This window comes from Bacillus sp. RO1, from assembly GCF_012524115.1.
In the GTDB taxonomy this organism is placed as follows: domain Bacteria; phylum Bacillota; class Bacilli; order Bacillales; family Bacillaceae_I; genus Sutcliffiella_A.
On record NZ_JAAZWB010000042.1, the window covers coordinates 1 to 43,980 of the forward strand.

A 43,980-nucleotide genomic window follows, 5' to 3' on the forward strand; every position below is an offset into this window, starting at 1 on the left:
GCTACGCCTGCGGGGTCTCCACCTAGCGCTAGCTCCCTCAGGAGTCTTCGCCTTTTGCTACAATCACCAGCTAGGAATCACAAAAAAATTTACGTTATCAGTTTTTCAGTGGCTTCCAACGAAGTGAGGAGGCTCAAGCATCGCCCCGCGGAAAGCGAACACCTGGAACGAAAATCTACAGGAGTAAAATTAAGTACCTAGCGAAATAGTGATGGCAACTTTATCACTATTTCGCCATTGTCATTGCTTTTGTTAAGGGGGGAAAAGGATGGGCAACTATATACTGGAGATGAACGATATCTCTAAAGAATTTACAGGAGTCAAAGCGCTGAGTAATGTGAATTTCAAAGTGGAAAAAGGCGAAATTCACTGCTTAATCGGAGAAAATGGAGCGGGAAAGTCCACACTGATGAAGGTGCTGAGCGGCGTGTATCCTTTTGGAACATATGATGGAGACATCGTATTTGAAGGGAATGTTCAGCAATTTAACAAAATCAGTGACAGTGTAAATACCGGCATCGCCATCATCTACCAAGAACTCGCATTGTTTCCAGATTTATCGGTCTATGAAAACATTTTTGCAGGGAACGAAATGAAGTTTGGTGGAGTGATCGATTGGAACAGAACGATTGTCGAAGCAAAAAGGTTATTACGGAAAGTAAAGCTCGATGTTAACCCTGATACGCTTGTAAAAGATTTAAGTGTCGGAAAACGCCAACTTGTAGAAATAGCGAAAGCTTTAAGTAAAGAAGTTAAGCTCCTCATTTTGGATGAACCGACAGCAGCACTTAACGAAGACGACAGTGAAAACTTGCTTGAACTATTAAAAGAACTAAAAAATCAAGGGATAACGTGCATTATGATTTCCCATAAGCTGAAAGAAGTTATTAGCATCGCAGACAAAGCAACCGTCATCCGTGATGGCAAGACGATCTGTACGCTTGATGCAAAAGAAAAGGAAATTACCGAAAGTGTCATTATCAAGAACATGGTAGGAAGAGAAATTGAAGACATCTACCCAAAAAGGACGAAGGAAGTAGCAGGAGAGAACCTACTGGAACTTCATAACTGGTCGGCTTATGATCCACAACTTGGAAGACAGGTAATCAAAAACGTTAACCTTCATGTGAAGAAAGGAGAAATTGTAGGTATCGCTGGTCTTATGGGGTCAGGTAGAACTGAGCTTGCCCTCAGTATTTTCGGAAATGCCAAATCCTACAAAATCCAAGGCGATATGTTGTGGAATAACACTCCTGCTACCCTTAAGCATACTAGTGATGCAATCAAGGCAGGAATTGCTTATGTCACAGAGGACAGAAAAGATGATGGACTTTTCCTCTTGCAGGATATTAAAAGCAATATCTCTGCGGCGAATTTAAAAGGAATAGCCTCGCAAGGTATTATAAATGACAATGAGGAAATTAAGGTCGCAGAACAGTACAAACAATCTCTTCATATTAAAGCCTCCTCTTTAGAGCAGCTTGTTGGAAACCTTAGTGGTGGGAACCAGCAAAAGGTGTCCATTGGGAAGTGGCTATTTGTGGGACCAAAACTACTTATTTTAGATGAACCAACACGCGGGATCGACGTCGGGGCGAAATTTGAAATTTATACCGTGATGAACAAGCTTATTGAGGAAGGACTTAGTATTGTGATGATCTCATCCGAGCTTGGTGAGGTACTTGGCATGAGTGACAGAGTCTATGTCATGGCCCAAGGGGAAATAAAAGGGGAATTAGAAATAGAACAAGCAGACCAAGAAAAAATTATGGAGCTTGCTACGCAATAGGGGGGTATTACAATGAATGTTATACAAGAAGCCAGAACGCTTATACATGAAAACATCCGAGATTATGGGATGTATATCGCATTATTTGTTATTATATTAACTTTTACTTTTATGACAAACGGATTGTTCATGTCATCCCGTAACATTAGTAACCTACTGGATTCTGCGGGTTATATTGCTGTGTTGGCAGTAGGGATGACGCTCGTTATCGTTATTCGCCATATCGATCTTTCAGTAGGATATGCGGCAGGGTTTCTTGGGGCAATTGCAGCTATCTTGCTTACACAAGCAGGGGTATCTGTATGGGTAACGATTCCGGTTATTTTGCTATTAGGTGTTGCTGTCGGTCTATTTAATGGGGTACTTATTGCTCAAATTGGCATTCCATCCTTCGTCGCCACTCTTGCAGGAATGCTTATTTTCCGAGGGGCTTTGCTGCAAGTTACAGAGAAGACTGGTACCATCATCATTCAAGATGATGCCTTTAATGCGATTGGTAATGGCTATATTCCTTCTCTTGTAGAATGGAATGGTTTGCACTTACTATCTCTTTTAGTTGGGTTGGTGGGTATCTTACTTTACATCTACAGTGAAATTTCGACCCGAAGAAATAAAATCAAGTATGATTTTGAAGTCATCTCCAAGCCGATTTTTGCACTTAAATTATTCTTTGTTTCCGCCATAATAGGTTATATAACTTGGATTCTAGCAGGCTATAACGGGTTCTCCTGGACAGTCATTATTATATTATTAGTAGTTGTGGTTTATCATTTCCTGACAACCAAAACAGTTCTTGGGCGTCATATCTATGCTGTCGGGAGTAATCCGGAAGCTGCCCATTTGAGCGGGATTAACGTGAAAAAAATTACCTATATTGTTTTTGGATCAATGGGGATGCTAGCAGCTCTTTCTGGTATTCTATTTACAGCACGTTTGCAATCTGCAACAACAACTGCGGGTACTCTTTTTGAGCTTGATGCCATTGCCGCTGCATATGTGGGCGGTGTATCTTCTGCTGGTGGTGTTGGAAAAGTGACAGGCGCCATAATCGGTGCGGTTGTTATGGCATCTCTATCCAACGGGATGAATTTGCTAGGCGTTGGTATCTCCTACCAATACATGATTAGAGGAGGAGTTCTTGCAGGAGCAGTAATCTTTGATGTCATGACGCGTAAAAAAAGATAATGAAAATATAAATAACTGGCAATCCCTGTTGAATCTGTTATTCAACAGGGATTGTACTATTTTCATTAGGTGCTATGATGAAATTAGTACACCTCAATTGGGGGAGGGGGATATCATTCTTGCGGAGAACAGGAATTCTAGCAATTTGTATTATTATTATTCTATTATGTCATCTTACTTTTTTATCCGCACAAAAAATCTTCCAATCCGATTGGCAATTGCCTCAAGCACTAAGCTCTAGCAGAGAGGAACATCGTTTAGTTCTTATTACGCAAGATATGGAGACGCCCTTCTGGGATAAGGTAAGTGAAGGTGCTAGAAAGCAGGCAGAAGAAAGTGATGTGAGCCTTGAAGTATGGGGGAGCTATGGGAAGAATCGAGAGGACTTCCTAAAAGACATAGAAATTGCCATTCAGTCCAAAATGGATGGAATCATTATACAGGGGCTGGATTCAGAGGAATTTAAGGAATTGACGAAAGTGAAGGCCGGCTTCCATGGTATTCCGATTATTACGGTTGCAAATGATGTGCCGATGGAGGAAAGCATCCGACGTACTTATGTCGGTTCTGACCAGTATGAAGCGGGTAAAATGATTGCAAGACAGATATTGATCGATATGGGGAGAGTGGGGAATGTCGTCCTCATGTATGACAAGAACCAGGAATACTATCAAAAGCGGCGCTTGGAAGGGATTCAGGATATTCTAAAATTTTATGATACTATCCATATGATTCATGCGACTACAGATGACACAAGAGAAAAAGTCATAACCACCACGCAAGATGTAATGAACAAAGAGCCAGATATTGACGCGTTCATCGCCATTAATGCCAACATTGTCGGTGCGATGATCGGGGAGATAAGTAAGCGCTCTCAGGTAGAACCGTACCATATCTATTCTTTTGACGATGGAGCTGAGACACTGACGTTGTTAGAGGAAGGAAAATTGGATGGAGTCATTGAACAGTCACCAGAAGAAATGGGAAGAAAAAGTGTTAAGCTGATGAAGGAATGGTTGACCGGGGAAACTGTGCCACTTAATAAAGATGGCTATTTGACAGATATCAGAATTAGGAAAGCAGCGGATCTACAATGACGAGTATCCAAAAGAAAATTCTAACCCTTACTACGGTAGTATTGGTGATTATGTCAACAATTTGGATAGCGCTTACATACTACAATCATAAAACCCATAAACAATATAACGATATTTTGCAACGATACCTGAGCATGAATGAAGTGACAAAAGCGAGTCAACAGCTAGTTACGGATTTGAATAACTATACCATTGATCCAACTCAAGACAGCCTAGACAAGCTTACGGCAAGCAAGGAACAGGTACAGCAAGCAAAATACGGCGTATATCATTTAAGAAACACAGAAAACGACTTTACCTTAACCAACTATATGAACTTGATTGATAGCTTGGTGGAAGCAACAGACAGGTCAATAGTGTTTCAGTCGGAAAATGATACTGAGGCCTCCGCTCAGGAATTTGCAGAGGCTACTCGAATCACCACCTATATTTCCGAAATGACTCTAACATTAATAGATACAGAATTGAATACATTTGATAGATTTTACAGGGGAATCATTGAACAATCTGGTGAAGTGATTAAGCTTGGAATTTGGAGTCTGCTGCTGATCACCTGTCTATTGCTTCTTGTCACCTACTGGTTCTCGCTTACAATCACACGGCCTGTCTTTCAACTGACAAAGGCGGCAAATGAACTATCCAAAGGGAATTTTGACCAGCAGGTAAAAATAGAAACCAATGATGAAATTGCCTTTTTAGCAAGGACTTTTGATCGAATGCGAATCAATATTAATAACCTGATCTCTGAGATTAAGCAGAAGGCAGCGCTTGAGCGAGAGCTTCAAGAAAGTAGGCTTCTTTTACAAGAAAGCCAGTTTAGAAGCTTGCAGAGTCAGATCAACCCACATTTTCTTTTCAACACCTTAAATACCCTTTCCAAAAAAGCCTATCTAGAAGGTTCAGAAGAGACGAGCGATCTCTTGGTGAGCGTTGCGGGAATTCTGCGTTACAACTTAAAGCGGCAAGATCGCTCCGTAACACTTCATGATGAAATTCAAGTGTTAAAACAATATATGGACATTCAGAAGGCGCGCTTTACAGACCGGCTACAGTTGCATTGGGATATCGATGAATCATGCTTAGACTTGAAAATCCCAGCCCTGACTCTCCAGCCAATCATAGAGAATGCCGTCATTCATGCGGTGGAACCGAAGGAAGATGGGGGGAACATCTGGTTCCGAGTCAAAGTGGAAGGTAACCAGGTAGTAATAGAAATTGAGGATGATGGAATAGGGATGCCTGAACAAAAGATCTTTCAAATTTTAAATGAAGAATCCCCTCTACCTACAGAAGGTCACTCAACAGGTATCGGCTTCAGTAATGTCGTAAAACGACTGCGACTTTTCTACGGCTATGACGATGTCATTGATATCAAAGGAATCCAAGGCCAAGGAACAAAGGTTATTTTGAAAATAAAGTACTGAACACAGAATTTTCCTGTAGATTGCAGTGCAAGGTGTGAGACTCCTGCGGGGGATAACGGTAGGTTGAGACCTCAGAGGTTCAAGCACCGTCCCGCGGAAAGCATATGATACCCAATTAATGAAAGGAGTCAAACTGGATGATCAAACTCCTCATTGTAGATGACGAACAAATTGAACGCGAAGGCATGCAAACCATTCTCGAGAGAAACTTTCCTGACTTACTAATCAAGCAGGCCAAAAATGGGAAAATGGCAGTAGAAATGGCGGACGATTACACCCCGGACCTAATTCTGATGGACATCAAGATGCCTGGATTAAATGGGCTAGAAGCTGTCGAACAAATCAGCGCCAAGCATCCAAAAACAAAATTCATCATGGTCACCGCCTATGATACATTCGGATATGTCAAAGCGGCCATCAAACTGGGTGTTAAAGACTATATACTGAAGCCAAGTAAGATTAGCGAAATTAGAATGACAGTCGGAAAAGTACTGGAGCAAATTGAGCAGGAGAAGGCTGAACAAACTAAAAATAGGCTCCAGGAAGAGGCATTAGAAAAAACCTTGACTCTTGTTGAGACGGATGTCGTAACGCAGTTGTTGTTCGACCATGTGCATGAAGTACATGTGGACATGTTGATGGAGATGCTTGATATTCCTTCAACAAATGAGATGTTTGCCATGATCGTCCTATTGCCATCAGGATCTGAATCCAACTATTCCTTAATTAAGGAGAAAGTCAGGCAGAACAAAAGTGGATGGGTAGGAGCACTTTATGGGAATCAGCTTCCAATAATCGTGTTCCGTCAGCCAGATAAGACCTTCCGTTCCCAAGCTAGTACACTTGCGCGAGATATTTTAGCTATCCCTAAAAAAGAAAATCATACTGATTGGTTTATCGGGATAGGGGAGGTTTGCAGCTCTCTTGACCAGGTTCGACAATCTTACCAGGACGCCCTCATGGCTACCTTAAATACTAAAGCTATTACGAACTACCGTTTTCATGCAGATATCCATACAAGTGTGGATGTACGTAATAGTAATTTGGACAAACAACAGCAAAAGGAATTTGCTGATTTAATTCGACTTGGTCAATGGGATGATGTTCTAATGTATGTCATGAACATCCTTCAATGCTATGAAAAAGAAGCGGCCAGTTTATTGCACACCCAGCAACGCATGCTAGAGATTCTTTGGATTACTTCACGTGTACTAAATGAAATAGGAGTGGAAACTACCACACCGCTCTATTCAGTACAAACAACACAATATCGTCAGCTTCGTTCCGAAACAAAGCAGCTCTTGGAAAAGATGAAACGATCTTATGATGACCACTACAACCACTTGGAGGCAGACACCATTCAGCAGATTAAGCAATACATCATGGATCATTCCCACCAAGATATATCGCTCGATACACTTGCCCAGAAAGTGGGCTTGAGCCCAATATATATTAGTAAAATGTTCAAGGAAAAGCAGGGCATCAATTATATCGACTTCCTCACAGAATGCAGGATGGAGAAAGCGAAACGGCTCATGAATGATTTGGAGAAGAGTATTAAAGAAATTACTTTTGAAGTTGGCTACCATGACCCTAATTACTTCAGCAAGGTATTTAAAAAAATGACCAATGTTTCACCTAAAGAGTATCGTAAAACATTGCTCGGAAATAAGGCTTAGAAGGCAGGGAGGATGGGGGAAATGGAGCTCGGAATACGTAGATTACTAACATTGTTTGTTACGCTGACTCTGTTTTTAGTAGCCTCAGGATGTGAAAAGGCAGATAGGTCGCTTCAGCAGGACATTGGAACTGTACAAAATATATCCCTTCAGCAGGACAAAGGGGCAACTTCTGAGGTGGAAAAAATAAAAATCGGTTTTTCTATGGACACCTTAGAAGAAGAAAGGTGGCTGAGAGACCGGGCTCTATTTAAGTCAGCAGTAGAAAGCCTTGGAGCGGAAGTGGAAATACTAGCAGCAAACGGCGATGACGCACTGCAGGTGTTACAGGCGGAAACCCTTATAAGCAAAGGTGTCGATCTTCTTGTAGTAGTCCCGCATAACGCAGAAGCAGCAGCAACGATCGTTAAGAAAGCACATCTGGCCGGAATCAAGGTACTTTCTTATGACAGACTAATAAAAAATGCAGAAATTGACCTTTACGTTTCTTTTGACAACGAACGTGTCGGGGAGCTGCAGGCAGAGGCAATTACAAAAATTGTCCCTAAAGGCAAATATGTTTATATTGGCGGAGCGGATACGGACAATAATGCTCACCTGTTTAAAAAGGGGGTCTTCCATGTCCTTCAGCCGCTGATAGATAAAGGAGAAATCACTGTCGTTTATGACCAGTGGACCAAAAACTGGCTCCCAAGCAATGCTTACGCCAATATGCAGGAGGCACTTATTGCAAATGGCGGGAAAGTAGATGCTGTGATAGCTGCAAACGATGCGACAGCAGGGATGTCAATTGAAGCTCTCGAGGAAGTGGGACTTGCTGGAAGCATTCCTGTGGCCGGACAGGATGCAGAGCTTGCAGCGGCTCAACGGATTGTAGAAGGCACTCAGACGATGACGGTGTACAAACCGATACCCACTCTCGCAGAAGAAGCGGCGAGACTAGCAGTTGCTATGGCAAAAGGAGAATTTATTGATACAGATCGCAAAGTGAACAATGGGAAAGTGGAGGTGCCATCAGTTCTACTGCCGCCGATTGCCGTGAACAGGGACAATATAGATGAGACAGTCATTGCAGATGGATTTCATACAAAGGAGGATGTGTATACAGGGGATAAACGATAAAGGGTGTGTGATGAAATCTCAGAGGTACTCTGTTTAGGGCACCCCTGAGATTTTTTTATTCTGCATAATAGACCATTTTTTCTAAAACATCCAAACAATACAGTCGTCCTCCATAAGCACAACCGCCATCAATCCCAATAATATTATTCTCACCGAAGTAAACCTCTGGCTTTTTATGTAGATGCTTTGTTGGGGTATGTCCAAAGACTACTGTCTTCTCACCTTGATATCCTTTATGAAATTCTTCTCTAATCCACACTAAGGTGTAAGGTTCAGTAAGTTCCAATGCTGTCACAGGGTGTACTCCTGCATGGACGAAGATATGAGTATCTGTTTCATAATAGTAAGGGAGGGTTTTTAGAAAATCTATATGCGGGCGAATCTCCTCATTTATGACAAGTGTTTCCGGCATCTCCTCTGTCTTATACCAATATTTCGCATCGTTTTTTTCAACTCTGTAGCCATAATTCTCCAGAGTTTTAATGCCTCCGTTATAGTACCACCTTTTCAAATGAAGGGGGTCTTCAGGGTGTTCAAGAGCGTCAATCATCATTTTATCGTGGTTTCCCATCAGGGCTATGGCCCCTTCAGCAGTCAATTCCATCACCTTGTCCAAAACCTGACGTGAATGTGGTCCGCGATCCACATAATCTCCAAGTAAAAGGAGGTTGTCATGTTTGTTGTCAAAGTTAACTATCTCTAGAAGTCTTTCGAATTTTTCTAAATCACCATGAATATCACTTATTGCAAGTAGACGCCTCATTGTCTTCCATTCCTTTTCTTATAATTATTAAAATTTTACCACAATTTTCGAAAAGCGAAATATTTCGTTCGATTTTCCTTTATAATGTTGAAAAAGATAAATCGGAGGGAAGGATGTTTTCCGTGAAAGCAATTTCAATTGGCGTAATAGCTTCTATGTTTTTTGCTGTCACCTTTATATTAAACCGTTCAATGGAATTATCAGGTGGTAGCTGGCTATGGAGTTCGTCATTGCGTTTCTTTTTTATGGTGCCTTTTTTGTTTTTGATTGTTTGGTTGAGGGGGAACCTTGGGTCACTATTTCGTGAAATGCGAATGGCCCCAATCGATTGGTTTATTTGGAGTGTTACTGGTTTTGTCTTCTTTTACGGACCTATTACATTTGCTGCAGCATATGGCCCGGGCTGGCTGGTTGCCGGAACGTGGCAGCTAACCATCATCGCTGGTGTTCTTCTAGGTCCTCTCTTCTTTAAAACAGTGGAAGGACTAAAGGTACGCGAACGTATTCCTATGCGGGGGCTTTTCATATCCATGGTTATTTTTGCAGGTGTCCTGTTAATTCAGACACAACAGGGAAGTGGTCTTACTGGATCCATGGTTATCTATGGTATTCTTCCTGTTGCAATTGCAGCCTTTGCCTATCCGCTTGGAAATAGGAAGATGATGGAGGTGTGCGGAGGTAGGCTGGATACGTTTCAACGAGTACTTGGCATGACTTTGGCTACAATCCCAGTCTGGTTACTTGTCGCGCTAAGGGGATATTTAACGGTTGGCCTACCTTCTGAGGCACAGGTTCTCCAGACATTTATTGTGGCCATCAGTTCAGGAGTCATCGCAACAACCTTGTTTTTTATCGCAACTGACATGGTGAGAGGCAGTCAGGAAAAATTAGCCGCAGTGGAGGCAACTCAATCGACGCAAGTCTTGTTTGTGTTGATTGGAGAGGTGCTTCTTTTATCAACTCCAATGCCCAATGGGATAGGGCTACTGGGGTTATTCATCATAATTATTGGCATGCTCCTGCATAGCTTCTATACAAAGAAAAGTTTAAAACTAAAAAGGCTTGCTGCTTGAAGAGTGATTTTCTAGATGAAAACACTCTTTTTTTTATTTTTTTATAAAAAATTTTTCCATTTTCAAATAATGAAATCTCAAGTGTCCCAAGGTATTAATAAGAAGTCTGACAATCCTTTACAAAAACTATATGACATTTGTCATACTCTACATATGACACCTGCTACTAACTAATTTTTTTATATTGGATATAATAAATTTTATCAAGTTAACAACGAAGGGATTTAATAAAATGTCAATTCAAAATGAAATGAAAAACCTTAGAAAACAAGTTGCTCCTTTCGAAAAATCACAAACTAGTAAGAGTATCTGGCAGTTGATCAATACGCTAACGCCATTTTTCCTGTTATGGTATCTCACTTATATAAGCCTATCTGTATCCTATTGGTTGGCGTTGGTACCAGCGATCTTTGCTGCAGGGTTCATGACACGTATCTTCATTATTTTCCATGATTGCACACACCACTCTTTCTTCAAAAATCGAAAGTGGAACCGTGCAGTAGGGACCGTAACGGGAGTACTAACATTATTCCCATTCGATCAATGGGGACATGATCACTCCGTTCACCATGCAACAAGTGGAAACTTGGACAAGCGCGGTGTTGGTGATATCTGGACACTGACTGTGGAAGAGTATAAAGCAGCATCTTTCAAGACTCGTTTATCTTATCGTCTATATCGAAATCCTTTGGTAATGTTCGGACTAGGGCCAATTTACACCTTCCTGATTAGAAACCGTTTCAACCGAAAAGAAGCAAGACAAAAGGAACGAAACAATTTATATCTAACAAACGTACTAATCGTTGCTGTAGCAGTATTATTAAGCTTAGCAATCGGTTGGCAGTCATTTTTGATTGTCCACGGTACCATCTTTATGATTGCAGGAAGTGTAGGAATATGGTTGTTTTACGTACAACATACGTTCGAAGACTCCTATTTTGAAATGGACAAAGATTGGGAATATGTATTAGCTGCAGTTGAAGGAAGTTCCTACTACAAGCTGCCAAAGGTATTACAATTCCTCACAGGGAATATTGGCTACCACCACATACACCATCTTAGTCCAAGGGTACCAAACTATGAACTAGAAAAGTGTCATCATAGCACACCACCACTTCAACATGTACCGACGATTACATTGGCAACAAGTTTAAAATCATTGAAATTCCGTTTATGGGATGAAAAGAGCAAGAATTTTGTAACCTTCAGAGAAGCGAAAAAGATGGTACACAACACTGTATCTAGAACAGAGATGAAGCCGGAAGTTTAAAACAATAAAAAAACCGATCCCAATTATCAAGGGGTTGGTTTTTTTTTATTTTAAAGCAATAAAGAGAGAGAAGGACCCTATATAAAAATCTTTTTTAACCGATATAATGAATAGGACATGTAAGAAAAAACAAAATATTACAAAAAAATATAGATTTAAGCATTTGTAACTTGTATAATTATGGTGATATATAGGAAAAAAGCACGAAATTACATAACGTTACCTCAGGAGAAAGTCACAGATTACACCGAGAGAATAATATAAAAATTTTGAGGGGGATTACAGTGAAGAGACTAGGTTTGCTTGCTTTCTTTACCATTTTATTTTTGGGGGTTTCTTTAGGATTATCGTCAAATGCGCATGCAGCAAGTGATGCAGATGTGGAAAAAGCACTAGAAATTATTGACGCAGCAAATATGGAAATGGATAGGATCATAGAGACGGGTGTACAAGACGCTGATGCTTTATGGGCTGTGTACCTGGAAGAATTAGCAGTATTAGAAGGCGAATTAACACAGTTAAACACCGGAATAGAAGAACTAGAGACGGCATTGCTAAACTCCACAAACAGCGTGCATCAAGCTGAACTTGAAGAAGCACTTGCAGCTCTGCAAGCAGAAAAGGGATTATTAGAGGAGCGTATCGCTCAAAGAACGGCCCAATTTGACCAAGAGGTTGATGCAATTATCAGCTACGTATTTGATATTACTTTGCAAATGACACAGGAAACCATTGATGAAGTGGCAGAATACGGTGTCGTAGCGGAGTGCTTCTGGAAGTATGTTCGATTTGCTGATCGTTGGGCTTGGATTGATCCTGTGCGAGTGGTTAATTTTTAATTAAAGTTTTGTAAGAGGTGGGAAGTTAAGTGGCTTTTACGATAGGAAAGAAAGGAACAAGCATAGAACAAGTGAAATTTGAAAACTTTGGTTTAAGTTTGCTTGCAAGAGGCGATGGAACTGAAGTAATAATTCAAACTCTAACAAAAAATAATTTCTTTTATGTCTATCCAGCTGAAAACCCAAATGTAATGGAATTTTTCTATTTAATAAGCGGTGAACTTTCATGCGAGGTTAATGGGGAAAAAGTCAAATTATCTCCTCAAGATTATTTTACTGCTACAAACTTAGAGGAACCAGTACATTTTACTGCATTAACAGATGTTTCATATTTATGGGTTATTACTGAACCAACCTTTTACCAACTAAGCGAAGGTGTTAAAGAATTAAAAGAAGTTGTTGAAAAAGTAGAAAGTAGAGACGTTTATACTTTTAAACATAGTGAGAGAGTAACACAATACTCAATAAAAATTGCCAAAAAACTTGCTTTGCCAAAAGTAAACTTGGAAAATTTGTTTTTATCTGCCATTTTACATGATATAGGGAAAATAAATATTCCTTCTGAGATTCTAAATAAACCTTCAAAGTTAACAAATGAGGAATTTGAACTTATTAAATTGCACCCTGGTGATGGGGCAAATATGGTTAAAGATCTTTATTATGATGATAAGATTGCGACTATAATTAAGCAACATCATGAAAGATTAGATGGAAGAGGATACCCATCTGGTTTAAAAGGTGATGAAATACTACTTGAAGCAAGAATTATTGCTGTCAGCGATACATTTGACGCAATGACAGAAGACCGTGCATATCGTAATGCGTTCACTCCAGAGTATGCAATAGACGAACTCCAAAGGCTCTCTCCATCCCAATATGATTCAGAAGTAGTTAATGCCCTTATTGAAGTTCTTCAAGAAGAAGGAAAACTAAAAGAAACAAGCCCTAAAGCATAATCTTGTGCTTTAGGGCTTGTTTTATTTGTTTGCCTTCTCGGCTTCGTCGGCAAATATGACACTCGCTATTTTCATTGCTTGAACAGCTTTAGGGAATCCTGCATACCCAGAACATTGAATAATGACTTCTTTTATTTGGTGTTCTGTCAGGCCAACTCGAAGGGAAGCCCTAATATGAACATCTAGCTGTTCAAACGCACCTTGTGTAATGAGGGAACTTAGAGTGACCAGTTCTCTTTCAGCCAAATTGAGTCCTTCGCGAGGGTAAAGTTCTCCATAGCCGAACCCAACAATCATTTCCCAAAAATCAGGGGAAATTTCTTTCATTTTCTTCATTCCTTCTAGTGCTTCAGCAGGGAACATTTTTTCAAGTGTTTCTATTCCTAATTCAAATCGATTCTTTTCCAATTTTACTGCCTCCCCATGGTTGGTGGTATTTCATCAGGGTCAACGATAACTTCGATGACGACTGGCGTTTTTTTAGTTTCTATAATTGTTAAACCTAGTACAATGGCATTTTTTAAATCTAGTGGATTGTAGCATTTATATGATTCAAGGCCCATTGAATTCGCGAAAGCCGCAATATCGAGTGGAGAGCTGTAGATGGCTCCGATTGATTTTCCGTTCATTTTTTTCATGCCTTTTTCCACCATATCCAGCCTACCATTATTCAATACAATGAATAGGACAGGGGATTGGTAGTTTAATGCGGTGGAAATTTCCGTTCCATGCATGAACATGCATCCATCTCCGACAAGGCACACAATTGGCTTGTTCGGGGCAGCTAATTTTGCTCCTATTGAATAACCAATTCCATGACCCATTGCACCGAATATATCATCAAAAATAAAACTACCTGGCTGAAAAATGTCAAAATGCTTGATTCCGTAAAATGTGTGGCTGCCATCGTCTCCGAATATGATGCTGTCTTCAGGAAGTTCATTGCGCATTACTTTTATTGCTGATTCAGCAGACATATATTCAGAGGCTTTATTAAATGGTACATCCTTAAGTTGTTTTGGTTGTATAAACTGCGAGCTATCGGTTGTTTTTACTCCTGCAAGATCTAATAAATGTTGAAGGTTGGAACGGATATCCCCCATCACCGGCGTAGTTGGCACCTTAATGCTTTTTCCAATGAAAGTGGAATCATAGTCAAAGTGTATCAAATGGTTAGGATACATATCCTGTGTGAATCCTGCAGTGGACATATCGCTTAATTTTGACCCAACTACGATAAGTAAATCTATACCGGAACGCAGGTAGTCGGAGGCTTCTTTTGTTCCTCCCAAACCAAAGGCTCCAAGTGATAGGCTATGGTTGGAAATAAATGCCCCTTTTCCTCCCGGGGTAGTCATAACGGGAATTTTCCAATGTTCAGCTAAAAGCTGGATTTCCTTATATGCCTTGCTAGAATGAACTCCTTTTCCTAAGAATAGCAAAGGTCTGGTTGCATTTTCTAGCTCCATCTTTACTTTATCGAGGTTGGTGGAGATCATTTCGATAGGTTTTGGTAAGTTAATTTCAAACGGTTCAATCTCTTCTAGTAAGATATCAAAAGGAATGGACAAGTGTACTGGCCCTTTTACACCTGACAAAGCCTTTTCCAAAGCATGCTGGAGTAATGGTTGTAGCATATCCCCCCGTTCCACTCTGGCGCTGAATTTGGTGACATGCTTGAACATTTCTACAAGATCCGTGCCAAATAATGAGGAATCCTGTCCCATTCCTTTGCCTGTGTCCTTCATAGAAGGGTGTCCGGTAATAATTAATACCGGAATATGTGATGCTTTTGCTTGTCCAGCAGCCGTTAATAAATTCGTTCCTCCAGGACCGGAAGTCCCGATGGCAACCCCTATTTTCTCGCTCATAAAAGAGTAGCCTGCAGCTGCAAAGCCAGCTCCTGTTTCATGCTTACATAATACAAATTCAATATCTTCTTTATCAGATGCGTAAATGATGGGTGATATAGCCTTTCCTGGAATTCCAAATATATGTTGGACTTCCCACTTTTTAAATAGTTTTGCCAAGATGGCAGCAGCAGTATCCATTTTCAACATTGTAGCAGAAGTATTCATTTGTAATTCCGATCCCCTTATACGTATATTTTCTCTATCTCTTTTAACAGCATCGGGTGTAATTGTTCAAATTGTTCTACTGATATTGGCTTACTAAAAAGATAGCCTTGAATGGTGTCGCAATCATATTTCTTTAAAAAGTCTAGTTGTTCAATCGTTTCGACGCCCTCGGCAATAACGCGCAAACCAAGGTTGTGAGCGAGCGTAATAATAGCTTTCACAATATTTACATCATGATTATCCTTCAATACATCTCTTACAAAGGAACGGTCAATTTTCAAATAATCGATTGGAAAACTTTTCAGGTAGCTTAACGAACTGTAGCCTGTCCCGAAGTCATCAATACTTATATAAACACCCAAGTCCTTTAATTGCTGAAGCACTTTCAAAGAATAATCAAAATCCATCGCCATAGATTCAGTGATTTCTACCACTAAATATTGGGGATCAAGGCCGGTACGCTCTAGTACACCTTGAACATGGCTTACAAGGTTCAGTTTGAAAAATTGTTGGGTGGAGAGATTAACAGCCACTTTAAAAGGGGGCATGCCAGCATCTATCCATTTTTTGTTCTGTGAACAAGCCTCTTCAATTACCCATTCCCCAATATTAGTGATTAGTCCAGTTTCTTCGGCGAGGTCAATAAACTTATCCGGATAGATTAGGCCAAGGGTAGGATGATTCCATCTGATTAATGCTTCAACGCCTATCATATCTCCAGTTTTATTGCAGATCTGAGGCTGGTAATGAAGGATAAACTCATTTCGTTCCAATGCTTTACGCAAATCGGTTTCCAATTGTAATTCTTCTATTGAATTATGCAACATATCAGATGCATACACTACATACCGGTCCTTTCCTTGTGATTTGGCTTTATACATTGCATTATCGGCATAGACCATGAAATCTTCAAGTGTAATGGAATTGTGTGGGTATATTGCGACACCAATACTGACAGTGGTATGAAACTCATGGGAGTTCACGGTAAATGGCTCCTTAAATTGCTCTAGGACATTATTTGCCATTTCCGTTACATATTGTTCAGACTCAAAATCTCGCAATAAGAAAATAAATTCATCCCCACCCATACGTGCAAGCGTATCCTTTTCACCTAGGCAACCAACCAACCGATTTGTCACCTCAACTAGTAGGAGATCACCATTGGAATGACCGAACGTATCATTAATGATTTTAAATCTATCCAGGTCAAGGAATAGAATGGCCATCTTTGTCTCTTTTCCTAATCGATTGTCTTGGATAAGAGATTCAATTTCCTTTTGTATGTAGCGTCTATTTGGAAGATCCGTCAGGTCATCATGGTATGCCAAATAATTAAACTTTTCTTCTATAAAATACCGATCTGTAATATCACGGAATTGACCGAAGGCACCTACCATTTTGTCATCTTCATAGATAGGTTGTGCATCGAAAAGACAGACTACCGGGTCGCCATTTGGGTTATTAAATTTTATTTCGACATTCTCGTATTTTTTTTGATATTTTATTACTTTTTTAAAATATTTACCTGTCAGTTCAGACTCGAAAATAGTTCTCCCAATAACAGACTCTCTTGTACGATTGGAAATTTGTTGAGCAAACTCATTGAATTCGGTTGTGACGCCTTTTTCGTCTGTAATTACAATTCCATTTCTCGTTCTACTTAACATAATTTGGTTCATGATATTTAGTTTTCTATTTTGTTTTCTTAGCAGAAGTTCCCGTTCGATAGAGTCCACCACTTGCGACAGCATTGTTAAGAAGAGTGGGTTCTCAAATTGAATTGGCATCATAATACTCACGCTGCCAAGTAAATCATCGTCATCTGTATAATGTAATGCCGCTCCGTAACAGGCTATCTGATGGAAAGCTTTGTGATAATGATGATCTCCAATCAGGCTGATGGGATGATGTTGTTGCAAAGCTAAGCTGATCACGTTAGTACCAGTATCTGCTTGCGTAAATTGACTTCCCTTTTTAATACCAAACCGTTCAATTGTAGATTTAATCATTTCATCCCCATCAATCTCCAGTAAGAATCCCTCAGCATCAGAGATTACGACGAGGATTGGTGTTCCTTTTAACGAGTTCAGCAGTTTATTAGAAAAAAAACTAACAACAGATAATATTTCTCCATAAGCTCGTCGCTTTTCTGCCAACTCTTCCCTTGTCATAAATTTTTTTGGACTTGGAATCTCTTCAGGATCCATACCGCTCTCCATACATCTTCTTTTAGAAGTAGCAATAAAGTACGGTTCTTTTTCACTCATTTTCCAACACCTCAAATAATTAACAGTTACGTATAATTTCATATTAAGTGTATTCAGGATAGATAGCAAAGGATAATTTACACAAATCGACATAAATTGTCGAGTGGGTATTTAGAAATGGGTACTTAAGTCTAGTTTTCTGGTGAAGATATGAAGTGTGTAAATAATAAAAATGGGTAATGTAAAAAGGAGAGGAGAGTGATTAACTATAAATATATTTATACATAAAGAAAAAATATCTAATTTGTATTATAGATAATCGGATACTACAATGAAAACTGTAAGAAATGAAAACAACTTTTAGGAGGAATAAGAAATGACTAAACATATATTAATGGTAGTAACAACTGCAGACAAAATGAAGGAAGGACACGAAACAGGATTATGGCTTTCTGAATTCGGCGAGGCGTATGTGGAGTTTGCTAATAAAGGTTACGAGATAACAGTTGCAAGTCCACTAGGCGGGAAAGCTCCTGTGGATGCTCGAAGTTTAGAAGGTGGAGAAACACCTCAAGAAATCTTAGATACAGCTCAATATTTAGAAAATACGATTAAATTAGACGAGATCACCGACGTATCTAAATTTGACGCGATCTTCTTACCTGGTGGTCACGGTACGATGTTTGACCTGCCTGATAACGAGAAATTACACCAAGTAATCCGCGACCTTTATGAAGCGGACAAACTAGTTGCAGCAGTGTGCCACGGTCCCGCAGGTCTTGTGGGAGTGAAGCTATCAAATGGAACTCCACTTGTAGCAGGCAAAACCGTAACAGCTTTCACAGATGACGAGGAAAGAGAAACAACATTGGATAAGTATATGCCATTCCTATTGGAAACACGCTTACGAGAATTAGGAGCGGAAGTTATTGTAGCAGATAACTGGACAGATCATATGCAAGCAGACGGAAACCTAATAACAGGTCAAAACCCACAATCCACGATCAGCGTGGCAAAAGAAGTAGTAAAACAACTAGGCTAAACACATTCATCCTGCAGCACTACAATTTGGAAGGGGTGTTTGTATGAAACCAATCACAATTAACGCTATTATGACGGCGAAACCTGGTAAGGAAGATGACTTGTTTCAGGAAATGCAAAGAATGGTGGCACCATCACGGGCTGAAAAAGGCTGCGAGGAATACTCCTTGCACCAGTCCGTGGAACAAGAAGGTGTTTTCGTTTTCTATGAAACTTGGCAGGATGAAGATGCTTTAAAAGAACATATTGAAACAGAACACTATCAAAACTATCGTCGTAAAATTGAAGGTTTAGTGGAAAAACGGGAAGTATATAGACTAACAAAGGTTTAAATTTATATATGAAATTGCACCGTTCTTCTTAGTGAAGTGCGGTGCTTTTGTAAAGGAAAAGGAATGCAAATAGTATGATTGATTTTGAATGGTATCGCAGTTTTATAAGTATATACAAACATGGGTCAGTATCTGCAGCAGCCAAGGCAAGAATTCTAACGCAGCCGGCAATGAGCCAGCATTTGGCTGCATTGGAATCAGAGATGGGAGAGCCTCTTTTTGTCCGTGCCCCTCGGAAAATGATTCCCACAGAAAAGGGGAAAGAGCTGTATACAAAAATTGTTCCGTTGATTGAGAAGCTAGAGAGTACCAGTATGGAGTTTAGGAATGATTCCAATCAACCTGCACTTGCACCATTAGTTAAGCTTGGTACTCCTCCAGAATATTTTACAAAAGCGGCAATTAGAGAATTTAAGGGGTTGGATTTTCGGCTATCTGTACAGTTTGGGGTGGCGCAGGAATTGCAAGAAAAGCTTAGTGCTGGTGAGGTAGATTTGGTTATCACCACACAAAAAACACCTATCGCAGGCGTTGAATATAAGAAAATTGAGGACGAAGTGTTTGTAGTAGTGGTACCAGTAGACAGTGAGACTAATTCTGATGTGAAGTCCATGGAAGAGATAGAAGCTTGGTTAAATGGACAGAAGTGGTTAAGTTATGGAACCGAACTACCGATTGTACGAAGATACTGGCGTGAGCATTTCAATAAACGACCAGAAATCCAGCCAACTCATGTGATTCCTGATTTAAGAGCTGTGCTGGAAGCGATAGAGAATAACATGGGGATAAGTGTGCTGCCTACCTATCTAGTTAAGGATTCAATGGAGGCAGGAAAAACAAAGATTTTATTCCCGCAACTCGCAGTAGAAAACACTATTTACCTGGCTTCTAAAATGGAAAACAGTGACCATCCACATGTTCGGGAGATTTTGAGGAGATTGAAGAAGTAGGGGCTGCAAGGGGAAGTGGAAAGCTGTAATGCAAAGATAGTTAGTCTTACCAGGATCTGAAGCATAGTGGGAAACGGTAATAGAGAAGTCGTCTCAAGGCCTGAAGCGCTGTGTTCCAGAGAGAAACGGTAACAGAGAGTGCGTCTCAAGGCCTGAAGCGCTGTGTTCCAGAGAGAAACGGTAATAGAGAGGGCGTCTCAAGGCCTGAAGCGCTGTGTTCCAGGGGGAGACGGTAACAGAGAGTGCGTCTCAAGGCCTGAAGAGCTGTGTTCCAGAGGGAAACGGTAACAGAGAGTGCGTCTCAAGGCCTGAAGCGCTGTGTTCCAGAGGGAAACGGTAATAGAGAAGTCGTCTCAAGGCCTGAAGCGCTGTGTTCCAGAGGGAAACGGTAACAGAGAGGGTGTCTCAAGGCCTGAAGCGCTGCGGTCCAGAGGGAGACGGTAATAGAGAGGACTTCTCAAGGCCCGAAGCATAGTAGACAAGAGGGAAACGGTAACAGAAACAGAGAAGTCGTTGCAACGTCTGAAGCTCAGTGAAAATGGAGGGATACTTTAAATACAAGCCGTCTAAAAGACCAAACCTCCCAAAATTAAACGTCTGTAGTTCACCAAATGCAGACCCATGTATCTCCTGAGCATCCCTAAAGACCTCATTCAAAAAAAGCGGTCACATAGATACCGTCCATGTCCATGTCCATGTGGCCCCACCTAACCCTAACTCTTAATACCGAACCCCAGTCCGCGTATGCGTCTTCTGAAACTCATCCGGATTCGGATCAAAATAATCCTCATTAAAAGCAGCAACAAAATTATCATCACGATCGAGATAACCAGAACCCCATGTAGGGTCCATCTCGACCCACTCACCATCCAGGTTCGCCTCTACCCATGCATGATTCCCAGGCCATGGAGATCCAGCGCGTCCTTCTACATATCTAGCCTCGATTCCGCTCGCACGCAATAAAGCTATTGCAAGATACGCATAATCTTGGCACACGCCTGTCATGGAATCCAAGGTCTTCAGTGCACTATCGTCCCACTCGAATTCATTGTTTTTATACTTTTGCACATCATAGCTAACATTCTTTGCTACATATTCATAAACAGCTTTTGCCTTGGCGCGATTAGAATCCTTATCAGCGGTCAGCTCTTCAGCAAGCTTGATAATTTCAGGCGCATCAGACTGGACACCTCGGGAAGGCAATAGATCCCGTTTATCTTCAGCAGATGCGGTCACTTGAAATTTAGCAAACCCATAATAACGGAAGAAATCACTATTTTCTTCTTTGATTTCCGGCACACTTAGTGTTACTTCATATTCACCAGGTCCGAAACGCAAATAGAAGGAACCGTCAAACTCATAGTTTTCCACAGGGATTACATCAAGTGCCTCATCTGCGCCTTTTTTCGTACTAACATAAATATGAGTCGTCTCCTGACCGAACTCGGCTTTAGGATCGATTTTCCCTTTTACTGAATAAGTACCTTCCGCCTCGTCCCCACCGTATTGTGGAGATTCAAGTGTCACGCCGCGTTCTTTATAAGCAGTATAATACTCTAAAGGTTGCATCACTCTTTCAGAGGCGTTGTCTATATAGAGAGTGGATGCAAGTTGATAGTAGTCTTCGCGCTCACCATCTGGTACTAAGACTTCCAACTGGTGCACTCCTTTTCCGTAGAAAAGTGGAATGTTTGTGGAAAACTGTCCATTTTCAATAGTAACCATATGCTTCCAAATATCAGAGTCCTTTTTCAACTGCAGCATTATAGTATCTCCGTCCGAGAGCGCAGCTGCTTTCCCCCCGAGAGCGAATAGCTCGTTTTCCTTCAAAAAAGCTGATTCTACATTGAACTGAAGGCCAGCATCATGGCCAAAAGGTGTTAAGGTAATATCATAGGTTGATTCAGGATTGACATTATGGACAGTGAAACTTGCAATATCATAGTAGTAATTTTCTCTTTCAGTGTCTGGAAGCTGTACGGTGACCTTATATTCACCCTCGCCATTAAAAAAAGAAATTTTCTCTTTAAACTCGCCATCTCTAATTGGTGCGTAATACTCCATCAAATCCCCTGTAGGTCCGTCCTCATCGGAACGCACCTTAATCCAAACGTACTCCCCTTTTAGATCAGCATGCTTCTCTACGGTACCGGCAATGTCTATTTGGCCGTTCGCGCTGAATTCCTTATATTCAGGTGAACGGAGAGTCGCATTCACTTCTTCAGCATATGAAGTTAGCTCCAGTGCTTCAAGCTCCAATTCTGCATTCTTTGTATCCATAAGTTGTTCATATTGATCTTTCACTTTTTCTTGCTCAGCAGGCTGATTTTCCTCCACACTTGTATTTTTATCTGAACAGGCAGAAAGAATTAAACTGCCGCTCAATAACAATGCGGTTATGTATCGGCTTTTAATTGCCATTGTATCCTCCTCGGGACGGGTCCTTTTCGTCCATTTAAGTTGTATCTTTTACATACGTATGTACAAACTATAAAGTTTCTGATGCTATCTTACTATTAAATTGGAAAACTTTGAACAAGAACGGTAAAACATTGAAGTGGTAGAATTAGCCATTTGAAGGTGGTATAGTTAGGCTATAGGTAAAATATTCCTTGAATTAGTTAGGGGGAAACAAATTATGAAAAAAGTATTATCGTTTTTGTTTGTGCTCATTCTTTTAGCAATTGGAGCTACTGTTGTATATGGCCAATTTAAAGAAACGTTTAGTTTTAATTTCAATACTACTTCTATTGAACAAGAAGAAACAGTTAGCGACAGTAAAGCAAAAAATATAGAAATCCGTGCGACATCCGCGGATATCAAGGTGGTTTCTGTGGATAGGGAAGACATTTATGCAAAGTTATCAGGAGATGTTAGTGAAAAAAACAAGGACAAATATAAATTAAAAGTAAAGGAAGTCAACGGAAACATACATATTGTAGTACAGCAACCTAAGATGGAATTTCAATTTGGTACTAACATCACCAGACTGAAGCTTGAAGTGGAGGTACCGGAAAAAACTTATACAGAGTTATCCACTTATTCCACATCAAGTGATATTCAAATCTCGGGTTTACAAATAGGTTCTTTAAAAACAGAACTAACTTCGGGAGATATTTTAGTTGAAGACGTAAAGATAACAGAAAGCTATTCTATTAAATTGACAAGTGGTGATGTGCGCATCGAAAACACCGAAGCTAAGGCGATAGCCATTGCTGGAACTAGCGGTGACATCACCTTCAAAGAAGTTCTCGCGGACGTACAAGTGGATACAACATCAGGAGATATTAATGTTTGGGGTGTACAAGGAAATATTGTCGTTGAGACTACATCTGGGGACATCGATATTGAAAATGAAAGGGTAACAGGTAATATCGAGGTGGAGGTAACGAGTGGAGATGTGAGAGTGAAGTATGACGAAAACCCTACCTCTCTAGCAGTTGACTTTAAAGGGCAATCCGGAAAAGGAACAGTAAACTTAGAGGGAATGCAATATGAGGAGAGAAGTGAGAAGGAAATAGCCGGTAAAATTGGAGAAGGAGAATTTGTACTTAAGGTACGAACGACTTCCGGCGATTTTAGGTTAAATTAATAATTTGGATATGTGCGCGGGAGTAATTAATTATTATCCTTCTTCTCCCACCAAAAAAATGAGCAAAATAGAATTTGCTCTATTGTTTGTCACCTGAGTGTAAGTTTAAAATATAAGGAACATATAAATTAGAAAGGTGTCTGGTATGAATGAACAAGGAATCCTTTTTCCCAAAAAACATCAAAGCAGCCTTACAAAATAACCCGCCCGGCGAATGGTTTCCATCCGTTCCCGCTAACGCAATTCGTTTGCATTCCGGATATCCGGCACCTCACCTTGTTCCGAGTAAGGAATTAAAAGAAGCAGTAGCTCAATTGCTCGAAGAAGAAAACGACCTTCCCCTTCATTACATAGGAAGTCCAAGAATTGATAAGCTGAAAGAATGGGTGAGGATAAGGCAGGAAGAGCGTGGTATGCCCGCAAAGGATGAAGAGCTTTTAATCACATCCGGTGCATGCCAGGCGATAGACCTGATTGCACGTATTTTTCTTGATGAAGAAGCTGTCGTGATAGTCGAGTCCCCAACATACATGGAGGCACTCGAGATTTTTCATAACTACACAAATAGGATTATAACAGTTCCAATTGATAAGGACGGTCTTCAAACGGAACTTTTAGCGGAGATGCTTGCTGAGAGAAAGAAAAAAGGGATGACGAAACCAGCCTTTTTATACACTATACCAACGTTTCATAACCCAACAGGTACAACAATGTCCGATGAGCGGAGACGTCATGTAATAGATCTTGCAGAGGAATACGACTTTTTGGTGTTAGAGGACGATGCATATGGTGAACTGGGTTTTACTAACAACCCTAAGACACTCAAGTCCATGGATACGGAAGATAGGGTTCTCTATGTCGGGTCCTTGTCAAAAGTGGTGGCCCCTGGGATGAGAATTGGCTGGGTACATGCTACAGAAAGATTCATCCAAGCTTTGTTCTGGTTTAAAAAAGATTTGGAACATCCTTTCTCACAAGCGACCATGGCCACACTTTTGGAGAATACAAATTTTACATCGCGGTTGCAGACTTTAAGTAAAACCTATCAGAAAAAATGCCGTGTTATGCTGGTAGCCATTGAGAAGTATCTTCCAGAAAATACGACCTGGTTTGTACCTGGGGGCGGTTATTTTGTATGGGTGAAGGTCCCGGATGTAGATACAGAGAAACTCCTATCAAAGGCGACCGAGGAAGGGGTATCTTTTCTTCCTGGCAAATACTTTTTCCTCGACCAGACAGAAGGGGCCGAATACCTCCGTCTGTCATTCAGTTATGAGAATGAGGAGAATATTGAGAAAGGTATTAAGATATTAGGAGATGTCCTTAAATCTTGGTCACGATAGAATAGTTAAAGGGACGGCTCTATTGCTATGGAAGCGATAGAGCCGTCCTTTAATATTAATAATTTCACTTGTTTAGTAAGGTTTTCTTCTTTTTTTGACTAGGCTTAAGTACGAAATGAATGAAGACAATACTAGAGGATAAATCCATGCAAAAATGTCTTCAGAGCATTTAACAAGCTGTTAATCACAGATTGAAATTGTCTATTTGTCTTCTAAATCTCGAATTTCCCTCAACAACTGAAAAATCTGTCCCCGATGGTGTGCTTCATGCTCAATAAGGTGGTAAATTACCCACTCAGGTGTCACATCATATTCATCAAACACTCTAGCCCTCCGCCAATCTTCTAAACTTAAAGAACGAAAGTGGTAAAGCAAAGTCTCTCTTACTTTATTTAAACGGTGAAGATGAATTTCAATAGTGTCCCCATCTATATGTACCAATGTTCCGTTAGGCCATCCATCCAATGGGAAAAGTTCTTCTATTTCCGAGTCCCACGCGTCTTTTTCCATTACTTCCCCAAATAGCCAACCAGCTTCTACATACGCGATGTGGTACAACAGAGATCCTATGGACTGCCGAGAATCTATTTTTCTATCAAGCTCACTTTGGCTGATTCCTTTTAATTTCTTAGTAAGATTGCGGCGGACATCTTCTAAACACCATAGAGCACGACCAATTTCTAGTTCGTAGCCTGATAAGGCTGTGATTTGCAATATTGTTTTGGTGGTCATTATTATCCACTCCTTATTATTTGATTTTGTTGAGCTTAACCTTCGCCAAAACCGGATAATGATCTGACGGATACCCGCCATCAAAACTGTCTCTGATAATAGAGGCTGTAAGAAACTCGACCCCGTTTGCACCAAATATGTAATCGATCGGACTTCCTTTTATTCCGCCCTCATAAGCATGAAAAGTATGGCTGTTTTCCTTTTCTTCTTCAGTAAAACAAGAATAACAGCTTTCCATCCACGAAACTTCCGCCAATGCTTCACTCTCAGGTACATCATTAAAATCCCCAGTTAAAATAACTGGCAAACTATGCGCGTTATCTTTACTACGAATCATGTCAAGAATTAGTTTCAATCCTTCCTTCCGCGCAAGCTTCCCCATATGATCAAGGTGGGTATTAAAAAAACGTAAAACTGGTGCGGTTTCTCCCTTTGGAACAAGCTCCACCCAAGAACAAATTCTTTCGCAGTGTGCATCCCAGCCCATACTTCCGATACTATCTGGAGTTTCTGATAGCATAAAGGACCCTTTTGGACCTATGGTGAAACTGGACTTTTTAACAAATATGGCACTGAATTCTCCTACCTCCGTAGAGACGGTTCGATTGACTGCGTATACTTCATAGGACTCTTTGAATCTATCTGTTAGCCACTCTAGCATGGGAATGGTTGCTTCCTGTGTGCCGATAACGTCAGGCGTGTAAGTAATAATGGTTTCTGCAATCCATTGTTTACGGTCTTCCCAGTTGAATGGATCAGAGGGTACGATAACACGTAGATTAAAGGACATGACGGTATATGTATGTTTCAAAGACCATTCCTCCTTAAAAGTATTCAATAACACCTATTTCGATAAAACAATTAGAGTTCCTGCCACCGGAAGGTTCTTTTAAACTACAGGAGACAAAACAAAAAGTGCCAAATTCGATTGGCACTTTTAACAGAATATCTATTAACGTGAAGCCTTTGGTGGCTGACACACGTCACATTTGCGTTGGTTATTATTCTTGAATTTTGTAAAAGTCTTTTCAAAATTGCTGCCACAAGCACATTTAAACTGTAACTTCTGAGAGAATCCGTGGTATTCAGTCGATAACAGTTTACTATCTGAGTTTTTCTCCACAAATTCATTTATTTTACCAATAGTCCATCGTTTATTCATATCCTAACACCTCACATCCGGTCCTATTATAACATTGTCGTGGGTAAAAGGGACAGGCAATTCGACCGGCTAAGGGTCAAGATGCCTGTCCCTGAAATCTGAAATAAGCTAAAAACACTGTGCATATAGTAAAGAAGAAACATAATGAACAGTAAAGGTGGGACAACGATGGCTAAAGAATCACGAACAATCAAGAAACCAAACTTTCTCATCCTTATGGTGGATCAGCAGCGTTATCCAAGTGTTTATGAAAACGAAGAGCTTAGAAAGTGGCAACGGGAAAACTTGCACACTCAACAGCTCCTTAAGAAGAACGGCTTTGAGTTTACGAAACACTATGCCGGAAGCACTGCCTGCTCTCCAAGCAGAACTACTCTATATACTGGACAATATCCATCTCTCCATGGGGTAACACAAACGAGTGGCGCAGCGAAAAGGTCGTTTGATCCAGACATGTTTTGGCTTGATCCTAATACTGTTCCGACGATGGGCGAATATTTCCGGGCAGCAGGCTACAAAACATACTGGAAAGGGAAATGGCATGCTTCCGAGGAGGACATTCTCATTCCAGGAACCAAAAACTCTCTTCCAAGCTATACCTCAACAGGAAGGCCGGATAAGAGAAAGGTAGAGAAATACCTCGCTTCGAACCGCCTTAATGGTTACGGATTTGATGGTTGGGTGGGGCCAGAACCTCACGGCTCATCCCCTCGAAATTCAGCTAGCTCAGCAGCCATTGGCTTGAGCGGAAGGGATGTCATCTATGCTCAAGAAACAGTGGAACTCCTTCAGTCGTTGGAACAAGATTGTGATAGAGACTCTCCTCCATGGTTTGTCATGTGCTCGCTTGTCAATCCACATGACATTGCGATCTATGGCATTTACACAGAGCTAAGTCCATTGTTCAATTTTGAAATTGATCCATCGGTGCCTTTCATCCCGCCACCGCCGACAGCCAATGAATCCTTAAGTACCAAACCAACCGCACAAAAGAGCTACAAGGAAATCTATCCAAAGGCACTCCAACCAATCAGAGATAACGTCTCATACAGGCAGCTTTATTATTCCTTGCAAAAGAAAGCAGACCAAGATATGGGTCGAGTTTTCCGTGCATTACAGGACTCCACCTTTTATGAAAACACCGTGGTAATCTTCCTTTCTGACCACGGAGAACTGCTTGGTGCGCATGGAGGCCTTTATCAAAAGTGGTACAATACTTACGAGGAATCCATCCATGTACCGCTTATTATCCACAGTCCAAAGCTTTTTTCCGGAAAAGAGACCACTGATATGCTAACAAGCCATGTTGATGTACTGCCGACCATGTTAGGACTCGCCGACATCGACGTAGACGAGGTTCAAAAACAACTCAAACGTGATCACACAGAAGTTCAGCCTTTAGTAGGTCGTGACCTAACCCCGCTTCTCATGGGGAAAAACAAATTCTACCGTGCCGACGAACCACTTTATTTTATGAGTGATGACGATGTTACCCAAGGTCTTAATCAAGTCTCTGCAACAGGGGAACCCTATCATTCTGTCATTCAACCAAACCACACCGAAGCTATTATCACTAAGCTATCCACAGGCGAAAATGGTACAAAGCAAATCTGGAAGCTTACACGTTATTACGACAACCCACAATTTTGGAGTGAACCGGGAGTCGAGAACGTCACAACTACTCAAGTCTCACAAACAACTACAGGTGACCATGTTGATTGTGCATTGTGTATCACTACTACTAAAACGAGACCAGTCCCAGATCAATATGAATTATATAATTTGACTAGTGATCCGTTGGAAGAAACCAATCTCGCTTATCCATCCAACCGAACACCGGAAACAATTGCAATTCAGAAGCTCCTGATGGTGGGCCTCGAGGAACAGTGTAAGCAAAAGAGGTTGGAGCCATCGAGCGGGGAAGTACCTGGAATGTCTTCATGTAAAAACTAAAAAAAGCCAAACGGCCTAATCACATAGGTTGTTTGGCTTATTATTATTTTGACTACTATTACTGTGAGCCCTTCTCCAATGCCAACTTCACCCCAAAACCAATCAACACGATACCTGTAATCGATTCTATCACTGTGGTTGTCCGTGGCCTTTTCATGAATGCACTAATTTGATCAACTAGATAGATGTAAAGGACAAACCAAATGGCTGTCAGGATGGCGTAGGTAACTCCCATCAAGAGAAACGGTCCAATTGTGTTCGTTCCTGGGTCAACGAATTGTGGCAGGAAGGTCAGGAAGAAGACGGCAACTTTTGGATTAAGCATATTAGTTAAGAACCCTTGTTTAAAGTGGGATTGATTCTTAAATTTATTAGCAACGTTGCTGTCCATTGGAATTTCCTCTTTCTTGTTGCGAAGTGCCCAGATTGTTTTAACCCCCAAATAGACAAGGTAAACAGCACCAACATATTTGAAAACAGAGAACAGAAATGCAGATTTAACAATGATTGCGGATAGACCAACCACGGCTGCGATGGTATGGATGAGGATCGCGCAAAAGGTACCTAAAACGGTTTTGAATCCGCCAATTCTCCCGGCAGATAAAGTGTTTTTTGTAGCTATGGCAGTGTCAGGACCAGGCAGAATGATAAGCAGAATACTCATAACAACAAACAGAAAAAAGTTCTCCACCATGAAAACCCCATTCTTCTTGAATTTATTAAGATTCATTATAACAGAAACGAAAAAATTCGGAATATTTTTTCTAGTGCCTGTTTCTAATACCCGCGAACTTTTTCTAACACCTTTTTGCTGAAATCTTTCATCTTGGAATCAAGGAGCGGCTCAAAGTTTTCAACAGCTTTTTGAGCAGAGGTTACAGCTTCTTCCATTTTTCCGAGCTCCAAGAGGATTAGTGCTTGATAGGATTCTTTTACATATATATTGGATAGGTCTATAGGGTGATAGATTTCCGGCATACCTACTTTTTTAATTGCCTCCCAAGCTTCTTCATAGCGTCCGAGATAGTAAAGAGCTTTTGCTTTTTCCAGGTTGAACCAAGGGGAATAGAAATTCATTATTTCATCTTTAGTAAGACAATCTTCAATTTTAGCCAGTGCATGTGCATACTCTTTTTTCTCCCCAATCAAATCCACAATGGTGAACAGTTCACAAAAATATATGGAGGATGCATGATCTGCAAACTCTCCGTATTGTCTTAATTTGTTTAAATAATATTCCTTCTCTACATCATTTCCCTCCATCAGGGCATGAGCAGCTGCCAGGCGGTAAAGATCATCTGTAAGATAAAAGATTCGTTTTTCCTTTGAATAAGCTAGTGCTTTTTCCATCGTATTGATTGCTTCCTTGGAATCCCCGACAGCATATAAATAAACAGCTTCATTATAATCAAGATCCAGTCTGGCAAGCGGATCAATATAAGCGTGTTTTGCCTCAATCTCTTTCCGCTCTTTTCTAAACGTATTTAGGGCTTTATCATATTGACGCTCCATGAAGATGATAGTGGATCGAAAAATTCCAATAGTTGTGCGGTTGGAAGAAATGTTCATTTCATCAAACATATCCGATGCTTTTTTTAGCAAAGCTTCCCATCCTGGTTTATTTTCCCGCTGAAGGGCATAGCTGTATATTTCCGTAAGCCTTGCGCTTTCATACCCTTTAGAAAGCTTGTCTATATAAGGCTCAATCAATTCAATCAGTAATTTATATTTATCTGGAAAGTCAGGATTCCTGAACGGGACGTAGAAAATCTCTTCCACACGTTCTAAAGTTTCCCGTAATTCCTCAGCGCTGACTTCTTCCATCAAGTCTGCTACGTCCACACCAAGCTGTTGAGCAATATAAGTAAGACTTTCCATGGAAGGATTGGCTTTATTGTTTTCAATAAGACTGAGCATCCCTTTCGTCAGCTCACTCCCTGCAACGGCTTCCAATGTCATCTTCTTTTGTTTTCTTAATTTTCGTATCCGATCTCCGAGCATAGAGGTGCACTCCTTGAAAAAATATTTTGTTTAATTATATTAAACTTTTCCTTGAATTGGAATACCTTAATATGGTACGATTTGTTTAATTAAATTAAACTTTTAAAAAACGGGGTGCTTTTTATGGAGGAAAGCTTAAAGTTGAAGAGAGCGACATATCATCTGTACACCTTTATGATTAGTAAATTAATTTCCACATTTGGCGCACAGGTATATGCATTTGCCATCAGCTTCTATATTTTGCAGCTAACTGGATCTGCTACAAGTTTTGCGACAAACCTTTTATGTAATTTTCTCCCGAGAACACTTGCTGCACCATTTGCTGGAGCAATTACCGACAGATATTCGAGAAAAAAGATTGTTATTGTCTCACAAATTACCACTACACTTGCTATCACAGGACTTCTCATCTTCACCCTTACATCAGGACTCTCCCTCATAGCGATCTACACAACAACCAGTATTCTTTCTTTGACTTCCATGTTTTCTGGAATTGCCTTTTCATCTTCCATTACCGGTTTGATTGATCAGGAGCGAATTCAAAAAGCCATGGCCATGAACCAGATGGCCATTTCCTTTGCTGCAATAGGAAGCCCTGCTGTTGGTGGGCTGTTATATGGTACTGTGCCGATCCCGGTTTTTCTTATAATATTTATTGTAGCCTCCATCATTGCGGTGATTTTGGAATCAACCATGAATTTCCGCCTGTTTTCTGCTGAAAAGAGTATGGTAGAGAAGGGGGAAAAGAAGGAGACGATGTGGCAGAGTATGAAAGCGGGTTTAAGCTATTTGCGCTTACAAAAAACCATCATGGTCATGCTTTGGATTAGTTTGCTCATTAATTTTCTTTTTGGGGCTTATGAAGTGGGTTACTCGTATATCCTGATTGAGAATTTGAAAATGGAATCGCAGCATTTCGGCTTTACACAAGGTGCATTCTCTCTCGGCATGCTGTTAATGTCTGTTTACTTTTCCACTAGAAAAGAAGTGCAGTTTCCATTGCTAGTTTCTAAAAGGGGAATTATAGGTCTTGGGATTGTAATGGGGTCAATCTCTCTGCCGCTGTTATGGTCCATGAATTATTGGGTGATGTTCGCTTATTATCTATTTTTGATGTTCAGTTTCGGCTTACTCATAATTATCGTGAATACGCCATTGCAAGTGATGCTTCAAAAGACCATTGCCGACGAATTCAAAGGTCGTGTATTTTCCATTATCGAAACGATGGCGATGGCGCTTATTCCATTGGGTATGGTGCTATATGGGGTGCTGTATGATATCTTTCCTGGAGAGTGGATCTTACTTCTGTCAGCAGGGATGCTTATCGTTATCACACTCATCATGGCGAGACCCTCTGTTATTCGAAAAGTGCATCCGGAAATAGGTGAGAAGCAGGGGGGCCGTGTTGTAGAGGCGAGGAGTGTAGCTCGCTAAATCAAGAGAGTATGAAGACCTCTGTTGGCGAGAATTAAGGTTAGAGAAGTCTTGATAGGAGGTATGAAGACCTTTGTTGGCGAGAAAAAAGGTCAGCGAGGTCTTGATAGGGAGTATGAAGACTTCTGTTGGCGAGAATAGAGGTCAGCAAGGTCTTGATAGGGAGAATGAAGACTTCTGTTGGCGAGAATAGAGGTAAGCAAGGTCTTGATAGGGAGAATGAAGACTTCTGTTGGCGAGAATAGAGGTAAGCGAGGTCTTGATAGGAGGTATGAAGACTTCTGTTGGCGAGAATAGAGGTTAGCGAGGTCTTGATAGGGAGTATGAAGACTTCTGTTGGCGAGAATAGAGGTAAGCGAGGTCTTGATAGGGAGAATGAAGACTTCTGTTGGCGAGAATAAAGGTCAGCGAGGTCTTGATAAACAGTATAAAGACCTGGGAGACAAAGAATCCAAGTCAGAATGGTCTTGATAAAGCTGATAAGAATTTCCCCACCCAAAAACAAACAAAAAGAGGTCTTCATCATCAATTCACACAAAGACCTCTTACTATTCTCACTTCTTCAAACTGCTATACACAACCAACCGGTCGGAATAATTTCGGCTTTCCCGATTAAACGTCCCTGTGCAGGTAATCAGGTTTAAATTGCTCTGGAACGAATAATCAAAAATTGCTTCTACAGGAGACTCATCCTCCGGGTAAGTTTCTATTCTGTCCACCACATAGGTTAAGGATTCACCTGCTTTACTTGAAACTATGATCTCATCACCGGCTTCTAAATTTTTCAGGTCAAAAAATACAGCTGGGCCGTTACGGCTGTCAACATGACCGGAGATGACGGAATTTCCGCGTTCTCCTGGCATGGGACCTTCATTGTACCAGCCAACCGTTTCAAAAGATTCGGGAACTCCCATTTGACCGTTTTCAATGACGCCTACTTGTTCCACAAGTGCATCGACTCCGATGGAGGGGATTTCGATTCGGTGAGGTTCGATGCTGATCGATTCATCTTTAATAACTTTCCCGTTTTCATTCGTGGTTTGGGTACGGGTGGGGATGGGAGTTTTTTGGTTGGTAGGGGTTGTTGTTTCGCTTGATGCAGTTGCTTCGTTTGTTGTTTTCATTCCGTTAGATTGTTCAGTTGTTGTGTCCAGAGTGTTCCCGGAACTACATCCGACCAGTAAAAGAAGCATGAATGATAAAGTGGTTAATAGTCTCATAGTTATACTCCTTCTAGAAAATGATAGTAGGAAAGAGAGGGAAAAGCCCCTCTCTTCTTAGCTAAAACTATTATTCTTGAGTAGCTTTTCTTCTATATGCAATAATTTGCGTTAAGACAATAGCGGAGATCAGTCCAGCAACTGTCCAGGCAATAGCAGCGTTCATTCCATTGTCAGCTGCACCACCCATACCTGCTGCAGGCATGTCAGTTGGCATGTCCTTTTCAAAGTTCTCTGGGAATTGATCCACAATAGCACCAGACATCATTTCGCCTACACCGAACATGTGGGCATATGATTCACGGATTGTGTTGTAAGTAGTTTCATAGTCAGCTTCATTATAGCTGTTGAAAGCAAGAAGTAGTTCATCAACGTGCATTTGCAATCCTTTCTCAAGGTCTGCGGCTTTCAGACGGCCTTCTGTAGCTGTGTCTAGGAATGCAGCTTGCTCTACTTTATACTCTTCTAATTCAGCGATTGCTGCTTCACGACCTTCTTCATTTTCCTCACCAGTTGCTACTACATAATCTACGAAATAACCGATATGGCTGCTCCAAATCTCTTCAAATGCAGCTCCGCCTTCTTCACCATAAACAGAAGCTACAGCAGCAGATAGGTCAGCTGTGTTTGCATTTAAAGCTCCAGCAGCATTTTCAAAATCTCCAGCGCCATCGATTCCTTTTTGCATCGCAAGTACTGCTAATGCAGCGTGCTCAGCGAAAAGGTGGTTCAAGTCCGCGCGTAAGTCTGCTGCTGGTGTGTCAACACTAGTATTCTCGAATTTGTCAGGGAATTGGTCAGTGATTGCCCAAGATAATCCTTTTCCAGGTGCGTACATGTGCTCAATTGCGTGACGCATGTTTTCGTATGCTTTTTCAAAATCGCCTGCCACATAGTTGTCAAATGCCCATACTAGCTGCTCGACGTGCATTTTTAATCCAGCTTCTAGTTCACTAGCTTTTAGGCGACTTTCTGTAGCAGTATCAAGAAACGCTGCTTGCTCTACTGTATATTCATCTAATTCGGCTAACGCCTGTTGTCTGCCTTCTTCATTGTCTTCCGCTGTTGCGGTTACATAATCGACGAAGTAACCAATATGGCTGCTCCAAATTTCTTTGAATGCTGCTCCGCCTTCTTCCCCGTAAACGGAAGCGACTGCTGCGGATAAGTCATCTGTGTTTGCATTTAATGCGCCAGCTGCTTGATCGAAGTCTTCCGCTCCGTCAATTCCCTTTTGCATTGCTACGACTGCCAAGAAAGCATGCTCTGATAATAATGCATCCAAGGACGCTCTCAAATCTGATGCCGGGGTAGATACGGATGCCATGTGGCTATGATTACTATGATCCTCTGCACTTGCTACTTGAAAAGTCGGTACTAATAATCCTACGCTAAGTGGTACAGCTACGATTGCTTTTTTCCAGTTCATGTTCTAAGCACTCCTTTTTAGTTGGTTTCACTTACCTAACGGAGCGGATCAGAAACTGGATCACTTTTTTCGAAAAAAATAAAAAAGTCTCTAATTTTGTATGTATAATGGGAATAAGAGCTAGTCAAAAAATACATATCGTGGGAGAAATACCATGAAGCTACCTATTTCACAATTGAATGAAAATAATCTCACTGATGAGCAGATGACCGACCTGCTTTTTAGAAATATAAGAGATGACAATAGAAACGGTGACTGTATTTTTGTTCCTGGGAGCAGCAAGGCTGTAGATTACCGGTTGCCTCCAGCTATCGAGCTATATAAGAAAGGAAGAGCAGGAAAAATATTATTTTCTGGTGGAGTAGTTTGGGATGGTAACCAGCTTAGCGAGGCGCAACTTTTGGCGGAGAAAGCAATGGAATTAGGCGTGCCATCAGAGGATATTCTTATCGAGAATCAGTCACTTCATACGAAAGAGAATGTGCTGGCTTCTTTGCTTGTTTTAGATAGAGCGCTTCATCTACATAAAATAAACCGGTTGCTTGTAGTGACAAGTCATTATCATATGAGGCGAATGAACCTCAAACTCCGAACCTATATGCCAGATTGGATTGATTATTCTCTTTGTCCAGTTAATGATAAAACTACACGAGAAGATAACTGGTTCCTTACTCCCTATGGTAGACAACGGGTAGAGGCAGAGTCTGCTAAGTTGATCAGTTATGTAAAACAGGGAATAATTATGGACCAGGAGCTGGAATTTACTAGTCAACCATAAGTATTTAACATCAGGAGGTACACATTGAAAAAAAACATCTCATTTCAATTTCCAATCGAAAAACAAGATTACACCGAATTATTTAGATACATGCCGTATTTTAAATCAATTTTTAAGATGGCCACTGTAGGGAACTTAGTAGCACTCTTTTTATTTTGTGGCTACAACATTATAGCTAACCTTCAGATCGCACAAGATGGCACACAGTTTCTAATTCTAAATATCGTTACCGTCGTCATTGGAATCGTCATGTATTATGTCATTCTTTTATTAATCCGTTTATTCTTCAGGAAGATTATTGAGAATAGAAGCAAGAAACTCCATTCTCTGTATTACGACTCCAATTCTAACTACCTTATTGGGTTCGACCCTCGTTTTAATGCCTTTGTCCTCGGTAAGGAAAAGGTGAAAGTTCCTGCTGACCAATCCTTAACGGTCATTGAAACAGAACGTAATTTATTGTTTTATGTTGGTAAAGGAAAAGGGAAGGATGATAAGTTCTTAATTTCAAAAACGGGTTCTTCCCCGGACCATGCGCTAAAGCTCAAACGCATAACCAATATGTTACAAGAGAAGGGAATAGCTATTCAAACAGCAAAACCAATATAATGTTAAAGGCTTTTTAAAAATTTGAAACCAATCTAGGCGTTTTTTCATACTATGATGTTGAGGTGAAATTATGGCTAGAGTTAAGTTTACAGAATCAGATGTAGCGTTGGTGGCAAGGATGATGAGAGCGGAAGCAGAAGGTGAAGGAAAACAGGGAATGCTCTATGTCGGAAATGTTATAACCAATCGTGCAGTGGCCGATTGTTTGGACTTCAAAGAAGTAAGGACCATTCGGCAAGTCATTTATCAAGTGCAGGGTGGAAATTATTCATTTGAAGCCGTTCAAAAGGGTAATTTATTTTATAACAGAGCAAGATCGGTTGAAAAAAACTTAGCTAGAAAAACGTTGACTTCTTGGAGAGAGCATCCAGCAAAATACGCTTTATGGTATTTCAATCCATATGCACCATGTCCGCCAACATGGTATGATCAACCTTTTTCCGGGCAGTTCAAGCAGCATTGTTATTACGAACCGATTGCGGGAACATGTGCTAGTGTTTATACGTAATTTTCAATACTTATCAGGAACTCATGGAATACTTTATTGAGTTCCTTTTTTTATTTCCTTATATTGGGTTCAACTTACTGGAATGGTAGAATAATAGGGAGAGATTTACAGGGTGGGAGTGTAGAAATTGAATTTTTACTTTGGGTATGAGGGGAATATTATTGATTTGCTTAGTGTCATTTTTGCATGGGGAATTATTTCTGTGATTATTGTTCGTATCTACCGTGTTCAGAATGCGGAAGAACGACCGAGAATATGGAAAATATTCGTTGCTGTTTTATTAGGACTTTTTTCATTTTCATTCACTTTTCCGCTGTTTAATGAACCTTTTTCTATTGCCGTTCTTCCGCTCGGAGTTTGGATATTGTATGGACTATTGAATAGAAGAGAGCGTTGGGAAGCTTACAGAAAATATGCTTGGACAGGATTTGTAGGTAATTTCATCTTTTTAGGAACGGCCCTTCTTGTCATTGGCTTAACTTCTGTCTTTTATCCAGAAGATGAAGTACGGACGTATCTTACAGATGTTTCAGATGTGGAATTGTTGGTGACCCATCCATCTGGAGAAGGTGTGACAATAAATAAAGAAAAGCTTGATGACTCTCTATCTACTTTTGAATATGAGCGCTCGAACGTCATTCAATGGTTTGAAGAAATAAGAGAGCAGATGTGGCCAGAAGAAGAGAGTGAAGAGCCAGTGGAAATTCAAGAGAAGTTTCCTTATCTGTTAACAGGTGTAAAAACGAAAACTGGTGAAAAGATTCAAGTTTATGTGGAACATGACGGAAAGGGATTGCTTGTTACCACGAAGAAAAAGCAGCATTACTATAGATCAAAGACGGATTCCTTTTTAGAAGAAAAGGGGAATGCTGAATGACGAAAAAAGCAATCTTTCTGTTGGTTATTGTAATGGCAATAATAGCTGGAGCTATTACTATATACATAATGATGATACCAAAAGCTTTCTATTCGAAGAACGAAATCATTGAAAACACGAATTACCTAAATCAAGAGATGGAAGTCCTAGATGTTATACAACTAGATGAAAAAACTTATTTCGTTCCCCTCTTATCAAATGATGGTGAATCCTATGGTTCTAGCATCTGGGTGTGGGGTGGCTGGAAATGGAATTGTATTGGTGTAACGACTGCTTCGGGTCCGCAAATAGTAGTAAATGAGGAGAACTCCTATATTTATTGGAATGTTCACCCAAAGGACGAGGTACATAAATGGGAGTTTTATTTAACATCTGAGCGGAACTACTCTGTGACAACGGTAGGGAATGATAATAAACTGGAAGTTTACTATCCGAAAGTCCAAATGAAACACTCAGTTGAATTTGGAGAAAATAGTTACGGTTATATAAAAATACCAAGTGAATGGAAAGAAGTGATTGGTTCCTTTGACTCGTATCCAGCTGAAACAGGTATCATTCCTTCGAGCCATTCGTATATGTATCATTGGCAGGCTTATAATGACGATGGAGAATCGGTTCGTCTTGAGCATACGTTCCGCCATGGTGGAGGAGGTTCCTATGGTGGGAATTATTTTTTCCACATGACTCAGTTATTTCCTGAAGATATGGAATAGGTCTGAAAGTAATTGAAGCTACCTTAGTTCGCATACATGACACTGCAACAGGATATTGATGTGGGAGGTTACCTAGTTAAACCTCTCTTTTTTACAGGAATAGGTTCTATATACCGGAAGCATCAAAAAAGCGGGGTGATTTGTCTAATAGGAGAGCTCTAAATGCCCAAAGCATCAGGAAAACAGATTGTTTTGTCTAATAGAACGATTCTAAACGCCCGAAGTACAAAGAAAATTGGTTAAACTGTCTAATAAAAGCAATTTTATCATAGTATAAGATGACAGAATATTTAATAAATGAAACTTTTTATTATAAGGTGTCGTATTAATATATATAAGATCAAAGGAGGATTCTCACATGATCTGGTTATTCATTATCGGACCAATATTACTTCTAATCGGAATCACACTCTATTTGGACAAAAAGAATAATGGAATGAACCATCACCCAGATGTAAACAGAGGAAATCAAAATATCGAGTCAGAAACAACGAGATATCAGTTCAACCAATTAAACAATCATGGTGGTGGAAGCGATGGCGGAGGATCAAACTAATTTGAATGACGCTATACAAGTAAAACATGAAAACCTTAAAATCTTGCAAGCTTCCATCGACCGGTTTGGAAGCTACCTTATGCTTGAAGTCGCGTTAGCTGATGGAAGAATAAAAATTAGGTGGGGCCTTGATGCTGAAGATTATGTGGAAATTAGAAATATCATCAAAGAAAATTATTTTGATAGCCTAGAAGGAGAGTATCATTATGAGCTACTCCCTTATGTTGGTGTTAGTCTAGACCAACCAAACGGTAAGCAAAAATTCCTTGCGAACCTCCGTTGCGTTCAGGGGAAAAAGGCTGCAAGAATTGAATTTGAATGCTCAGATAGGTTTGCTGGGAATATGGAGTGGTTTAAAAAGGATGTTAGGTGTCTACAAGATTTGGAGCATCTGAAATGGGAGAAGTTTAAAGCTTGAAAAACGAAAAGTTTTGCTGTTTGATTTAAAGCTACATATGATTCCTAAGAAACTAAGAAATGCACGCATATGTGTGCATTTTTTTATATAAGCTTTTCTGCACATTCCCTCACAATCCATCCCCACCTTTTATACAAACACTTTCCTGAATAAAAAAAGTAGTAAGTAAAATAATAATCCGTAGTACAGTCAAAAGTATTCAATCAGCCAGAGACTTATACAAAAATGAGGTAATTGTGTGTTTACTAAGGGACCTTATCGGAGCAGCAAACAGAACCAATCAGCAATGAAGCCAAACTTTGAAGATTATTTAAAGAAGAAAATCCAAGTAGATGATCCAACCATACCAAAAGACCAAAAATCTTTCCAGGAAATTATTAAACATGTTTTTGAAGATGTCGGTGATTTTCAAGCTAGGTATATCCCTGTGAATGAAAAAGATGGGATGTACGTCTATTACATATCCGGAATTACTGATGTAGAAAAATTGGAGGAGCAGCTTCTTCTGACAGATAAAGTTGAAGTGGAAGAAGTGAAAAAGAATATTGAAAACAATATTTACTACCGAGCTCAATCTTGGAAGTCAGCTATTCAAGGGTGCTTGGACGGTGATACGATTATTCATTTACCTGAAGAAACACCTTTCTTGGTGAAGTATGGAAAAAAAGAACAACGTAACGTAGCTGAACCGACCACACAGTATCAGGTATTCGGACCGAAAGTAGGCTTTATTGAGGACAGCAGAACAAACATTTCTCTAATACGTAAGTTGATCAAAGACCCGAGGTTGAAGTTGAAAGAATACACCTTGGGGACCTTAAGTCAAACGCATGTAGGATTATTATACTTAGATGAATATGTAGATCCTCAACTGTTGGAGCTGGTTACTAGTAGACTGGAAAGTCTGACTGTCGAACAATTGAATGATGGGGGGGAGCTTGCAAAAATAATAGTGGATCATCCTAAGTCCATTTTCCCCCAGGTTTATGAAACAGAGAGGCCTGATTATACGTCCATTGCGCTAGGACAAGGGAAAATTGTATTGATTGTTGATAACTCTACCTTTTGTGTTGTACTCCCAGCAACCTATTTAACCTTATTGAAATAAGTCCCGATAACTACCGAATAGCGTTAGATATCACCTTCATGCGTTTACTAAGAATTGTGTCCATCCTAGTCGCCACCATTTTTCCCGCATTATACGTTGCTTTAGTCGGGTATCATCCAGAACTGCTTCCAACCACACTCGCCTTAACGATTGCTGATTCGAGAAACAATATTCCTTTTCCTGTATACCTAGAAGCAATTATGATGATTTTTGCTTTGGACATTTTAGTGGAAGCGAGTCTGAGGCTTCCTAGTGTGGTTGGACAGACCATAGGTATTGTGGGAGGACTTGTTATCGGTCAGGCTGCTGTTGAAGCTGGCTTAGTTAGTAATACAATGATCATTGTAAGTGCTTCTACTGCCATTACTTCCTTTACCTTACCGACTTGGCATTTAATTTCTTCATGGAGGATTTCAAGATATCTCTTATTAATCATGAGTGCATTATTAGGAATTTATGGCTTAACAATAGGCATAGCGTACCTAACATTGCATCTATGTAATCTTAGTTCTTTTGGAAAACCTTATTTGTCACCAGCTACCCCTCTTAACCCGATGGAATTGTTGAATGTTTTCTCTAGATTAAAAAATAACAAATTTTCTAAGCCTAAGTGAAAGGAGGATGAATCTTGCGTAATTCCATTCAGCAATTTCGAGGCTTTGATTTATTTGCTTTTACGTTTTCATCCACTATCACTCTAGGCGTAGCATTTTTACCTTACGTTGCAGATGGAGAAATCAGAAGTGCTTGGTTAAAGCTACTACTTACTTCCATACCATATTTCTTTCAATTATGGTTGATATCTAAGTTCTTTCAGCTATATGGTAATAATGATTTTTTTAAGGTGTTGAGGAAACATGCAGGAAATTTTATATATTTCATCTTTGTTAGTTACTTAATAGTTAGTTCTATTATTAGCACGATGAAGGTTACACAAGATCTTGCTTTTCTAGTAAGAACGTTTATGTTAAAAACCACTCCTGCCATTTTAACTATCTCGGCCTTCATCTTACTTATCTCCATAGCGGTTCATTATGGATTATTGACTATCGTCAGGTTTGTTTCGTTTTTTGTTATCGCCGAGATAGCATTACTTGTCACATTCTTGGCTTGGGGATTTCTTAGTGAATATTTTAATTGGATCTTCATTCCACCAATTATGAATGTTGATCCAGCAGTATTTATGAAGAGTTCTATGTCAGATGCTGCGCGGTATGGAGGAGTAGTCACTCTCCTTGGGTTTATACAATATGTCAAACGGGATGAAAAAACGTTTCGTGCAATGAGTGCAGGACTATTTTGTGTCATGCTAATTTATGTATCCTTGAGTTTGGTTGTACTGGGGGTTTTTGGGTATGAAGAGGCCATCCATCTGATTTCACCAATTATTACATTGGTTCAATCCATTACACCAAGTACAGGTCTGTTAGAAAGATTGGATGTTTTATTTTTAGGATTTTGGGTCATTTCTTTTATTAAAGTTTCCTGTATCTTATTTTGGTTTTCCCTTTATTTGTTAGAGCAACTAATGCCGAAAGTAAAGAGGGGCTATTTAATCGTTTGCATTACTCCCTTATTTTATGTTTATGCCAATTGGGTACCTTTTCAATTCATGGAAGGATGGCAAGTTTATAATGTTAATGTACTAGTAGCTTCATTGATAGCACCTTGTCTCCTATTGCTCTTTGTCATACTAAAACATCGTACCTCTAGGGAGATGGTTTCATGATTGGAAAATACATAATTTGGTTGGTGACATTCCTGTTATTGGTATGTTTAAGCGGTTGTAATGATATGCGGGAAATTGACCAAAGAGGGATGGTATTAGGGATATCTATTGATCAAGGAGAGGAAAAGAAATATAAAATCAGCATACAATTACCGATTTTAACTAAAGGGCAAAACGGTGGTGGACGCCTAGGGAATTCAGGGGAGTTTGAGGTGCTGTGGAGTGAAGGAGATACAGTATGGGAAGCTCTGACCAATCTTGAATCCAAAACACCAAACGTTTTATTTTTTGGACATCTTAAGGTCATTGTAATTTCAGAAAAAATTGCGGAATCAAGTATCAACGGTTCGTTGGACCTTGTAGACAGAATTCCCGACATAGGGAATAAGGTGTTTCTAATAATAAGTAAGGATGAAGAGGCTAGCAAATTTCTAAAAACAGATTCCTCTTTGATTAAGTTACCAGCACTGTATGTAAATCGTTATTTTCATGCAGACAAAAAGCTTGCTCGCGCAAAGCCAATGCGGATTTTTCAATATAGACGAGATACAAACACAGTATCCGCTGCTGCAGTTATTCCTATGGCTAAAACCATTGAGAGTGAAATAATCATTGAAAATATGGCAGTGCTAAAAGAAGATAGATTAGTGGAAATATTACAAGGGAATGAAGTGGCGGCAAGTCAGCTAATAAAAGGTGAAAAAGTAGAAGAACTAAATTATGTCACAGAAATCGAATCAAAGGGAAAACTAGTAACTGTATCACTATCAAGAATAATGCTAGAAAGTAATGTAGACTTACAAAAAGTAGCTCCTGTAACATTCGATATTCAAGTGTCAGGGAAAGGGAACATCGTCGAGCTTTCCGCTGGTGAAACATCAAAAGACTTTATCAAAAAGCTGGAAGCCAAACTTAATCAAGATATAAAAACGGATATTATCCAAACAATAGAAAAATTAAAAAATGCAAATGTGGAACCATGGCTATTGGGACAGAAAATATGGATAAAGGATCAAACATTTTTTGATTCGTTAAAATGGAAGGAAGAAGGATTCAAAGAGGCTATATTTAATGTAAACGTAGATTTTACAATAGATACGACAGGACAAAAAGGATTATTTAACAAATCACCTATATATCAAAAATCACCTAGAGAAGCTGGTGTGTAATACTAGATACTTATTTAAAAGAAACTTATCCTATTAACGGTAAGTTTCTTTTTCTTATTAGAGATTTTTTTCATTTAATATTCCCATAAGCCTCTCTAGTTGTTAGCCAATTCGCTATTAAATAAATTACCATATATATTGGCACAGAGAAGATATATTGCCAATTATATGGGTTATAGACTTTTAGGAAATGTACAAGAGGCTCTCCTACATACGCAGTCAATAAGCCGAATACGATTGCTTTAATTATTGGAGAAAAATTTGGTTTGAATTGGATTAAGCTCATTACTACTACTGGCATCAGTGCTAAGTTATAAGGAAGATAAGCTAAAATAAACGGAATCACTTCAAAGCGATAAGACCATAAGCCCAATTGGACTCCAATTGAATCCAAAATGAGTGAAGCAGTCATCACAAAGAACCCAGCATTCAATAATCTGTATCTACTATCTTTTTTGTGATAGACAATCCAAAAAAGCCAAGAAAAGACGGTAAGTGCGACACCAACCCACCAGCGCCAGGTAAATAACACTTCGTTGAACCACAAATCGATAATTTTATTATATAACTCCGATTGTTGTACAATAATTTGATCTATTTTTTGGAGGGTGTTGTTCATGCTATTCATTCCCTTCATTAATTAGGACTAACTTAGTATCTGTATTCTACAATAATTTATGAAGATCAATGATGCATAATCATTTTAAGAGATAAAAAAAGAGGCTGGGACAAAAGTGTTTTAGTCTAAATAAAACCCGAACTAATTTAAAATCTTATATTAGTTCGGGTCTTTTTTCGTTTAAAAGATACATTTATTTTTTGGGTTGCACCAGCTGTTGATTGG

The 43,980-nt window shown here is 39.9% G+C and carries 39 protein-coding genes and 1 pseudogene; 27 read left to right on the forward strand and 13 right to left on the reverse strand.

The annotated features are described in order from the left end of the window. Positions 1-268: 268 nt before the first annotated feature. The 6 genes from HC179_RS03750 to xylF all read left to right on the forward strand — a co-directional run bounded on the left by HC179_RS03750 (position 269) and on the right by xylF (position 8,296). Positions 269-1,789: a sugar ABC transporter ATP-binding protein gene (locus tag HC179_RS03750; protein ID WP_168863119.1), complete on the forward strand. Its 1,521-nt coding sequence runs from the start codon at positions 269-271 to the stop codon at positions 1,787-1,789. A 12-nt stretch (positions 1,790-1,801) separates the two neighbouring features. After that, the gene (locus HC179_RS03755; RefSeq protein ID WP_168863120.1) at positions 1,802-2,974 is read left to right on the forward strand and encodes a sugar ABC transporter permease; all 1,173 of its coding nucleotides are present in this window, start codon (positions 1,802-1,804) and stop codon (positions 2,972-2,974) included. 119 nt (positions 2,975-3,093) lie between these two features. Continuing rightward, entirely contained in the window at positions 3,094-4,071 is a 978-nt protein-coding gene (locus HC179_RS03760) for a sugar ABC transporter substrate-binding protein (RefSeq protein ID WP_168863121.1), read from the forward strand. After that, positions 4,068-5,495 carry a sensor histidine kinase gene (locus HC179_RS03765; protein WP_168863122.1) on the forward strand — a complete coding sequence of 476 codons (1,428 nt, stop codon included), beginning with the start codon at positions 4,068-4,070 and terminating at the stop codon, positions 5,493-5,495. Before HC179_RS03760 ends, HC179_RS03765 begins: the two co-directional genes overlap by 4 nt. A gap of 137 nt (positions 5,496-5,632) precedes the next feature. Next, positions 5,633-7,174, forward strand: a complete 1,542-nt coding sequence (locus HC179_RS03770; RefSeq protein WP_168863123.1) for a response regulator transcription factor — start codon at positions 5,633-5,635, stop codon at positions 7,172-7,174. 21 nt (positions 7,175-7,195) lie between these two features. Continuing rightward, positions 7,196-8,296, forward strand: coding sequence for a D-xylose ABC transporter substrate-binding protein (gene xylF, locus HC179_RS03775; RefSeq protein WP_168863124.1), 1,101 nt, complete (start codon positions 7,196-7,198; stop codon positions 8,294-8,296). A 55-nt stretch (positions 8,297-8,351) separates the two neighbouring features. Here the strand turns inward: xylF and HC179_RS03780 are convergent, their stop codons facing one another. After that, complete coding sequence (locus HC179_RS03780) at positions 8,352-9,059, reverse strand: metallophosphoesterase family protein (RefSeq protein WP_168863125.1); 708 nt, start codon at positions 9,057-9,059, stop codon at positions 8,352-8,354. A 122-nt stretch (positions 9,060-9,181) separates the two neighbouring features. On the opposite strand from HC179_RS03780, the gene HC179_RS03785 reads away from it, so the two are divergent. From HC179_RS03785 to HC179_RS03800, 4 genes are all read left to right on the forward strand, one after another. Further along, positions 9,182-10,132 (forward strand): multidrug resistance efflux transporter family protein, encoded by a 951-nt coding sequence (locus HC179_RS03785; protein WP_168863126.1) that lies wholly within the window; start codon positions 9,182-9,184, stop codon positions 10,130-10,132. A 232-nt stretch (positions 10,133-10,364) separates the two neighbouring features. Then, positions 10,365-11,402: a Delta(5) desaturase DesA gene (gene desA / locus HC179_RS03790; protein WP_168863127.1), complete on the forward strand. Its 1,038-nt coding sequence runs from the start codon at positions 10,365-10,367 to the stop codon at positions 11,400-11,402. A gap of 284 nt (positions 11,403-11,686) precedes the next feature. Further along, positions 11,687-12,241: a hypothetical protein gene (locus HC179_RS03795; RefSeq protein ID WP_168863128.1), complete on the forward strand. Its 555-nt coding sequence runs from the start codon at positions 11,687-11,689 to the stop codon at positions 12,239-12,241. Positions 12,242-12,270: 29 nt separating this feature from the next. Then, positions 12,271-13,197: an HD domain-containing phosphohydrolase gene (locus tag HC179_RS03800; protein WP_168863129.1), complete on the forward strand. Its 927-nt coding sequence runs from the start codon at positions 12,271-12,273 to the stop codon at positions 13,195-13,197. 21 nt (positions 13,198-13,218) lie between these two features. On the opposite strand, the gene HC179_RS03805 is transcribed toward HC179_RS03800, so the two are convergent. From HC179_RS03805 to HC179_RS03815, 3 genes are read right to left on the reverse strand one after another with little or no spacing between them, the layout of a single operon-like run. After that, the gene (locus HC179_RS03805) at positions 13,219-13,605 is read right to left on the reverse strand and encodes a carboxymuconolactone decarboxylase family protein (protein ID WP_240948460.1); all 387 of its coding nucleotides are present in this window, start codon (positions 13,603-13,605) and stop codon (positions 13,219-13,221) included. Positions 13,606-13,607: 2 nt separating this feature from the next. After that, on the reverse strand, positions 13,608-15,275 hold the full coding sequence (locus HC179_RS03810) for a thiamine pyrophosphate-binding protein (protein WP_240948461.1): 1,668 nt from the start codon (positions 15,273-15,275) through the stop codon (positions 13,608-13,610). A gap of 17 nt (positions 15,276-15,292) precedes the next feature. Beyond that, positions 15,293-17,542: an EAL domain-containing protein gene (locus HC179_RS03815; RefSeq protein ID WP_168863130.1), complete on the reverse strand. Its 2,250-nt coding sequence runs from the start codon at positions 17,540-17,542 to the stop codon at positions 15,293-15,295. Positions 17,543-17,858: 316 nt separating this feature from the next. Between HC179_RS03815 and HC179_RS03820 the strand changes: the two genes are divergently transcribed. The 3 genes from HC179_RS03820 (at position 17,859) to HC179_RS03830 (ending at position 19,805) form a co-directional block, all read left to right on the forward strand. Next, a complete protein-coding gene (locus tag HC179_RS03820) occupies positions 17,859-18,524 on the forward strand; it encodes a type 1 glutamine amidotransferase domain-containing protein (protein ID WP_168863131.1) in 666 nt (221 codons plus the stop codon). A gap of 43 nt (positions 18,525-18,567) precedes the next feature. Further along, positions 18,568-18,855: a putative quinol monooxygenase gene (locus tag HC179_RS03825; RefSeq protein ID WP_168863132.1), complete on the forward strand. Its 288-nt coding sequence runs from the start codon at positions 18,568-18,570 to the stop codon at positions 18,853-18,855. A 74-nt stretch (positions 18,856-18,929) separates the two neighbouring features. Continuing rightward, entirely contained in the window at positions 18,930-19,805 is an 876-nt protein-coding gene (locus HC179_RS03830; RefSeq protein WP_168863133.1) for a LysR family transcriptional regulator, read from the forward strand. A 720-nt stretch (positions 19,806-20,525) separates the two neighbouring features. Here HC179_RS03830 and HC179_RS03835 read toward each other — a convergent pair. Next, positions 20,526-22,226, reverse strand: coding sequence for a transglutaminase-like domain-containing protein (locus HC179_RS03835; RefSeq protein ID WP_168863134.1), 1,701 nt, complete (start codon positions 22,224-22,226; stop codon positions 20,526-20,528). Positions 22,227-22,443: 217 nt separating this feature from the next. On the opposite strand from HC179_RS03835, the gene HC179_RS03840 reads away from it, so the two are divergent. Beyond that, positions 22,444-23,397: a DUF4097 family beta strand repeat-containing protein gene (locus HC179_RS03840; RefSeq protein ID WP_168863135.1), complete on the forward strand. Its 954-nt coding sequence runs from the start codon at positions 22,444-22,446 to the stop codon at positions 23,395-23,397. 149 nt (positions 23,398-23,546) lie between these two features. Continuing rightward, on the forward strand, positions 23,547-24,740 hold the full coding sequence (locus HC179_RS03845; protein ID WP_168863136.1) for an aminotransferase-like domain-containing protein: 1,194 nt from the start codon (positions 23,547-23,549) through the stop codon (positions 24,738-24,740). A gap of 201 nt (positions 24,741-24,941) precedes the next feature. Here the strand turns inward: HC179_RS03845 and HC179_RS03850 are convergent, their stop codons facing one another. The 3 genes from HC179_RS03850 to HC179_RS20965 form a co-directional block, all read right to left on the reverse strand. After that, on the reverse strand, positions 24,942-25,472 hold the full coding sequence (locus HC179_RS03850) for a DinB family protein (RefSeq protein WP_168863137.1): 531 nt from the start codon (positions 25,470-25,472) through the stop codon (positions 24,942-24,944). A 16-nt stretch (positions 25,473-25,488) separates the two neighbouring features. Continuing rightward, positions 25,489-26,283: an endonuclease/exonuclease/phosphatase family protein gene (locus tag HC179_RS03855; protein WP_168863138.1), complete on the reverse strand. Its 795-nt coding sequence runs from the start codon at positions 26,281-26,283 to the stop codon at positions 25,489-25,491. Positions 26,284-26,424: 141 nt separating this feature from the next. Further along, positions 26,425-26,634 (reverse strand): hypothetical protein, encoded by a 210-nt coding sequence (locus HC179_RS20965; RefSeq protein WP_060666921.1) that lies wholly within the window; start codon positions 26,632-26,634, stop codon positions 26,425-26,427. Positions 26,635-26,802: 168 nt separating this feature from the next. Here HC179_RS20965 and HC179_RS03865 point away from each other — a divergent pair, with 168 nt between their 5' ends. Further along, entirely contained in the window at positions 26,803-28,587 is a 1,785-nt protein-coding gene (locus HC179_RS03865) for a sulfatase family protein (protein ID WP_168863139.1), read from the forward strand. Between the two features lie 58 nt (positions 28,588-28,645). Here the strand turns inward: HC179_RS03865 and HC179_RS03870 are convergent, their stop codons facing one another. Then, complete coding sequence (locus tag HC179_RS03870) at positions 28,646-29,281, reverse strand: LysE family translocator (RefSeq protein WP_168863140.1); 636 nt, start codon at positions 29,279-29,281, stop codon at positions 28,646-28,648. Between the two features lie 83 nt (positions 29,282-29,364). Further along, the gene (locus HC179_RS03875) at positions 29,365-30,588 is read right to left on the reverse strand and encodes a helix-turn-helix domain-containing protein (protein ID WP_168863141.1); all 1,224 of its coding nucleotides are present in this window, start codon (positions 30,586-30,588) and stop codon (positions 29,365-29,367) included. 141 nt (positions 30,589-30,729) lie between these two features. Here HC179_RS03875 and HC179_RS03880 point away from each other — a divergent pair, with 141 nt between their 5' ends. Beyond that, positions 30,730-32,022 carry an MFS transporter gene (locus HC179_RS03880; RefSeq protein WP_346775112.1) on the forward strand — a complete coding sequence of 431 codons (1,293 nt, stop codon included), beginning with the start codon at positions 30,730-30,732 and terminating at the stop codon, positions 32,020-32,022. A 554-nt stretch (positions 32,023-32,576) separates the two neighbouring features. Here the strand turns inward: HC179_RS03880 and HC179_RS03885 are convergent. Both HC179_RS03885 and HC179_RS03890 read right to left on the reverse strand, forming a co-directional pair. Continuing rightward, on the reverse strand, positions 32,577-33,242 hold the full coding sequence (locus HC179_RS03885) for a class F sortase (protein WP_168863143.1): 666 nt from the start codon (positions 33,240-33,242) through the stop codon (positions 32,577-32,579). A gap of 70 nt (positions 33,243-33,312) precedes the next feature. After that, a complete protein-coding gene (locus HC179_RS03890) occupies positions 33,313-34,671 on the reverse strand; it encodes a copper amine oxidase (RefSeq protein ID WP_168863144.1) in 1,359 nt (452 codons plus the stop codon). Positions 34,672-34,825: 154 nt separating this feature from the next. Here HC179_RS03890 and HC179_RS03895 point away from each other — a divergent pair, with 154 nt between their 5' ends. The 10 genes and pseudogenes from HC179_RS03895 (at position 34,826) to HC179_RS03945 (ending at position 43,136) form a co-directional block, all read left to right on the forward strand. Then, entirely contained in the window at positions 34,826-35,449 is a 624-nt protein-coding gene (locus tag HC179_RS03895) for a YdcF family protein (RefSeq protein ID WP_168863145.1), read from the forward strand. A gap of 24 nt (positions 35,450-35,473) precedes the next feature. Continuing rightward, positions 35,474-36,058 (forward strand): hypothetical protein, encoded by a 585-nt coding sequence (locus HC179_RS03900; RefSeq protein ID WP_168863146.1) that lies wholly within the window; start codon positions 35,474-35,476, stop codon positions 36,056-36,058. Positions 36,059-36,128: 70 nt separating this feature from the next. Then, positions 36,129-36,566 carry a cell wall hydrolase gene (locus HC179_RS03905; RefSeq protein ID WP_168863147.1) on the forward strand — a complete coding sequence of 146 codons (438 nt, stop codon included), beginning with the start codon at positions 36,129-36,131 and terminating at the stop codon, positions 36,564-36,566. Positions 36,567-36,693: 127 nt separating this feature from the next. Further along, positions 36,694-37,443, forward strand: a complete 750-nt coding sequence (locus HC179_RS03910; RefSeq protein ID WP_168863148.1) for a DUF1129 domain-containing protein — start codon at positions 36,694-36,696, stop codon at positions 37,441-37,443. Further along, complete coding sequence (locus HC179_RS03915) at positions 37,440-38,156, forward strand: hypothetical protein (RefSeq protein WP_168863149.1); 717 nt, start codon at positions 37,440-37,442, stop codon at positions 38,154-38,156. The genes HC179_RS03910 and HC179_RS03915 overlap by 4 nt, the downstream gene beginning before the upstream one ends. Before the next feature lie 358 nt (positions 38,157-38,514). Then, positions 38,515-38,712: a hypothetical protein gene (locus HC179_RS03920; protein ID WP_168863150.1), complete on the forward strand. Its 198-nt coding sequence runs from the start codon at positions 38,515-38,517 to the stop codon at positions 38,710-38,712. Further along, entirely contained in the window at positions 38,693-39,130 is a 438-nt protein-coding gene (locus HC179_RS03925; protein ID WP_168863151.1) for a hypothetical protein, read from the forward strand. Before HC179_RS03920 ends, HC179_RS03925 begins: the two co-directional genes overlap by 20 nt. 286 nt (positions 39,131-39,416) lie before the next feature. Further along, positions 39,417-40,852 (forward strand): annotated as a pseudogene (locus HC179_RS20970) (spore germination protein). A 14-nt stretch (positions 40,853-40,866) separates the two neighbouring features. Continuing rightward, positions 40,867-41,967, forward strand: a complete 1,101-nt coding sequence (locus HC179_RS03940; RefSeq protein WP_168863154.1) for a GerAB/ArcD/ProY family transporter — start codon at positions 40,867-40,869, stop codon at positions 41,965-41,967. Further along, positions 41,964-43,136, forward strand: a complete 1,173-nt coding sequence (locus tag HC179_RS03945) for a Ger(x)C family spore germination protein (RefSeq protein ID WP_168863155.1) — start codon at positions 41,964-41,966, stop codon at positions 43,134-43,136. Before HC179_RS03940 ends, HC179_RS03945 begins: the two co-directional genes overlap by 4 nt. A gap of 70 nt (positions 43,137-43,206) precedes the next feature. On the opposite strand, the gene HC179_RS03950 is transcribed toward HC179_RS03945, so the two are convergent. After that, on the reverse strand, positions 43,207-43,755 hold the full coding sequence (locus HC179_RS03950; protein ID WP_168863156.1) for a CBO0543 family protein: 549 nt from the start codon (positions 43,753-43,755) through the stop codon (positions 43,207-43,209). Positions 43,756-43,980: the final 225 nt, after the last annotated feature.

Bases quoted from the DNA above. Each gene is read 5' to 3' on its own strand.
- HC179_RS03750 (WP_168863119.1), top strand. From the start codon at position 269: ATGGGCAACTATATACTGGAGATGAACGATATCTCTAAAGAATTTACA.
- HC179_RS03755 (WP_168863120.1), top strand. From the start codon at position 1,802: ATGAATGTTATACAAGAAGCCAGAACGCTTATACATGAAAACATCCGA.
- HC179_RS03765 (WP_168863122.1), top strand. From the start codon at position 4,068: ATGACGAGTATCCAAAAGAAAATTCTAACCCTTACTACGGTAGTATTG.
- HC179_RS03770 (WP_168863123.1), top strand. From the start codon at position 5,633: ATGATCAAACTCCTCATTGTAGATGACGAACAAATTGAACGCGAAGGC.
- xylF (WP_168863124.1), top strand. From the start codon at position 7,196: ATGGAGCTCGGAATACGTAGATTACTAACATTGTTTGTTACGCTGACT.
- HC179_RS03780 (WP_168863125.1), bottom strand. From the start codon at position 9,059: ATGAGGCGTCTACTTGCAATAAGTGATATTCATGGTGATTTAGAAAAA.
- desA (WP_168863127.1), top strand. From the start codon at position 10,365: ATGTCAATTCAAAATGAAATGAAAAACCTTAGAAAACAAGTTGCTCCT.
- HC179_RS03810 (WP_240948461.1), bottom strand. From the start codon at position 15,275: ATGAATACTTCTGCTACAATGTTGAAAATGGATACTGCTGCTGCCATC.
- HC179_RS03815 (WP_168863130.1), bottom strand. From the start codon at position 17,542: ATGAGTGAAAAAGAACCGTACTTTATTGCTACTTCTAAAAGAAGATGT.
- HC179_RS03820 (WP_168863131.1), top strand. From the start codon at position 17,859: ATGACTAAACATATATTAATGGTAGTAACAACTGCAGACAAAATGAAG.
- HC179_RS03825 (WP_168863132.1), top strand. From the start codon at position 18,568: ATGAAACCAATCACAATTAACGCTATTATGACGGCGAAACCTGGTAAG.
- HC179_RS03830 (WP_168863133.1), top strand. From the start codon at position 18,930: ATGATTGATTTTGAATGGTATCGCAGTTTTATAAGTATATACAAACAT.
- HC179_RS03835 (WP_168863134.1), bottom strand. From the start codon at position 22,226: ATGGCAATTAAAAGCCGATACATAACCGCATTGTTATTGAGCGGCAGT.
- HC179_RS03840 (WP_168863135.1), top strand. From the start codon at position 22,444: ATGAAAAAAGTATTATCGTTTTTGTTTGTGCTCATTCTTTTAGCAATT.
- HC179_RS03845 (WP_168863136.1), top strand. From the start codon at position 23,547: ATGAACAAGGAATCCTTTTTCCCAAAAAACATCAAAGCAGCCTTACAA.
- HC179_RS03850 (WP_168863137.1), bottom strand. From the start codon at position 25,472: ATGACCACCAAAACAATATTGCAAATCACAGCCTTATCAGGCTACGAA.
- HC179_RS20965 (WP_060666921.1), bottom strand. From the start codon at position 26,634: ATGAATAAACGATGGACTATTGGTAAAATAAATGAATTTGTGGAGAAA.
- HC179_RS03865 (WP_168863139.1), top strand. From the start codon at position 26,803: ATGGCTAAAGAATCACGAACAATCAAGAAACCAAACTTTCTCATCCTT.
- HC179_RS03870 (WP_168863140.1), bottom strand. From the start codon at position 29,281: ATGGTGGAGAACTTTTTTCTGTTTGTTGTTATGAGTATTCTGCTTATC.
- HC179_RS03875 (WP_168863141.1), bottom strand. From the start codon at position 30,588: ATGCTCGGAGATCGGATACGAAAATTAAGAAAACAAAAGAAGATGACA.
- HC179_RS03885 (WP_168863143.1), bottom strand. From the start codon at position 33,242: ATGAGACTATTAACCACTTTATCATTCATGCTTCTTTTACTGGTCGGA.
- HC179_RS03890 (WP_168863144.1), bottom strand. From the start codon at position 34,671: ATGAACTGGAAAAAAGCAATCGTAGCTGTACCACTTAGCGTAGGATTA.
- HC179_RS03895 (WP_168863145.1), top strand. From the start codon at position 34,826: ATGAAGCTACCTATTTCACAATTGAATGAAAATAATCTCACTGATGAG.
- HC179_RS03905 (WP_168863147.1), top strand. From the start codon at position 36,129: ATGGCTAGAGTTAAGTTTACAGAATCAGATGTAGCGTTGGTGGCAAGG.
- HC179_RS03915 (WP_168863149.1), top strand. From the start codon at position 37,440: ATGACGAAAAAAGCAATCTTTCTGTTGGTTATTGTAATGGCAATAATA.
- HC179_RS03920 (WP_168863150.1), top strand. From the start codon at position 38,515: ATGATCTGGTTATTCATTATCGGACCAATATTACTTCTAATCGGAATC.
- HC179_RS03925 (WP_168863151.1), top strand. From the start codon at position 38,693: ATGGCGGAGGATCAAACTAATTTGAATGACGCTATACAAGTAAAACAT.
- HC179_RS03945 (WP_168863155.1), top strand. From the start codon at position 41,964: ATGATTGGAAAATACATAATTTGGTTGGTGACATTCCTGTTATTGGTA.
- HC179_RS03950 (WP_168863156.1), bottom strand. From the start codon at position 43,755: ATGAACAACACCCTCCAAAAAATAGATCAAATTATTGTACAACAATCG.